We start from the raw sequence: 57,671 nt of genomic DNA, 5'->3' as shown, positions 1-57,671 counted from the left end.
ACGGCATTCTTGGTTGGTTATCAAAGCATGAGCGACCAATATAACTGATGTATAGATTCTCACGAGCACTTAAAATCGCTTCTAAAAACAGGTAACGGTCGTCGAGTTTACGAGAGCGGTCCCCTTTTTGGCGTTTTGAGTAAGGTACTAAGTCAAAACCAATTGGCTGAACTGTTCGCGGATAATCGGCATCATTTAAACCCAGCATACACACTACTTTAAATGGCACAGCCCGCATTGGCATCAAGGTACAAAAGTTAACTTGTCCCACTAAAAAGCGCTGCCCTACGCCTTTTTCTTGAATACCTTGTTTAACAAGGTAACTAACAATGCGCTGCGAAACGTTTTGTTGATAATCGCCATTTTCATAATGCTTGATCAGCGTATCAAGTACTTTTTGTAGGACTAATAAATCCCAGCTTTGCTCTCCTTCATCACTGTATACTTCACCTAATAACTCTTTTAGCGTTTCTGCTTTTTCATTGAGTGGTGCATCAGCTTGTAGCTTGGTTTTATAACGTGCCAGTACGTCAATAAATTCAATCAGTTTATTCAGCGTGTTTAGTGCCATGCCTTCCACTTCATCGGCACTGTAAATGCCCGAGAAAGGCAACTGTTCATCACGTTGTGCAACACCCAATAGCAAGCGGTTTAAACCGTGTTGCCAGGTATTTAAATCAATCGCAGGTAAGCCAAAACTGTCTTTGTGAGCTGCATCTAAGCCCCATTTTACGCCAACACGTTCAAGCCAAAAACCAATTTGCTCATATTCATGCGGTTCGAGATTAAATTTCTCGGCAATTTGCGTGACTTGCAGTAAATCAAGAATGTCAGACACACCAAAGCGTGAGTAAGGTAAATCAGCTAAACTTGCAAACGAGCTCAACACGGGCTTTTCTTGTTCTATAGCTAAATCAGCTAACGCATAAGGAATAAAGCGTCGCCCCTCTGCACCACCAAACACCGCTTCAATGTACGGGCTGTATGTGCCAACATCCGGCATCATTACAATAATATCTTTCGGTGTTAACTCTTTATTTTCATTAAATAAATTAAGCAAGTAATCGTGTAGTCGTTCTACTTCACGAAGTGGCGTGTGACAATCGCTAAGCACAATGCTGGTATCATCTGACTGAATTGGCAGTTTGCCTTCGTCATTGATGAACCATTCTTTATCAGGCGTTAGTGACTCACCCTTAAAGGCTAATTGGTAAATCTCAGACTGAATTTGTGATAACAAACTGTCATCAAAATCGTTATCGAATCCGTCAAGCCACTGCGCATCTAATTGCAGTAACTGCTCAAAATAGTCTCGGCCTAATTTACCCCACGATGAGAGTAACGGGTTACCGATAAAAAAGTACTCGTGATCAGGGTTTTTCGCACTGTCTTCAAGTGCTTGTAACTGCGGGCGTTTAGCATATTTAGCGGTAATTTTGGCTGCTGTTTTTTCATCGAGTGTATCGCCCCAGTAATGTTCACTAGGGTTAAAGAAAAACAAAAATACCTGCGTTTTTTTCGCAATGGCCTGAAACACTTCAAGCTGGCTACTCGCAATTGCAGAAATACCAAATAAACTAATACGCTCAGGTAATAGGCTTGCGTCCATTTTTTCAAGGGCTGCAAGGAGTTTGTCTTGCATATTTGCGCGGTGATATTGGCTTTGCCCTAATTCTTTACTATGCGCCACCAGCTTACGCCAAAGATCTGGTTGCCATGGTGCAATGCCTACATCAACATCATCAAGCTCATCGATGCCCTGCTCCCAAGTTGCAATCCAATTAGGACGATACATTAAATATTGGTCATAAACGTCGGCAATTTTCTCGCACAAGGCAAACGTTTTTTGCCCTTCAGTGTCACCATCTAAATAGGTTTTGAGTGGTAAATACAGCGGCTCATCAATGCAGTTTGGTAAAATCGCAAACAGCTTCCAAGCAAGGTTAGCTTTGTTATACGGTGATTCGCTGGGTACATCGGGCAACAATTGCTGATAAAGCTGCCAAATAAAACTTGAAGGTAGCGGAAAATCAACCTGAGCAGCAATCCCTAAGTGTTCACTTAAGCCTATTTTTAGCCACTGCGACATACCCGGTGACTGCACAAGCACAATTTCTTTTTTAAAGGGACTCGTTAATGGATTAACTTTAAGAAGAGCGTGAAACCGCGCTTGCAGTGCTTCCATGCGATTTGATTGAATTATATTCAGCACTTTACACTGTCCTTGCTTGAAACTAACTAATTGACACAGTGTAAGATATTTTAATTAGATGGGATAGAGAGAAATACCCGCAAACCGGGCTTAATCCATGTTTCCGGGTATTAGATGCGGGTATGCGCTGGAGGCAATATTTACTGGTATGGGCTTATCGTCGATAACGCGAACTCGGTGTGCATTATCTCATCACCCTTGATACCTTTAAGCGCAATGCGAATGGTAGGGTCTGCTTTTTGCCAATCAATTGTTAAATCGCCGTAGTTAACCTCATGAGTATAAGCACCTACACGGTGTTTATTAGGGCTAACATCTTTCCACTTTTCTGTAAGTCCTGAGCTGGTCATCTCGTACAATGGGTAGTCAAGGTTTTGTTGGTACTTTGACAGCTCGCCCCAGTGGGTATCACCACTGACAATAATCACACCGTTTACTTTATGCTTTTTGATAAGCGCAAATAAGCGCTCACGATCAGCAGGATAATTAGCCCATGACTCCCAACCTGTAAAATCAGCCAATAGCTGTAAGCTTGATGCAATGATTTTTATCTTTTCATCAGACTTGAGCTCTTGTTCGAGCCATTGCCATTGGCTTTCACCTAGCATAGAGGCATTTTTATCGGTTGTTGGGCTATAAGGCCCTTGTTTTGCGGGTTTTCGTTCAAGTTGATAGGTCTTCGCCGATACATGATTTAAAGGCGCGCGATTAAAACGTAAGTCAGGCATGATGACTTTTACAGTTTGCTCACCTTCACCGTAAGTGTACGAGGTGTAAATGCCATCTTCACGAGTTCTACGAGCTGAATCCGCTGGCTCTTGCCAAAAGTCGAGCATAATTTTACGTGACTGCTGTTTTTTTGGATATTCGCTGCCAGCGTCATTTTCGCCATAATCATGGTCATCCCACATGGCAATTATTGGCGTATTCGCACGTAATGTTTTAAAGCCCGGCTTTTGCCCTAAGCGTTGATATTTATCTGCAAGCACCGACATATCTTCGGTATCACCATAAATATTATCGCCAAGGAACATAAATAGATCGGCTTGCTCTTTGTTAATAGCATCAAAAATTGGAATTTGCTTGTCTTGATGACCACACGAGCCAAACAAAATTTTACTTGGCGCGGCAATCGCACTCACACTACTAACCAGCATTAACCCTGATAAGGCGCTTCTAAAAAAGCTAAGTGTAAAACTCATTTTAAGATCTCCTTAATCGGCGCTGCCATTTTCGGGTTAACTTGCTGACTGTTGACGCCTAAAATGCTCAGTACAGTTGCAGCCACTTGCGCTTGTTTGAGCTCATTGTTTGGCTTAATTAAGCCAGTTACTTTTATATCTGGGCCAATTGCCGCTAGCCAAATATGCTCAGAGCCAACAATGCCGTTTGGAAAACGTTGCTTACCTTGCTCTGAACGTGCCAAAGCACGCTTCGAACTATGATGTTGCCAATCATCAGCATGGCTGCCACGGCCATGATCGGTAGTAATAATCAATGTGGTATTGTCTTTATAGCCGGGCGTTTGTTGTATTGTTTGCCAAAGGTCACGAATAAACGCATCACTTTGCTTAGCTGATTTTAGATAGGCATCGTATTTACCGTTATGGGCAAAGTCATCGGTTTCCCCCAAGCTAATAACAAGCAAACGCGGCTGTTTATTTAATAAATATTGTTTGGCAAATCGGTAGGTAAAGCTGTCGAGGCGAACATTGTGCCAAGGACTCGGAATTTCGCTTTGCATTTGGTTTAGTAAGCTAACCTCCTCTGATTTCACCGCATCAAAGGATTCAAAGCCAGCATTAACAAAAACCTCACTTCGCTCGCGGTTTACAATGTAAGGAAACACATCCCAGCTGCCAAAAAGTGCGGTTTTACCTTTAAATTCAGGCTGAGTATTTAAACTCTCTAAAATGGTTTTATTCGGGTTAGAAACTTTATCGTTACTATCGATATTTTCATCTACAATGCCGGTTAAAACTTCACTGTAACCTGGGTATGAGAAGTACCATGGGTTACTTACCGACATCAATGAACCTTGAGTTCTATCGCCAATCAAAACACCCTGCTTTGCCAATGTGTCACTAAAAAATGGCATTAACGCTTTAGTTCGCTGTGCTTGGTCATTTCGCCAAAAAAGCGCCTTTAGTTCATCTGTATCTTCTACAAAATCACTGTTATTAATTAAATTTTTATCTGCCCCAGAGAACACTTCTTGCCAGCGAAGCCCATCAAGAGTTACAAGCACAACATTGTCAGCAGCTTTACTGCTTAAGCTTAATAGTGATGCTGCAACCACTGCTGTGGCTAAAATTAATTTTTTCATATTTCACCTGCAAAAAAGCCCACCAAAGATGGGCTGTTTAAAACGTTAGCTTATTATTTAAAACTGCGCTGTAAGTGTTAAAGCCGCAGTACGTGGTGCACCAATAAAGTAGGTTGAACCATTACCTGTGCCACCTGCTAGGTATGATTTATCAAACAGGTTATTCACCACAAATGCAAGGTCGAGTGATTTGAACACACCTGAATCAAGGCTAGTGTTATAACCAATGTTTAAATCAACCAAGGTGTAGCCATCAACCTTGTTTCGCGAACGGGTTTGTTCATCAGTCCATGCACCTAAACGCTCACCTGTGTATTTAGCCGATAAACCAAAGCGGAAATCACCACTGTAATAGTCTGCCGATACCACAAATAAATCTTGTGCCGAGTCAATGACTTCATCACCCGCTTTGAAGCTTGCAGATGCTTCCTCAAGTAACTCACCATCACTGTTGTAAGCACTTGGATCGTTCGATTGATACTCAGAGTTATTGTACGTATAAGATGTGTAAAGGTTCCATTTGTCAGTCAGCATATAACTTGCTGATAGCTCAACACCCGTTGACTCAATACCACCTACATTGATGTAAGAACCGTTCGTGCCAATGGTGTAATCAATACCATCTGTATCACTGCCCGGGGCAATAAAGGTAATACGGTTATCAAACTCAATGCTATAAGCTGTTGCTGTTAAGCGTAAACGGTCATCACTGTAACGTACACCTAGGTCGATGTTTTCAGCTGTTTCAGGTTCAATCTCGGTCAGTGTCGATGAATCACGTTCAAGTACACCATCTTTAATTGCCGCAAAGTTTTCGCTGTAGCTGCTAAATAGCTCTGTGCTTGCTGATAGCTGATACAACACACCACCGCTAAACAGTACGTCTGAATCACTGTCGATTTTATCTGAGTATTCATCTTCAAAATGGTTATAACGCTGAAGCTCAACAATGTACTGTTTAGCACCTAAATTAAGTGTGAAATCACCTAAACTGATTGAGTCTTGCACATACCATTTAAAAGTATCCGTTTCGAAGGTGTTTTTGTACTGAGTCCAATATGGCGTATGATCAAAATGATGATAGATACGGGCATCAATCACTTTATGCCAATCTCGTGATTCATCACGATCTGTTTGTTCAAACCAAAAGCCAGCTTCAATGTCATGATTGCCAAGAGTAACTTGGTACTCGCCAGTCATACCTAAGCGGTCTTTTTTGTAGTGAGTATGACGATAAGACATAACCGGAATGGCATCATCAGGGTAACAGGCCGGGTTTAAGCCTGGGCCTGAAGCCCATGGCCATTCTAAACTTGCCGTACAACCTGCTGCAGGTGCAAGTGGGTTGCCATCGCTGTCGGTAAAGCCGTAGCTGCCAGCATTTTCACCACCAATTGATGTTGGGTTGCCATCACCATTAACAGGTGACGTTAAATAAGGCGGAATCCAATCACCACGACCCGAGTTTTTATGGTAATAAGGCGATAAGCTTAAGTTTGAAGTGGCACTTAACGCGTAATCAAACTTTACATAAGCAAGGGTATTTTCGCGTAATGTACCCCAGCCCTCAGCAAACATTTGATCAAAATGAGGCACACCGGTCCAATTCCACGTTAAACGATCCCAATCAGGGTTTTGTTCAAATTCGCTAATGCTGATGCTGTTATAGTTAATTTCGTGAACATCATCATACGAAACACGACCTGTTATTGTCAGGTCGCTAAAGTCCGATACAAATTTAGCTTCAATGTGCTGATTGTCCTTACCGCCATTGCTGCCATCACCAATCCAACGGCTAGTATCTGTTTGCGAGTAGCTGATATAGGCTTGCGTGTTATCGAACACCGTGCCGGTTTCATGTTTAACAAAGTAGCGGCTAGCATTGTGATCGCCTGTAGTGTAAGCAAACGTGGTGCTTTGCTCTGTACTCGGTTGTGCACTCACAAAATTAAAAGTACCGCCTAGCGCTTCTAGTGATGCAGAGGCAATATCAGAAGTACCTTGCCCTACCTCAACAGTTGCTAAATTTTCACTATCTAGATAACGATTTGCTTTTGCACCGCCACCATAGTTAGAACCACCATTAGGAATACCATCAATAGTCATACCTAATTGCTGTTGATTACCATCAATACTAAAACCACGCATAGTAATAGTGGTTGACCAATCGTCACCACCAAATGCATCACCTTCGTTGATGCTAATACCCGGTAGGTTATCAATTACGGCTAACACACTTGATACTGAACTTTGTTGCTCAAGCATGGCAGGTTCAATGACGTTATTGGCATAACTGGTTGGCTTTGCAACCACCGTAATTTCTTCAATTTCGTTATTCGTGTTTGCATTTGCTGATGTTGCTAAAAGCGTTGCTATTAAAAGGCTTAGCTTTGTTTTTTTAGTTACTGTGCTCATTGTTTTTCCAAGGTTACGTATTTGTAAGCGGGCACAGTATGCAGAGCGCGTATGACATTTAGGGTCAAAATTTTTGACACAATAATTAAAAAATTAATGCATTTAGATGGCAGATTTAAGACTTAACTGATTAATAAATAAGAAAGTATTAGAAAAGCGCCCAATTAAACTAACAGGACGCTTTTTGGTTGGATAATGTTATTAGGTGTTTTAAATCAATTCAGCCAGCATTTCTTCACTGTATGGTGTTAATTGCTCACCATTTTTAACTTTGCTGATGTAATCCGGATTCGCAATAAATGGACGACCAATCGCAATTAAGTCAAATTGGTTGTTATCGATAGCTTGATTAGCTGACTCAAAGGTATAGCTCCCTACACCGACTAAAGTACCTTTGTATGCACCGCGCATATATTCAGACGTTGTTTTATTGTCTAAGCTTTCAAAGCGCATGCTGTCATCAAAAATTCCAGCATGTAAGTAAGCAAGTTTACGTGTTTCCAGCGCTGATAATAAATAATCAAATACAGCTTTATCACCTTCGCTTTCAGTCATATTAAAATACGCACCAGGCGATAAGCGTAATGCTGTTTTATCTGCACCAATTGCTGCAATCACTGCATCGACGACCTCTAGGGCAAAACGTGACATATTTTCTGGTGTTTGACCATATTGGTCTTCACGTTGGTTTGCAGCAAAATGTAAAAATTGATCAATCAAGTAACCATTTGCACCATGAATTTCAACGCCGTCAAAACCCGCTTCAATGGCGTTTTCGGCCGCTTTTGCGTAATCAGCAATTAAACCTTGGATGTCTTCAATAGTGGCAGCTTTTGGTGTAACGTAAGTCAGCTCACGCATTCTTGGTACCGACCCTTCAACGCCGATTGCAGATGGTGCCAGTACATCACCTCCAAAGAAATGTGGGTGAGCCACTCGCCCTACATGCCAAAGTTGAGCAAACATTTTGCCACCTTTAGCGTGCACAGCATCCGTGACCTTTTTCCAACCTTGAATTTGCTCACTGGTAAATAGGCCCGGTGTGTTTGGGTAACCTTGGGCATCTGGACGAATAATGGTTGCTTCACTAATAATTAAACCGGCATCGGCACGGCGCGCATAGTAATCAACCATAGCTTGGGTTGGCACTAGGTTATCGTCACTCATACAGCGAGTAAGCGGTGCCATTAGTACGCGGTTTTGTAATTCGATACTGTCATTTAACTTAAACGAAGAAAGTAAATCGGTTTTCATGGTTCTATCCTTATCTTGAACATACATTCAAGATAAGGGCGATATAAACTAACTTCAAGGTTTATTTTGAATAATCGTTCAAGATTACGTAAACTTCAATTGTAAATAATAGGAGCATTAATGAGAACTGCTGAATTTGATACTGAATTTGTACTTCGCCAAGCTATGCATGCGTTCATGCAATTTGGCTATGCAAAGACCAGTATGCAAAAATTAAAGGAAGTGACTCATCTTCATCCAGGCTCTATATATGCCGCTTATGGCAATAAAAAAGGTTTGTTTTTGGCTGCCACCGAGCAGTATCAAAAAGATAGAAACCAACAATTTACGGCACTTTTTAATGATCAACAGTCAGTGTTATCAACCCTCAAACATTACCTGACTGTGATTGTTGATGAATGTATTGAAGGTGAAGTTGCCAAGGTGTGCTTACTTACAAAGAGTATTTCTGAGGTTGAAGGCAACGACCCACAAATTTGCAATGTGCTACGTGGTAATTTAAACGCATACGAGCATGCCCTCGCACAGCAAATTCAAAAAGCCCTTGATAATAACGAATTTGCAAGTAGCAAGTCAGCTCAGCAACTGGCACGCTTTTTAGTCATGGGCATATACGGTATTCGTACCTATGCGCTGACAAATCAAGACCCAAAATCTCTGCAACAACTTGCTGACGATCTATTTGCTGCATTAGTAAATTAATTTAGCTAATAACTTTACTTGTCATATTAATTTATCACCTTATGATTAAGGTGTAGCTGTGTATAACTAAAAGAGTGAGCCTGTCATGAATAATGCAACTGCCAAACGTGTTGAAACTGAATTTGATGCTGTACTCGCCTTAGGCGCTAAGAAACGACTCGCTTATATGTTTGAAACGGTTCAAGAGTTTAAACAAGTGTGGATCCTCAATGATGAGCATGGCTGTGTGATGCTCTCAAATGAAGACGATGACTGCGTGCCTGTATGGCCTAGTCGCGAATTCGCGCAAAGCTGGGCAACCGGTGAGTGGCAAGACTGTACGCCAAAAGCCATTCCAGTCAAAGACTGGTTAAGTCGCTGGACTTCGGGACTCGAACAAGATGATTTATTGATTGCTGTGTTTCCGACAGAGCAAGATGACGGCACGATTTTATTCCCCGATGAATTTGACTCACAACTAAGAATGCCAAAAAGACGTTTTTAAACTAAGAGAGCCATGTGCTCTCTTTTTTTATGCTGTTTGGTGCTGTCGTATAGCCGAAATATCTTTTATGGGGGGTTTACCAAAAAAGCGCGTGTACTCACGACTAAATTGAGATGGACTTTCATAGCCTACTTTTAGTGCTGCAGAACCAACATCAATTCGTTCATTCAACATTAATTGCCTTGCCGCTTGCAACCGCAAGTTTTTTACGTATTGCAACGGGCTCATCTTTACCACATCACGAAAGTGCAACCTAAATGTCGAAGGACTCATGTGTGCATCACGAGCCAAATCATCTATTGAAAATTGACTAGTAAAATTTTCTTTTAACCAACACAATGTTTTCGCAATTTTCTGGTGCGCAGAGCCAGACATCACAATTTGCCTTAAATACGGACTATGAGGACTATTTAACAATCGCAATACAATTTCTTTTTTAATAAGTGGCGCAAGATTAGCTTTTAATTGAGGTTCATTGTCTAGATTGAGAAGCCGATGAAGTGCATCAAGCAAGCCATTATCTGTGTCAACCACAGACATTGCTTGGTGTTTAGGGAACTTGTCTTGCCCTGTAAATTCCATTTCAGCAACGATGTGGCTGATTTCATGAACATCTAAGCGTAAATAAAGGCCATAAAACGGCTGCTCTTTACTGGCACGAGTAATATGCGACGCAACAGGCACATCGACTGATGTTACCAATGATTGGCCGTCAGTGTAATCATAACTATGCTCACCTAGCACAACTCGTTTTGCACCTTGCAAACTAATACCAAGTCCTAATTCATACACGCAGGCCATCGGTAATGAAACTTCGCTTCGTCTGAACACTAATAACTCTGGAATAGATGTTTCAAAACTACCATCTTCTATCGCTATCGCTTTCACTGTTTCAATTAATGCCTGACGCATTTAGATTACCTCTTAAATATACTCAATTAAGTGTATCACCGTAAATTAAGGTTAGGACCATTTAAGGTAACAGTTCGTTGTTTTAGGCAAAAATTAAATCATTTATGGCAAGCAGAAACCGCCGTGATCAACCATAATGTATTTTCAAATTTTCGATTGCATGCTCTTTGCAATCAGCTTCTACTGCAAAACCTCAATATATTCAATACCTAAAATCAAAAGAGAAATTATGAACTTAAACAACACGGATTTATTTGTGTTTGTCGCGATCGCTGCTTTGGTCACCGTTCATGACAAGCCTTTGTTAAAACGAGCATGTCAGCACGCACTTAATGATGGCGTATCAATGCAAGTGTTATGTGATATTTTACCGCATATTAGTGTGTATTCTGGGGTGCCAAAATCGTTAATGGCACTAGAGGTTTTAAAATCAGTTGATGATATTCAAGGTTCAAATGCATTGGTAATCAAACGCACAGAGCAACAACTAAAAACAGCGCTCACATTTGGCCAGCTTCCGTTTGGTTTAGACCAGCAAAACAACAGGGTATGTGAGCTTGCCTCTTTAGGCGCATTATTTGCGTTAGAGGATGCCAGCAGCTTAGTTAGCGATCAACTTAAACGCTGCGTATTACTAGGCTATAGTCGTGCGCAACTTGAATTATTAGTGATAGAGCTTGCCAGAAAGGTCAGCAGCAATATAGCCATGCGGGCCAAGTGTAATCTCGAAAAGCACTTTGCTATGGTGGGGTAAATTTAAGAAATGGCGGGACGGAGAGACTCTTGCTAAATAAATAATTAATTGATTAAAAACAAAAATAAATAAAGCAGCTAATTAATGGAATACCATTAGGCAAGCTAAAATTTATCTGTTTTAAAAACAACCAAGTCAGCCTAAAAAAGCTCAGTCAGCCCTACTACTCCCAAGCATCTAATAATCTAGTAATCTTACTATCAATAGTTGATAAATTTTCTCTTATAGCTTTAATTTCAGAACTATCATCAAAAGTTCTCTGTTTGAGTTTGTAAGGCTCTTGCACTTTTGTATCTTTAGAAATCAACTTAGGGTTTTTCCTAGCGTAATTTATTAGTTTTTCAATATATTTAGATTGGGATATTTCATCCGCGTCACTAAGCGCCTTTAATTTATCACGCGCTGATTTAGACACCTCCAGCTGAAGTTTACACACTTTATTAGATGTATTCTTCAAGCCTCTTTCATAGCTTTTCCAGGCTTTATGCAGCCTTTGCACCTCGACTTTTTGAGTATCCTCATTAGAACTGTACCCTTTAACTTCATATCTAATGAAGCTATTTAACGAAGCATTTTCAGATTTAAAATATTCAGAATAGCTTGAAAATCGATAAGCTAGCCAGTTGCGCAAGTCTTCGTCATCTTCTTTAACCCACTTCAAAATATTCTTGCTATCAATCCAATCTGTCATTGACTCTTCCCTGTGTTTTACCGTTTGAGGATGTTATCGAAAACAATAATCCAATACCAATTTGTAAGCAACCGCTTTGCGGTCAGAATCTATCTCACCAGATACCTTTTAAATACTAATCAACATCTAAATTAAACCCTCAACTATCACCTCAATTAGAGGCTCAATTAGATTTTTAAAATAAATAAAAAGTCTATATTAGATTCTAATTGAGATTGAATATCGCATCTTTTTAAAATACAAAATAACAACCTGTTATTATGTTAATTAGAGTGTAGTTACTCTACTATAGAGTAACAAGACACGGCATGGAAACAATCTAATGAGTGAGTTTTTCAACTTAACCACAGGTCTATCAGCATATTCAAAATGGGTTTTAATTCGTTTAATTGCGGAGAAAACTATTGGAGACGAACTATCTAAATCTGATCTGATAGAATTAGGATGCCCACACAATAAATTTAAAAAAGTAATAGAAGAGCTACAAGAAATAAATGCAATTTCAAAACTCGCAGCTGAGCACTTTAAGCCTGGACGACCAGCTGACTCGTACATTTTTGTCTACGATAAATATACAGAAATGAATAAATCATTACTGTTCAAAAAGCTTGTTCAAATAGAGGATGAAAGTTTTAGAGTGCCTGTGAAAATAGTATGGTGCTTCTTCGTACTTAATCAGGATGAGTTTGGCCACGTCGAAAACTTTTCTTTACCGACAATAGCTAATAAATGCGGATTAAAAAATATAGAGGCAAAAACGGCTATTACTAAACTTATTGAACAAAATTTTATTATTCAAATAACAAAAGGATGTACTTACAAAAAAAATGAACGATTTACTTGCAATGAAAAGAAAGCCAACCCCAAAAGGCCATCAGCATATCTGGTACCATATTTAGATTTACAGGGAGAGTTAAAAGTAATTTCAATGGGTAATATTAGGTTTAAGCCTCTATTAGAAATCAAAGACATTAACAAGCAAATTTACAAAGATAATTTTATTAAATCACTCAGTCCAGAATTAGATACTTCATTAGGTGAAAATGTTTCTTTACTTAAATTTCAAGCAGAAGGCCTGACTTCTATGCACATATTTAAAGCCATTAAATTACACCTAGCTAAACAACCTAAAAGTGTTCTAGATAATTTATATTATGTTTTTTTGCTTTTACTCACCAAAGGTATCAAAAGTAAAATATCTATTCAAAACGTTTATAATTCTCTAGCTGGGACTGATCAAACTGACTGTGAAAACTCAACTTTTTACAAAATGTGCCTCGTTATCACCTCACTTGTGAATACAATTTCAAAATATTTAGTGTTGAGTTGTTACGCAAAAGCTAGCAGCACTCTACCTTTTAACGAACAAAGCCACAACTCAGAATTAATGGCAGATGCTTTTTGTACTAAAAAGTATCTATTCATAAAAATAAGTACTTGCAATAATAGTAACTTTAGAAAAAATATATTTTATTTTAGCTTTAAGCTATCCGGAACGTTCGCAAACTTCACAGGTCATAAAATACCAACCATTAAAATGTAACTTCAGAGTAACTTTAAATATGTAAAAAAACTTATAAGCAATGCATTTTCAAATTCAACCACCACAAACTAAACTGCTTTTATTAGTGTAAATTTCGGTTTGGTAATATTTATTAGAGTTACTAGTAACGAAGTAATTATCAAAACAAATTCAAATAAAAAAATACGATTCATCCACCTGATATGAACCCATACTTTCAGGACAAAGAAGATGAATAATCAAACACAATACTCAGTAACTACTAACTCTACTTACAAGCAATATCACACGCTCGCTAGAGTAAATCAGTCTTTAGTTATTCCCTACTTAGATGCTAGTGAGAAAGTCATGCTTGCTGCATGTGCTGAGCATAAAAGAACGTTTGCTGTGAGAATTGATTTAAGGCTACCTGCTTACTCAAATACAATTGATTTAGATAGCAATAAAGTTATTAAGCGGTTTATTGCTTCTCTTGGGGCGCAGATTAAAGCTGATACAAAACGTAAAGCTCGTAAAACTCGTGAAGGTAGAACACCACACCCTTGCAATGTTAGGTATATTTGGGCAAGAGAACAGAGCACTGCTCATCATCAGCATTATCATCTTGTTCTATTTTTTAACAAGGACCGATATCACTGTACGGGTAAAATAAATGAAGAGAGCGATAATCTGTTTACTCGAATTGTTAAGGCTTGGGCAAGTGCGTTGCACTTACCGCTGGATGAAACGATGCGATTAGTTCATTTGCCTCAAAATGCTCATTACTACCTTGACGCTAATAACCCTAATTTTACTCAAGACTTCCATGCTCTATTTTATCGCCTGAGTTACTTCGCTAAGCTTAATACTAAGCAATACAGATTAGGACAGCGGTGTTTTGGTTATAGTCAGAGGTGATATTTTAATTAATACCTGTGCTTCTCATAATTCGTTTTAACGAGGTTTTGAGACCTTCAACTAGCTAAACAAGCTCAAGCCCTTATTATATAAGGGCTGGCAAGTTCCCAAAATAGCATTACGAGAAGCTAAAAATACAATCAAAAACAAAAAAAGAACGCACTCATAAAAATGCGTTCTTCGTTTGTTACTAGTCAAATAAACTAGCAATACCAGCAATTACGCCACCAGCAACCGCCAATGGAACTGTAACAGGTGCAGAGACTGCACCAGCCCCAATGATGATAGCACCGGATGTAATCGCCCCTGCTGCTGCTCCAGAGCCAACAGCAACGGCTGTACGACCAATACTGGTCTCGCATTTACCCGTAATCTGTTTTGATAACTCATTGCCAACGAGTCCACACGTTACGGCTTTATTTAACGACATAATGCCTCCTATTAAATTGAAAGTAGCACCTAATGCACTACCCTGCTATAGCTCTAACTCTTCAAAATCTTTATCTATTTCCTCCTGTGTTATGCCAATGTAGCGAAGTGTCGTTGCCTCGGAGCTATGGCGAAGCATTTTCATTACCCGCGCTATATCATGCGTTTTATGGTAAAGGTGATACCCACGTGTTTTACGCATTGAATGCGTGCCTAATTTAATGTTCAGTTCTTCGCCTACAAGGGCAAATGCCCTTGTAACAGCCCTTCGTGATAATGGTCTAGGTTTAGAGTATTTAGCTTGCTGATTACGGTAAGACTGAAAAAGGTAGACGTGAGTAGGATGAGTTGAGCGGATCTCATTTATAAAGCTCAATGCCTTGTTATTTAGCTTAATCTCGGCAAGCTTGCCTGTCTTACTTTCAAAAATGAGTAGCCGATCATTTTGTATATCTGTAAATTTAACTGATAACAGATCAGATATTCTCAGAGCTAAATTTAAACCGATATTCCAAACATCACTCATCTGCTTAGAGCTACGCTTCTCTAGTAAATAACTTATTAATTTAACCGTATCTAGATCTTTAACTGCCTGGACTTCAGACATACTCCCTCCTAGTCACAAGTTATTGATACCTGATAACAGCCAGTGCGGTAATACTCAACAAAGTTTGAAATAAATAAAGCAAAAAGTTCATTTGCTTCATTATGGTTCAACCAGCCGACAAGCAAATGAAAAACTCGCTTGCTAGAAAAGCAAATATCAATTTCTTTAACCAATTCAGGGTAAACATTTCCCTGGTAAGAAAAATCAGTAATATATTCGAATTGCCAATTGTTAGTATGCTTTTCTAATCGCACTTCAACTGGATGAAAGCCCCCTGCTTCAGGCCCGTATTCAGGATCTTTAAAGTTGAGCGTTAACGACTTCGCTTTGTCACTAAAACACTCACTAAATGCAATCTCCTTACTAACTATTTCAATAAAAGTGTTTGGCACTTTTAAACCTTTTATTTGCTCTATTTTGATTGCCATTACTCAGTCTCCTTTTAAATTAAGCCATGCTCAGCAAATGAATAACTTGTTTCACCGATTATGATGTGATCAAGAACAGAGACATCTATTAGATTTAATGCATCGCGCAGCTTGTTTGTGATTAATTTGTCTGCTTGGGATGGTGTAGCAACACCAGAAGGATGGTTATGAGACAAAATGACTGAAGCTGCATTTAACGACAAAACTTCTTTTACAACTTCTCGAGGATAAACGCTCGCCGCATTAATGGTTCCCCTGAAAAGCTCTTTAAAAGCGATAACGCGGTTTTGACTATCTAAAAACATTACCGCGAACACTTCGTATTCATGTAATGCCAACTTATGTCTCAGGTAGCTTTCGCAATCGTTCGGGCAATTTAATACACCATCACGAAACTGCTTCTGAGCAATAATGTATGCTGCTGCCTCAAGAATTTGTTCATCATCGACAGGATGCTGAAACTCATACAAAGGTTTTTTCTCTTGCATTTTTTTGTCTCCATTGTGGTGAATGCAAGTAGATGATGTATAGCTATAAAATTTTAGTTTTAGGGCATAAAAAAATACTAACTCCGGAAAAGTTATGAACTAATAACTAACCGGAGAAAATCCATGCGTTTAATCAAATTAAAAGAAGTTTTACACATGACAGGCCTAAGCCGCGCAACGGTATACCGTTTTATGGCTGCTGGTGGATTCCCTATGAAAGTAGAGCTAGGTGGCAACTCTGTAGCTTGGGTGGAAAGTGAAGTAGAAGATTGGATAAATGAGAAAATACTCAAAAGAGACGCTTCAGATACAGCAGCTTAAAGTGCTACCCCATAGCGGGGTAGCCTTAATAAAGCCTACTTACTTAGTTCATAGCAAAGTCTAAAGCCTGTTTTTATGCCTTTATATTTACCTGTACAATCTCGCGGACCAGATGCCCTTAATACATTAGCGTCGCCATAAAAAGAGGTCAAACTCGCTGAACGTATACTTACGCCTTCCAACAACCACTCAGCAAAAAAGTTCGAGTCTATAAACTTTAGCCCGTTTTTTTCAAAACAAGCTAAATTCTCAGGAAACCGTAATGTTAAAGCATCAAAGTCACTCTCATTCATATATGGAGGGTGCGCAGGGTAATGCCTACCGTCAGGTGTATAAAAGGTCATATCACGACTTTTATCAAAGTTAGCATTTTTTCCAACTTCATTATCCCTAACTGCTAAGTACTCATCGTAAGCAAGTAATCTAAGTGGTACGTTTGTTTCTTTTTCAGCACAGTTAATATAAGCCAGTACATCATAAAAAGTGCATGTAGCTGCTAAATTTTTATCAGTCTCACTATTTAACGGGGGTAACGAGTCACCCTTTCTGGTAGCAAAATATTCATGGTTTTTATGTAAAAAATCATTTAGTTCATCTATGGTTATAAGCTCTGAAACCATTAGCTCTTTTTCGGCTAGCTTAACTTTTTTAAAGCCATGTAGGCGCTTATTTGAGCTGCGGCTTTCGATAATATAATCCCCAGAGGCTTTATAATAATTTTGTAATATTACATGTTGCCCAGGGTAGTTTTTAGTTAAACCACCATTAAAATAGTAATGTTGCTCAGCTAAGTGACTATCTAATTCACGATTACCTTTATAGTTAAAGTACTCCCAACGCTTAAATCGATAATCTTCAATACAGCTTGGTATATCTGCTCGTTTTAGGTAGTCACCGTATATCTGATGTGTAAAAACCTTATCTCTTTGGTTTTTAATGACAAAGTCAAAGTTGCCGTTATTGTCAGATAGAAATATAAGGTTTTCGTTGTAAGGAATTACATTCACCCATCCACAATCACTAGCCTGAAGCCGCTCATTTAAGGCTTTTGAAAAAAACTCCATTTGTTTTTTAATTAATTTAACCTCAGATTCAAGCATGCCCTCTTCAAAATAAACTTCTACTTCTGAGTCAGAGTCATAACAATACGTATCACAAAGGTTGTCCCCGAGTAAGTTATAACAACTGGGGACAGTATTATGATTCTTAACTAATATTAGTTCTGCAGCAGTAGTTACTATTTCTTTGTGTTTAACTGCAGTTGGAGTAGCGTCTTGAGCTTTACCATTAGTGATAAAGTCTATGAAACTTGGTAGGCTTGACTTATCCACTACTCTAAAGGCTATTTTTGCTGATAAACCCTGGGATAAAAGCTGTTGTTGACGCTCATTTAATTGAGTTATGTAATAGCCATCACTGAAAACCTTTAAATGAATATCGTTGGTAATTATACTTTCCCAATCACTATCAACCTCAAGTGCGGTATTTAGCTCTAGCATATCCCAGGTTAAAACACCTGAAAAATCGAAGTCGTGCCCAGTAAATAACTTATTCGGCATCTGCCCTTTTGAGTAAAACAGCCTCTCAGATACTTGCTGGTGGGTAAATTGTGTGTAGCCTAGTTGTATTCCACGGTATTTATGCTCAAGTAAATTAACTCGTTTATGCAAGTTATGCTTTACCATGAATGGCTTAATCTTTTCTTCAAACTCATTTGCGTAGTTAGCAAAACCACCCTTAATACCGAGGCTTTTAGCTAGTATATTAAGCCTTGTGGTAGGAGATATTTTTTCTCTGTCTTTAATAATTTTTTTAGCTGAGTATTTTAAGTTCTCTGGTGTTAAACCAGTTACAGGCAGTATATGAAATTTTTCTAGAGGGATGTATGTAGTTGGAACTGTAGTATTATTTTTCATTCTAAAACCTTAAAAAATAGTTAAAGCCCCGTTGTATATTTTAAACGGCGTACTTCTGGCTACTAAGTCCAAGAATGAAGTGTATATCGTAGGTGTTATCTGAAAACGATTCGAGTGCTTTGTTTTGTAAGAAGTACATTACAAACCGCAGGTAAGCCTCTGCCCTTAAAACGCAATTTAATTGCTAAAACATTTAATGTCAAATGTTTATTGTAGTTATTTAAGAAGCACACCACATTAACTCATTTTGATTGCATCTTTAACTTTGCCTGATATAGTTACTACAAAATAATGATTTAGTATATTTATGACTAATACCGCATTGGATGCACTCACACATGCGCAGAGGGAACGCTTAGCGTTCATAGATTTTAATCTGCAGTACTTTGGCCAAGTTGCAAGAGCTGATTTAATTCAGCGTTTTAAAACTGGCTTAGCCGCGTGTACTCGTGATTTTTCATCATATAAAGAACTTGCACCTCAAAATCTAGTATTAAGTCATACAACTAAAAGCTACCACCGCTTAGAAAGCTTTAAACCTTTGTTCGCACATAACGCTGAGAGTATTCTCAGCGCTTTATGCCGTGGTTTTGGTGATGGCCTGTCTAGTGGCGTTCAGCCAAGTGACTACTGCCAAAACGCAACGCGTTTAATACATCCAAATAGCGAGATCATCGCTACTCTAATGCGAGCTATTACTTCTAAAAAAGCAATTGAGTGCCTATATACATCTTTAAGTTCCGGCACAACTTCAAAAGAATTAATCCCCCACTCTATTGTAAATAATGGCACACGCTGGCATGTACGTGCATTTGATAGATCAAACCAAGAATTTAGAGATTTTGTTGCTACCCGTATTGAATGTCCAAAAATACTGCAGTCACTCATTAAACCTGAAGAATACGCAGATAAAGACACCCAATGGCACACCATTTACGATATAATTTTAGCGCCGCACCCACAGCTAAAATACCCAAAAGCAATAGAGCTTGATTACGAAATGGACAACGGGCAATTAAAATTAGAAGTAAGAGCAGCTCTACTCGGTTATTTGCTTAGACAATGGAACGTAGACTGTACCGAACAAGGCACATTAAACTGTAATACTTACCAGTTGCACTTAATCAATAAATCACAACTTAATCTTAAAGATATTGAGATAGCCCCAGGCTATCAGGAATGAACATGGTTGAAGAAAACACACTTAGCCAAATAGGCTTTAAATTTGGCAAAAATGGCGCACACTCTGCTAGAAGCATGATGATTGAAGAGCTTAAAGAGCTTCTTTTTGCTCGTGATGAAAGCGCAACAAAAAAAGATTACGAAGACGATATAATCAATTTTAATATATTGCATAAGCCAACCGAAAAATCACGTTCATTAACCTTTAGGCACCTTGTAGATCTATATGGCATGTCTATGGATATCCCTTTATTTAATGTTTTCCGTCAGTGGTGGGAGCTATCAGAAGACGCTCAGCCAATGTTAGCGCTGCAATTAGCAATAGCAAGAGACCCTATTTTAAGGAATTCAGCTAGTGTCATACTACCACTACAATTAGGCGAACACTTGCCAAGAGAAACGGTAGAGCAGCATCTAGCAAAAGATGATCCAAATCGCTTTAGTGCAGCATCACTTAAATCATTCGCACAAAACATTAATGGCACATGGACCCAGGCTGGCTACTTAGAAGGTAAAGCCAAAAAATACCGCATTCAACCAAAAGCGTCTTACGTTAATTTAGCATACGCACTTTTTCTAGCTTATTGCCACGGTTTAACCGGACAAAGAATGTTTGATAGCTTTTGGTGCCAGATGCTAAGTCAAGATAAAGAGCATTTGTTTGAGTTAGCTCATAGAGCGTCATTGCGTGGCTTAATAAACTTCAAACAAGTGAGTGACATTATAGAAGTCACCTTCCCCAACATAGAGTTACCAGATTTGACGCAGTCAAAGCAGGACGAGGATAAAGAATAATGTCTGATAGATTATCCAAGCTTCTAAGGAGCTTCGACAGCCATATTAGTATTCCTTGGCCAGTAGCGGTTTCCGCTGATGAGCGCACTATTTTTGTTGTTTATAACAAAGAAGATGAGTTAAAGCTAAGAGCACGTATTGGCGAATTCGAAGCAAGTGCAACGCAAAGTGGACACCCTTGGCTACAACTTGATCTAACTCATAGCTTTGAAGAATGGATGGCAGATCAAGAATACAAAGAAGGTTACTTTGAGGATCCAGAATATCTTGCAGGCTTATATGAAGACTTTTCTGATGAATTGATAGAGAAGCTATCAACCAAGATAAATGAAAATCAAGACGAGAATGGTGTAGTTGCACTTCTTGGCTGTGGTGCTTTGTTTGGTTTTGCATCCGTTTCTGGCTTAGTTGAAGAAGTGGCAAAACAAGTTAAAGGCCGCTTAGTCGTTTTCTTCCCCGGTGAATATCAAAACAATAATTTTAAACTTTTAGATGCCAAGGATGGGTGGGGCTATCACGCAACCGCCATCACAGCAATGTCATAAGGAACAAGTAAATGCTAAATAGAGAAATATATTTCAACGACCCACTACAAAATCATTTAGCTAATGAAGGTGTAGCAACAGTAAAAGATGACCTAACAAAATTAGAGTTAGATATTCTAGAGTACGAGCTTAGAACCTTTGTTTGTGATGGCGCATATGCTGAAGGCTTAGAAAGAATTTTAAAATCTTACATAGACAGTGTAAAAAGAAACGCTAAACAGCCTTGTGTATGGATCAGCGGATTCTTCGGCTCTGGTAAATCTCACTTAGCCAAAATGGCACGTGCATTATGGACCAATCAAACATTAAATAACGGCCAAACTGCACGTAGTATTGTTGACTTACCAAGCAATATTGCAGCTCTTTTAGACGAACTATCTACACAGGCAACTCAACATAATGGACTGCATGCAGCTTCTGGCACACTTAGTTCTAGCGCAGGCAAAAATGTTCGTTTGGCATTTTTAAGTATCATATTTAAGTCGGTTGGCTTACCAGAGCAATATCATTTAGCACGTTTTGTCATGTGGCTAAAAGAAGAAGGCATTTACGACCAAGTTCGAGAATACGTAACAACGAATGCCAAAAAGAAAGAAGGTCGAGATCCTTGGGAGCATGAATTAAAAAACCTTCATATGTCTCCTGTTGTTGGTAATGCAATTTTAAATGCCATACCCGGCTTTGCACCTTCGCCTGTCGAAGTCAGCAAAATGATCCGCTCTCAATACCAACAAGTGAAAGACGTATCAAACGACGAAATGGTGACAGCGGTGATAGACGCTATTGCTATTAATGGTGAGCTACCATTAACACTTGTTGTGCTAGATGAAGTTCAGCAATACATTGGCGACGATATTGATACGGCGATGGCAGTGCAAGAACTTGGTGAAACCTGTGGTGAAGATGGTCGATTAGACTCTAAATTGTTATTTATTGGCACAGGCCAAAGTGCGTTAACCAGTACTGAAAACCTTCAACGTCTAATGGGCCGTTTTACCGTTAACGTGCAACTTCAAGATACCGATGTTGATTCGGTTATTCGTAAAGTCATATTGCAAAAAAATGAGAGTGCGCGTAGCTCAATCCAAACCGTTATCGATAACGAATTAGGCGAGATTAGTCGTCATTTACGCGGTAGTATTATTGAGCACAACAAAGATGATGAAAAATGGATGGTTGCAGACTACCCGCTATTACCAGTGCGCCGTCGTTTTTGGGAAAAAGTGCTTCCAGCGCTCGATAAAACAGGCACAGGCTCTCAACTTCGTAACCAATTACGCATCGTTCATGAAGCAACAAAATCTACGGCTGAACAGCCTTTAGGTTGTGTGGTGCCAGCTGATTATATCTACGATCAAATCGCTACCAAGCTATTAAATAGTGGTGTTATCGGTAAAGATATTTATGAAACTATTAGCCGTTTAAAGGCTGGCAACAGCGATCAAAAATTACAATCTCGCTTATTGGCTTTAATACTGTTGATCAGCAAGTTACCTACAGATATTGAATCAGGTATTGCTGCTACGGCTGATACATTGTCTGATTTACTGTTGGAGAACCTCCAAGAAGGTAAGCATGAACTCAGAGCACTCGTACCGAAACTGCTTACTCAATTAGTTGATGATGGCCTAGTCATGCCAATGCAAACGGCTGTAGGTGAAGAATATCGCCTTCAAACAGTCGAAAGCCAGCAATGGTACGATATGTATCGCCAACAAGAGAATGAATTAAAGGCTAACCCACAAAAGCTTGAATATTTCCGCTCTCAAGAAATACAGCAGTTCGTTCGCAAACAGGTAGCGCAAGCTCGTATAACTCAAGGTGATGTTGCAGAACCAAGACCAATTAACCTTGAGTTTGGTCGAGAACTACCTAGTGATGCAGACAAAAAGCTCTATGCTTGGGCACCAGAAGTGCCAGAAAAGAACTTCAATGCCTTGGCGCGTGGTGCCGATCCTGATTCAGCAACTATTTACATCCATGTACCAACATCACAGCGTGATGAATTACGTAAAGCTATTATTGAATTAAAGGCTGCAGAAACCACGATAGATGTGCGAGGCACTGCTAAAACAGATGCTGGTAAAGAAGCTTATGCCGCAATGGAATATCGTTTCAAAGAAGCGGACCGAACGAAAAAAGCCATCTTAAAAGGTATCTTTAGTCAAATTCAGGTAAAACTGGCAGGTGGCCAAGAAATTGAAGGCGCAAACCTAGCAGAGCAAATTCAAAACGCAGGAAAGCTCGCAAGCCAACGTTTATTTAGTAAGTTCAAAATGGCCGATGACAAAGGCTGGGCAAAAGTATATAGCCGAGCTAGCACGCAAGGTGATCCTAATGCACTAGAAGCGATTGGTCACAATGATGATGCAGATAAACACCCGGTATGTTCTGAAATTAAACGCTTTGTTGGTCTAGTTAAAACAGGCAAAGAGATCATCGACAACTTTAAAGATGCACCTTATGGTTGGGGTAAAGATACTATCGAGGGTGCCCTTTTCGCAATGGTCGCAGCCGGTGTAATAAATGCAAAAGACGCACAAGAGCGCCCTGTAGATGCAAAAAGTTTAGATAGATCTTCAGTAACCCAAACTAGGTTCCGCCCTGAAAACGTAACCTTATCAAAAGTACAAATTATTAAAGTACGAGGCTTAATAAATGCCTTACTACCTGAGGGGCAAAACTGCGGTAGTAATGAAGAACAAAGTAAACTACCACTTGCGATAGCCAATGCAAAACAAATTGCTCGCAGTGCAGGTGGTGAAGCGCCTTTACCTCTAGCGCCATGTACCACAGTACTTACTGATTTAGAAATGTACTCAGGTAACGAGCAACTTCAGCAAGCTTTTGATGCCAAAGACGAAATTGAAACCAAGTTCAAACAATGGCAAGAGCAGGCTGATTTAGCTAAGAGCAGAATGAACCAATGGAATGAGCTTAAAACAGCATCTCGTTTATGCAAAGATTTAGCGATACATCGCACTATTTCTGAACAAATGGACTTCATTGAAAGCAATCGTAGCTTGTTAGCTGAACCTAACCCAATCAGCCCTCTACTAAAACAAGCGGAATCTGCCTTACGCGACGCTATAACAGCTAAGCTTTCTGAATATGAAGACGAATTCAATGCGTGCCACCGTGACCTAATGGATGACGCTAATTGGGCTAAGCTAGATGAAAATAAAAAGCAAGATTTATTACGAAAACGAAGCTTAGACTCAGTACCTATCGTTGAATTATCTTCATCAGCCTTAGTATATGACGCAATTGAAGAAACCAGCTTCGAGCAGTGGAATGATCGTATTTCAGCATTACCTGGGCGCTTTGACGCAGCCCTTAAAGACGCCATTAACGAACTTGCACCTAAAGTAAAACATATTCGATTAAATAAACCATTGATTGAATCAGAAGAAGATCTGCAAAAGTGGCTAGCTGAAATCGAAGTCCAAATTAGTGCTGAACTGGCCAATGGCCCTGTGGTACCTAGCTAATAAGCTTGCTAAAGGAATAAAAAATGAGAACACCATTAGATAAAACATTACGCGGCAAGCTTGAAAAAACAGTAGAAAAAGCCCGAGACATTGTTGAAGTTGCAGTAACAGAAGCGCTTACTCGCTTAGGTATTAGCGAAGGAAGTGCGCCTAGCTATTTAAGTGAAGCAGAGCGTAAGCTCAGAACGCGTTTACGTGCCCACGGCCGTCAATTAGGTGATGTGTTAAATCGTGATTCAGGCAAACAAGAAACAGAGTTGCTAGTTAACGAAATGGCATACGAGCATTGGCATCGCATGCTGTTTGCTCGCTTCTTAGAGCAAAGTGACTTGTTAATGTATGATCAGAATACACACGTTACCCTAGATGAATGTAAGGAACTGGCTGAAGAAAGCGATCCATTAGGTGATGGCTCAGAAGTTAAAGACGGTTGGGATTTAGCAGGCCGTTTAGCACAAAAGATGTTGCCGCAAATCTTCCGCGCCGATTCGCCTGTGTTCGACGTCAAACTTTCCATTAACCATGTTCATGCCCTAGAAGAACTCATTGCAGACTTGCACCTGGATACGTTCCAAGCATCTGATGCCCTTGGCTGGTGTTATCAATTCTGGCAAAACAAAAAGAAAAAACAGGTCAATGAATCTGGCGTAAAAATCGGTGCCAAAGAATTAAGCCCGGTGACTCAGCTATTCACCGAACCTTATATGGTGAGCTTTTTACTCGACAACGCGCTTGGTGCTTGGTGGGCAAAACGACGCTTGACACAAGACGACTTAGTTACAGCTTCCAACGAGCAAGAGCTGAGAGATTTAGCCTCTATTCCCGGCGTACCGCTTGAGTATTTAAGATTTGTTCAGGATGAATCTACAAAAACATGGAGTTGCGCCGCAGGTGATTTTGATAAATGGCCAGACAATTTAAGTGAATTTAAAACCCTCGACCCATGCTGTGGGTCGGGTCACTTTTTAGTAGCCAAGTTTTTAATGTTAGTACCAATTCGTATGGAGCTAGAGGGACTAAGCGCTAAACAAGCCATTGATAAAGTATTGGCTCAAAATATACATGGCTTAGAACTCGACCAACGCTGTGTTGAACTGGCTGCATTTGCCTTGGCGCTAGAAGCATGGCGTTACCCTAACTCAGGTGGTTATCGCCAACTACCAGAATTGCAACTTGCCTGTTCGGGTGTGTCCATTAATGAAGCACAAAAGGAATGGAAAGATTTAGCTAAAGGCGATGAAAAGTTGCAAGGTGCTATTAAGTGGATGCTACAGACTTTTAAAGAAGCTCCTACTTTAGGAAGCTTGATTGATCCAAGTAAATCTCTTGATGAGTATTCATTAAGACCTTGGGAAGTGTTGCAAAAAGCAATTATAGATAAATATGATGTTAGTGAGGAGGCTAGAGCTATGGCTCAAGGCTTGGCTAAATCATCCGAATTACTTTCTGAAAAGTTTGACTGGATTACTACTAATGTACCATATAGGTCTGCAAATGACCTTTGTGAAGAAATAAAGGATTATGCTAATACCAATTGTGAATATGCTCGAACAGATTTAGCTACTATATTCTTTGATAAACTAACAAGGCTTGTATCAGATCCTGGAGTAATTTCTTTAGTAACCCCACAAAATATTTTAATTCAGCCTACATATAAATATTTTAGAAAACGTTTATTGACTAAGTTTGATTGGAAATTATTGGTAAGGCTTGGACCTGGGGCATTTCAAGAAATATCAGGGGAAGTAGTAAACGTACTATTGCTTACAGTAGGTAAATTTAGAGAAAGAGACAACATTCATACAATTGATTGCGGAAGAAAAAGTTCATTTGAAGAGAAAGGGTCATTAATTCAAAGGGATGAACCTAAAATAATTTCTCAAGAGCAACAAATTATTAATAGCGATAGCGTAATATATTTAAGCCCATTTTCTAATGATGTATCACTCCTTGGAGATTATTGTTCTTCAGTTCAAGGAATAAAGACAGGCGGAGACGACCAGTTTAAAAGGTCATTTTGGGAGTTTTCTAAAAAGTTGCCAAAATGGAAATGGTATCAGAGCACTGTATCTAAATCTGGCTTTTATGGTGGTTTGCACTATTTACTTTTCTGGGACTTAAATGGAGACCACTTAGCCCGAAAGCAAGGTATGACTGCCTGGGGGAAAAAAGGCGTCGCCATAAGCCAAATGTCAAATCTGCCTTACGCCCTTTATATGGGAGAAGCATTTGACAGTAACATGACTGCTGTTGTCGATAATACAAACTGCTTTCTTCCATTACTTAATTACACTTATTCAGAAGAGTACTCTAAAGATGTAAGAGAATTTGATCAATCAATGAAGCCAACAAATAGCAGCTTTGAAAAAGTTTTGTTTAATAAAAGGAAGTGGGAGGAAACAGGAAATTTTCGAAAAGGTGCTCCTATTCCCTTACCGCATACAGATGATCTTACACAATGGATTTTTCATGGTCACCCTTGTGAATCAGTTGTTTGGAATGAAGAAACTAAAAAGACTGCTATTGGAAAGCTACGCGAAGACGACACCGTTCTGCAAGTAGCGGTTGCTCGTCTATTAGGTTATCGATGGCCAGCAGAGCTGGACACGGAAATGGAATTAGCGCCTGAAATGCGCGAAATCATTGCTCAGAACAAAGTGTTTGAAGGTTTAGTGGATGATGACGGCATTGTTTGTATTCCTGCCATACGCGGTGAAAAACCTGCCGTAGATAGATTAGAAGCCATATTGCATGCAGCCTATGGTGAAAAGTGGTCCGCCACTGTATTAAACAATTTATTAAAATCCGTTAAGTCTCGCGACTTAAACATCTGGCTACGTGATAAGTTCTTTGAGCAACACTGTAAACTGTTCCAACATCGTCCGTTTATTTGGCACATATGGGATGGCTTGCCTGATGGTTTCTCTGCGTTAGTCAATTACCATCAACTCGATTACAAAGGCTTAGAGCGCTTAATTTACACCTATCTTGATGACTGGATTAGTACTCAAATTCAGCTAGAAAAAGATGGTGACGAAGGTGCTGAAATTCGTTTAGCCGCAGCTCGAAACCTAAGAAAACAGCTTGAAGATATTTTAGTTGGTGAAAAAGGGTTAGATATTTTTGTACGCTGGAAGTCATTGGCGGAACAACCTATCGGTTGGAACCCGGACTTAAATGACGGTGTTCGCCTGAACATCCGCCCATTCATGAAAGCGAAAGATGTTGGCAAGAAAGACGCAGGGATTCTGCGTTCAAAACCCAATATTCATTGGAAAAAAGACCGTGGCACCGATGTAGAGTCAGCCCCTTGGTATGACTTAGGGTTAGAGTATGGCGGCAAACAAGGCGACCGTATCAACGACCATCACCTAACACTGGCCGAAAAAAAAGCAGCGAGAGATAAAGTTTAATGCAATTAGTAGACTACTTAATTGAACAGCTAAGAAACTCAGCTAAATATAATTCAGCGGTGCAAGTAGCCCCTGCTGCTATTTTGTGGACTGATATTGAATGCCAGTGGCAGCCTGCTATGCCTTATATTAAGCAGCATTTACCTGAACTAGTAGAATTAGGCGAATATAATCCTGACCAACGTATAGGCCCTGCTATTTGGATTAAGTGCGCCATAGCTGGGTTGTTGGAGGATTGTGAATTACCAAAAGACAAGGCGCCTATTATTTACTTACCAGGTGTGGGTCGTAAAGACTTACGGGCGATTGAGCAGTGCCCCGATGAATTAAGGCCGTTAGCTGAATTACAATATCGTGGCTGTTGGTGGGCTTATAATACGGCAGGCAGAGATTGGTCTGTAGGCTCATTTTTAACAAACCCAAGAGTTGGCCTTGAGCTTGATGTAGCCAAGGATAGAAAAACCCAAGAAGCTATTTTAAATATTCTTCCTGACTTGCTTGAAACACCTGATGAAGCGCTAAAAGGCAAAAAGCTAGAAGCACAGGACTTCAATAGCATTGTGATGGAAGATCCTGCCAAAGATATATTGAGCTGGCTAAATGACCCACAAGACAAAAAGCGTTCATGGGCAGATAGAAAGTGGGCTGCGTTCCAACAAACCTGTACTGAAAGCTATGATTTTAATCCTGAATCTTCGGATGTTAATCAGGTCCTCTTTAAGCTATGTGAAGCGGAAGGCGAGTGGTCTTCTGTATGGCAGCGCTTTGTGGATACAGCACATAACCTTCCTTCTTTAGTTAGTCGCCTAAGTGCGATTCAACCAGATGGTTTGGCATTTGAAGCAAGTCACTTCTTATCAGAAAATGATAAAGATGAAAATGAACTGGCCAAAGAGTTAAGTAACTCTTCAGAGATAGATGCTGTAACATTAAAAGACTCTATTTTATCGCTATATGAGCAACATAAAGAAAGAAAAAGCTGGCTTTGGTATAAGTTAGAACGCTCACCTTGGTTGGCTATATTGGAGCAACTAGCAGAAGTAGTTGAACATACTAATGTTGCTTTTACTGGTCCTAGTGTTGAGCAAATGGCTGAAACCTATAAAGAACGCTTTTGGCGAGCCGATGCTGCTGCCATAAATGCAATGGCTGTTGCAAAAGATATCAACCAAGAACAAATAGTTGCTGATATTTTGGCAGTTATTTATACCCCTTGGCTTGAGAAAGTAGCGCTAAACTTCCAGAACTTAGTTAGAGCAGAGGGTTACCCTGGTAACCCAGGAAAGAATAATGAAGTTAACGAATCGACCTCCGCATATAATGTTGACGGGCAAGTTGTTTTCTTTGTTGATGGATTACGTTTTGATACCGCTAAAGCTTTACAGGATAAATTAGATAAGTCTGGATTAAGCACAGAATTAACAACGAACTGGTGTGCTTTACCTTCACTTACGGCAACAGCCAAAGCTGCGGTGACGCCAGTCGGTGATTTACTTGATGGTGCCCAAGAGAATGATAACTTTACTCCAAAGCTAAAAGATTCAACTTCTGAGTTTGGTTCCTACCAGTTTAAGAAAGCACTCAAGGATCGAAACTGGCAATATTTAGAGGGATTAGAAACGGGAGAACCTAATGGGAATGCATGGGTTCAAACGGGCGATCTAGATAATATGGGTCATAAACAACAACTAAAAATGCCTCGTAATATTGATGCTGTGTTAGATGACGTAGTTGCTCGCGTAAAAGGTTTGTTCGAAGCAGGTTGGAATAATATTCGTATCGTTACTGATCATGGTTGGCTTTGGGTACCTGACAAACTTAAAGATGCCGATATTTCCAAAAATGTTGTTAAAAAGCGCCTAGCAAGATGCGCTATTTTGAAAGACAACGTAGATAGCAGCGAGTTAAAAGTACCTTGGCATTGGAATGAGAACGTTTCTGTTGCAATGGCTCCCGGTATCGCAGGTTATGTAGGTGGAGATTACTACAACCACGGCGGACTGAGCTTGCAGGAATGTTTAACGCCTGTGATTAATATAAATAAACCTTAAGTTTTATACCGTATGACCGATGAAGAAATTATAAAGAAAGCGATAGCGCAAGCTAAGACAATGAAGAAATCTATTGCCAAAAGCATGATTGATCATTTGCCTGAAGAAGAAAGTGCTGTATCGGTATTTATGGCTGGTTCACCGGGCGCTGGAAAAACGGAAACGGCTAAAAGCATAATTTCTCAGTTTAAAAAAGAGCATGGTGTAGAAGTTGTTCATATTGAAAATGATGAATTGAGGAAAGAGTTTGAGGATTATAAGGGACTAAATTCACCTCTTTTTCAAACTCCAGCTACACTGTTGGTAGAAGCTATTCATGATCGGGCTTTGATGAAAAAGGTAAGCTTTTTGCTTGATTCAACACTGTCTAGTTTTGAGAAAGCAAAATCCAATATTGAACGATCACTTAAAAGAGAACGCTATGTTTTGATAATCTTTGTATATCAAGATCCTGAGCAGGCATGGTGTTTAGTAAAGGCACGTGAAATTGTTGAAGGCAGAAGGGTTCCACCTGAGGTTTTTGTTGATCAATTTCTTAAATCTCAAGCTGTTGTTAGTGAGCTTAAGAAAATATTTAAAGATCAAATAGATATTATTTTTATGGAGAAAAACCTTGATGGAACAAGAGAAAAGCCTTACTTTAATGTTAGCGACATTGACTCTTTGCTCGGCAAAAAGTACAATCGCGCCTCACTTGAAGCCATTGCTGGCATAGGTAATTCAACAAAATAAGGAGTACGACATGTTTGCTAAATCTCGTGAAAAAGTTAAGTCTACGCCTTTTTCTGAATTTGTGAGAAACAGTTCAGCTAGAGAGAAAAGAAAATTCTTCGATAAGGTTATAAAAGAAACCGTGGCAGTACAAAAAGCCATGATTGAAGAATCTAAAGTTTGTAGATAATTAACAGATTTTATTACTAAACTAAAGCCGTTCATTTGAACGGCTTTTTTGATTTAAAAAACAGAATCTTTCCTGATTCTTGTAGTTTTGATTTGTTCGGAATCTGCCTGTTTTCTATCCGTCAATTCTTTTGAATATTCACCGCGTAGATAAAGCAAAATTATAGTGTCGTCTTTCTCTACATTTAACAATGTAGAAATCTCTGCCAGATCATCTTCATCCATAGAACGCTTAAATGCATCGGTTTGTCTTGAAAGGTTATATATGCTGAAGACGCTCGCCATGACCTTTTTATCTTCCGTAGATTCACCTCCACCAGGGTTTACTATTTTATTGAATTCAACAGGCTCACCTTGATCTAACAAGGTTGTGAATTCTAATGCTCTACTCTTCGCACAACTGGGGGTGTAATCATCATAGGTAACCCCGTTAACCCATTGTGCCTTTATCCAGTTTTGATGTTCACCTTTAAGTGCTCTTCCCTGCTTACGGAGTGGACCATCATCTTTTAATAACTCAGCTCTAATTAGGTTGATTGCTTCAAGCAACTCTTGATTCTTCGTATAAAGTGAGTAATCAAAGGCAGGGTCTGTTAACTTGCCCGGCACTGCAATATAACCGCCGGTTAAATATGTTTTACTATCATCCTTTTTACGAGATGCTTTATATTCAACTTGAGGGGCGATACTTATACCACGGTCAAAACCTCTTACTTCGTATTTAGCGCAAATATCTTCAAAAACTTCATGTAAACCTTCGAAGTCACTTTTATCACTATTTAATTCAAGGTGGTTTAGTAAGTCGCTGTAAGCTTTAATAGCATCAAGGTTTGTATAATGTTTAGCCACTGTATTATTATGATAACCACAAGCACGACCAATATTTGCCTGCACAATTGCAGCTATATTAGCAATGGTACTATCCCAGGTATTAATGAGCGTACTCTTCATTTCTTGACCAAAATTAATACCAGCCCTAAAGCCTGCAACAGTAATTGCAATGACTTTATCGTCAAACATAGCTGCTGCTTCATATTCACGTTTAAAGTCGTCGATACTTGCTAAGTCACCTTCCTCAACCCCCACCAGCTTTTGGCCAATAACCATAATTTGCTCTTCAGCTATACCGTTTTCTAGCAAGATACTTTTTGCTAAGTTAGCCTGGCTACTAGGAACTCTAATTAATGACCACCCTGATGAAGGATGCTCTTTGAACTGTCTAATAAACCGCTTACGTAGTAAAGAATCATCACAAAAATTACGCTGTTCTTCAGTTAACTTTACTATTTGGTTGTTGCGGTGCATTTCCCTGATGCCCAAATACTCATCACTTGTTTTATGAAAAACAAGACTGGTTTTAAAATCGTGACGAAGTATCGAGTCTGCGCCTGCCGAGTAAAGTGCGCTAAAAGGTGTGGCTGAAATAAAAGCAACTTTACAGTTTGTGTTTTCTTTTTCGAGATACTCAAAAACTTTAGCATATCTAACGGCCTCTGAACCTGCACCATAGTGACATTCATCTATGATAATGAGCTTAGGCGATTGGGCTTTAAAGTTACTTGAGAGTGCGAAACTCATATTAGTAAAGTTACTCACAACAACATTATTACATTTGGCAAGGTCTTGCTTGGCCTGCTCTTGGAGTGACAAATCAGCCATTGTGACCAAATAAAGTGTATCTTTTAACTTTGAGCGCTCACAAATATCTGTATCTGATAAACTAAGCCTTTGTAATGCTGCTAGTGCTAGTGCGATACCCGATTTTCCTGATTGCATTTCGGCAGTTATTACAACAGCACGAACCCCCTGTTGAAAATGGCTAAATGCTCTCTGTGCAGCATGCTGTTGATGTTCAAACGTATCATTAGATACTACTTCTTTTAGATACTCTCTGTGTTTTTCTGCTTGATTCATAGACTCTATTTCACCGAGAATTGTGATTCATCACTTAATGTACCTGATTTTTCAGGTAACTCATTGTGAGCTTTTTTAGCTAGGGTTCTATCTAAGTCGTACTCGCCACGCTTGTATAGTACAAATAGAGTATCATCACGAGGGATATCGAAATGATCACACATATCCCATACATCTTTTTCTGTCATCACCGTTTTAGCTACTTTGCGTCTTGAAATGTTATAAACACTAAATACTGTTGCAGTAACTGACTTATTCTCTGTTAATTCACCTGAACCTGGGGCTACGACTCTATTAAACTCAACATATTCATCATTATCTAACATGCTGGTAAGCATTATTGTTCTATCTTTTTGAGGACCATCTACACCTGCTTTTTCTGGATTATCGTAACTATCTCCATTAACCCATTGAGCTTTGATCCAGTTTTTCTTTTTACCCCGCATAGCCCTGCTGCCTTTAACAGACGGCGCTCCATTTTTGATAAACTCTTCCCGTAAGACCGTTATAGCGCTTAAAAGAAGCTTATCTTGGGTGTGCTGGGAAAAGTCGTAGTCTTGCTCCAGGAGCCTTGCTGGTACTGCTACATAGTGATCTGTTGCGAATGTTTCAACATCACCAATAGCTCTACGTTTTTTATATTTAATTGTTAGTCCAACATCCAAACCATTTACTTGGTACTCTTGACATACGTCTTCAAAAAACTCTTTTAACCCATCAAAATCTGATGCTGCATGATCTGAACATGTACGCTCTAGGTAATCCAAAATTGCCCCATAGGCTTCAGCTGCATTCCCATTTGTGAAATGCATTGAAGTATTATTACCGTGATAACCACACGCGCGACCTACATTAGCCTGTACCACAGCAGCAACACTTGCAACTGTGCTATCCCAGGTAGAAATGAGGTTATTTTTCATTAAACTACCGAAGTTTATTCCTGCCCGACAACCTGCAACTGTAATTGCGACTAATTTTTCACCAAACAATTCACTGTCTTCAAATGCTTTTTTAAACCTATCAATAGTAGATAGCTCGTCCTCAGGTACACCTGATAGCGAATTCCCTAGTATATAGATGTTCTCTTCATCAACACCTTCAGATATGAAGAACTGCTTAGCATCCATTGCTGTACCGGCAGGAACCCTAACTAATGACCAGCCCATACCCTGATGGGCATGAAATTGCTGCATAAAATTTTTACGGTGAGATGAATCAACTAGGAAGTTTCTTTCTTCGTCATTTAAATTGTGTAAGCGATTGTTTTTTAGCATTTCCCTAACACCGTAGTACTCGTCACTTGTTTTATGAAAAACTAACCGAGTACCAAAATCACGACGTAAAATAGAGTCTTTAAGCGCTTGATTAGCTGCTTGGGTTGATTCCTTTAAAAGCTTGTCGTTGTGATCTTCTTCAGCTTCAGAACTAACCTCTAGCGCTTCTTCGTATTCTGTTTCTGCCCCATATAGAGCGCCAAAAGGTGTCGCAGAAATAAACACAACTTTGCAAGAGTCATTTTCTTGTTCTAGATAGTCAAATACAGAGCTATATCGAATACCGGTAACATTAGAACCATAATGGCATTCGTCGATAATGATTAGCTTAGGGGGGTTACCTTTAAAGTCTGTTTCTAAGGCTTTTTCAAAATTAACAAAATTACTAACGACCACATTCTTTGCAAGTCTTAAGTCGTCTTCAGCCTGATCTCTCAAAGCCGTATCAGGCATTGTAACTAAGTATAACGTGTCTTTAAGTGAACGTTTTTGGCAAATTGTTTCATCATCAAGGCTTAAACGCTGTAAACAGCACAAAGCTAAAGCAATACCTGATTTGCCAGCTTGCATTTCAGCTGCTGTTACTACAGCTCTCACATCGTTAGAAAATGCATTAAATGTTTTTGTGGCAGCACTCACTTGGTGGCTATGTAAAGTATTACCGTCGAGGATTTCTTGAACTTTTTTGCGGTGCACTTCAGCTTTATTCATAAAACTAGCTCCTTGTCTTTGTTGTAATATTATTTATTGAAGGGGCCTCAAGCTATTTCTAACATTGAAGCTTTTTGTAAAAAGCGTTATACATTTTCACATCTAACTAGCTCTATAGCTTCCGCTTCACTCATTCCTGCCGCGATAAATACCTTAAAGTTGTCGCTTTCTACTTCTTTTAAAGTGTTTTTACCCGTCCAAGAGGGATGTGTTGCTAAATTCCAACCCGCTGGTAAATTTCTAAACTTTTCAGTATGGCTTATTGAAACTGCGTAATGTTCTTTTTTAAGTTTTTTATATAGATCCAAGGCCTCGTTAAAACTGAGGACAAAAGACAATTCTTGCTCAGGCTCTGCATTACGATTTTCATCAGTAATGATTCTGACATTTTCTTTTTTTAACCACATTGATGATTTAATTTCTTCAAACTTTGCCTTCATGGCATCTTTATTATTTGACACTTGAACTCCCAATCAATTTCATACTCTTGTAAATCGTTATAATTTTAAATTAATATTTGGCTAAAAGTTACTTTGGCGATACTGCACCGCCTGAAACTGTCCATACACTTGCCTTTCGTTTATTAGGCTTTTTCTTCTTTTTTGTATTTTTAACTTTGTTAGTTAACACCTTTTTCGTATTAAGGCTTTTCTTTGCTTTCAACCTTTTTATATTTTCTTCCCTTTCTACTAGGACAAACCTACAAGCCTCTTGATAGCTAAAATAAGGATTAGCTTTTAGTACTTTTATAACCCTTTCTTCAATTGATTTTTGCTTCTTCCTTGACATAAACAAGCACCCACCTTGATATCTTTTATTTGTTAATTAGATAAATTTACTCTCAAAGCTCAGTGCTTTTAGGCAATATTTAAAGAACCGCTTAACTTCAAGCATTCAAGAAAAAGCTATTTCTTTTTTCCTAAGCTTGGTAAACCTCCTGATCTCACAGCTCTAACGCCAGATTTAAAATATACATCCATAATATCGTTAGACACATTTTTATCTGGCTTTAACTTGGAGTTTAAGTCACGAACAGCGGCTTTTCTTAAATTTTTCTTATCAGACTGTGATACTTGATTTTGTATAGATGAAAAGGCATGCGATATAGCTATCAGTCTTTTTAACTCTTTATCAGAACGGTTCTCGTTAAAGGCTAAAATGGATTCTAGTCGTTCAATTTCCTTTGCTAATTTTTCCTTAGGTGTACTGGTAAAAGCTATCTTTAATTTATTTGATGTAGCCTTGTTACTTTGAAGTAAAGCCCATTCATAAGTCCCTTCTATTGTTCTTCTTGCCTTCAAAAGGCCCTTGGGAATATCACTTTTATAAGATGGCCCTGCAAGATAGGCCTTACGGACACATCTTTTATTATGCTTTTTTTGTTCTGTAGGGGCTTTAAAAGGCCAACCACATTCTGGACAACTAAAAACTGACATATTACATCCTTGTAGTCTGATAAATAAAGTAATTTTAGTTCATGGTTTAGGAATAAAACAACTACTTTATTCACTTAACCCCTTAATCAACAAAGAGCCCAGCTGCCGTGTATTAAATGGATTTCCGTTGCCATTTAAAATTGAAACCCCTAACTCTTTGGCAATATCACGTAAGTAAGGCTTACTAGGTGTTACAAGCTCGTCATTTAAAAACACTTCTATGGTGCCATTTTCTAGCTCCACCAATTTGTAGTTATTCCATATGACTTCTTTTACGTTTAGTAATATACGTGGCTTAACCGGTGGATTTATTAACTTACTCATAGCTATAGCGCTCTTACCTGTTGGCCCAATATTCATGAGTAGTTTTGCTTGTTCAACAGTGGTATCTAATAAAGTCTCAACCTGCATTTCTTCAGTATTTATTTTCAAAATAATAATGCGGTCAACCAACGCTAACGTATTTGTGTTAAAGCTTATATGGCCGCTTGACCCCATTTTAGCTGTTGTTTTTACTGATATCCGCTCACCACTACTTGATACAACATCGTACCCTGCCTGGTTAACCTCAGTTGCCATACGTCCATTAGTTATAAGTGCGGCGTACAGTTCCCCTATTCTACCGGTTAAATGTCTTAGCTCTGTTGCAGGCACATCCCAACTTAACTCCCTTTCTAACCAGCTCATGGCTTCACCAAGAGACTGAATGATTTGCATTTGTGTTAGAGCCATTTGTATATTCCTTTATTATCATCTAACTAATGTCTTTTTATTTATGCTCAGTATAGAGACTGATCCTTGCGAGGATCTTTCAATATGCTCACTCCACCAGCTCATTAACTCTTTGCGTTTTTCATAATAATCACTTCGATTATATGCTGCCCTTATTTGATTCTTATCAACATGGGCTAAGGCTGCTTCAATCACATCAGGGTTAAATCCCTTTTCATTCAGTGTCGTGCTCCCTAGGGACCGAATACCATGACTAACTAAACGTCCTTGAAACCCCATTCGCCTTAAAGCAACATTTGCTGATTCATTATTAATATGCTTTTTAGGATCTCGGTCTGATGGAAATACAAACTCTCTATGGCCTGATAGAGGTTTAATTGCTTCTAATAGCTGTAGGGCTTGTTTAGATAGTGGGATCACATGCTCTTTTCTCATCTTCATGCGACTAGCAGGAATAGTCCATTCTTTTTTATCTAAATCAATTTCATCCCAGCGAGTCCCCGCAGCTTCCCCTGGTCGCGTGAGGGTGTGAAGTTGCCACTCTATTAGAAATCGAGTTATATGCTTGATACTGGCATTTGCCAGTGTTTGCATAAGCTCTGGTAATTCATCTGGTTTAAGAGTGGGCATATGAACTCTTTTTGGTGAACTGTAGTTAGCTTTAATTCCCGCTATAGGGTTAACTGTAATGTAGTTTTTGTTCATCGCAAAAACCATTACCCTATTGAGCCTTTCGCAAAGACGTTTAACAGTTTCTAATCTATCATCCTTGGCAAGTGGGTCTAATACGCTGCTAACAAGTGGTGCTGTCAACTTTCCAATTGGGTGCTTTCCTAACTTAGGAAAGATATGATTGCCTAAAGATCGCCACATATCGTCGCAATAATTTTTAGACAAACCTTTACTCGAAAACTCAAACCACTCATTAGCAACTTTTTCTAAAGTAAGTTCCTCTTGAGCTAACTTTTCTCTTCGGGCGGTTTCTCTCTGCTCTTTTGGATCAATATCGAACAGGATTAATTCTCTTGCATCTTGAGCAAGCTTTCTCGCATTAACTAAGCTTAGAGCTGGATATGTACCCAACCCCATATTTATACGTTTTTTAGTTATTGGGTGATAGTAGTTAAAGTTCCATTGTTTCGAACCATTTTGACGAACTCTTAGCTGTAAACCCTTTCCATCAGAAAGCACATAATCTTTTTCTCTAGGTTTAGCATTCTTAACTTCATTATTAGATAAAGGCTTTATTGTTTTAGGCATAATCGATAAAAATTTGCATGTTGGTATACCTGATTATGGCACCAAATATTAGGAATACCATATGGGCAACTAAAATTTTGCGCTTCAATGAGACGGGATAAGACACCATAAGATGACAAATAATTGATTTTATTTACTTTGCAGGCATAAAAAGACGTCATGAGACGTCTTGATATTGAATAATGGCGGTGACGGAGAGATTCGAACTCTCGATACGTTGCCGTATACACACTTTCCAGGCGTGCTCCTTCAGCCACTCGGACACGTCACCTAAGGCGCTTATAGTTTAGCGCGGCGTTATAGTATGAAAACAACCCTATAGACGCAAGGGCTTTTTAAAATACGATGGTTAAGTGATTAGTAATCAAACAAAAAAGGCAAAGTATAGACCTTGCCTTTTGTATATATAGACGATTCGCTCTTAACGTTGAAGCGTTGCTGAGAAATCTAACATACGGTTAAGCGACTTTAATGCGCCTTCGCGTAAATCCATATCTACAAATACTTCTTTACCCTCAGGGTCTGTCAGTGCTTCTTCAATCGCTTTTAAGCCGTTCATTGCCATCCACGGGCAATGTGCACAGCTTTTACAGGTTGCGCCTTCACCGGCTGTTGGTGCTTCAAAGAATTCTTTCTCTGGGCATAACTGCTGCATTTTGTAGAAAATGCCTCGGTCAGTCGCTACGATGAACTTTTTGTTGTCCATAGTTTGCGCTGCTTTGATTAGTTGGCTTGTTGAGCCAACCGCATCAGCTAAGGCTACAATCTCCGCAGGAGACTCTGGGTGAACCAATACAGCCGCATCTGGGTGTAAGGCTTTCATATCCTTAAGTGCTTTGGTTTTAAACTCGTCATGAACGATACAGGCGCCATTCCACATGATCATGTCTGCACCTGTGTTCTTTTGAATGTAAGAACCTAAGTGTTTATCTGGACCCCAAATGATTTTTTCGCCTTGCTCATCAAGGTGCTCAACGATTTCTAGAGCACATGAAGAAGTAACAATCCAATCTGCACGGGCTTTCACAGCTGTTGATGTATTTGCATACACTACTACCTTGCGATCAGGGTGCTGATCACAAAACGCTGAGAATTCTTCAATTGGGCAACCTACGTCTAATGAACAAGTTGCAGCAAGCGTTGGCATAACAACTGTTTTATTTGGCGTTAGGATTTTTGCAGTTTCGCCCATAAAGCGAACACCGGCTACCACAATTACATCTGCGTCGTGCTTAGCGCCAAAACGCGCCATTTCTAGCGAGTCGGCAACACAACCGCCTGTTTCTTCAGCTAGTGCTTGAATTTCAGGATCAGTGTAATAATGGGCAACAAGAACCGCGTTCTTGTCTTTTAATAATTGTTTGATACGTGCCTTATACTCAGCTTGCTCGTCTTTTGATAACGGAGCTGGCTTTGGAGGGAAGATATAATCTTCAGGCATAATTTGTTCAGCTAGACTCATTTCTCGACCACTTAGTCCACAGTGCATTCATGGCGCGAATTATACGAGAATCTTAAGCTAAAGAACAGTATTGCTGTGTGCTGTTAAGATAAATAAAGGATAACTTAGAAAGAAAAGATAAATCAGGAATGGTGGGTCATGATGGACTTGAACCATCGACCAATGGATTAAAAGTCCACTGCTCTACCAACTGAGCTAATGACCCGCTCTGGATATTAAGATGCGTAAATCCGCCGATTTGAGACCATTCCAAAAGAATGGTGGGTCATGATGGACTTGAACCATCGACCAATGGATTAAAAGTCCACTGCTCTACCAACTGAGCTAATGACCCGCTCTGGATATTAAGGTGCGTAGATCCGCCGATATAGAACCATTCGAAGAATGGTGGGTCATGATGGACTTGAACCATCGACCAATGGATTAAAAGTCCACTGCTCTACCAACTGAGCTAATGACCCGCTCTGTTGCTTATAAAAAGCTGCGTAAATCCGCCGATATAAGACCATTCAAAAAGAATGGTGGGTCATGATGGACTTGAACCATCGACCAATGGATTAAAAGTCCACTGCTCTACCAACTGAGCTAATGACCCGCTCTGATGCTTATAAAAGCTGCGTAAATCCGCCGATATGAGACCATTCAAAAAGAATGGTGGGTCATGATGGACTTGAACCATCGACCAATGGATTAAAAGTCCACTGCTCTACCAACTGAGCTAATGACCCGCTCTGACGCTTATAAAAAGCTGCGTAAATCCGCCGATATAAAGCCATTCAAAGAATGGTGGGTCATGATGGACTTGAACCATCGACCAATGGATTAAAAGTCCACTGCTCTACCAACTGAGCTAATGACCCGCTCTGATGCTTATAAAAGCTACGTAAATCCGCCGATAGAAAACCATTCAAAGAATGGTGGGTCATGATGGACTTGAACCATCGACCAATGGATTAAAAGTCCACTGCTCTACCAACTGAGCTAATGACCCGCTCTAATGCTTTTAAAAGCTATACGTAAATCCGTCGATTAAAGATTACCATTCTGAAAGAATGGTGGGTCATGATGGACTTGAACCATCGACCAATGGATTAAAAGTCCACTGCTCTACCAACTGAGCTAATGACCCGCTCTTTTTTCCGCATTTCGGCTGTTGTTACCAATCGCCTGCTGCGGGCGCTTATAATACTTATTTAAATGCTGAGTGCAACAGAAAATATCTCTTTTTTTAAGTTTTTATGTCTAGTTGCCTAATTTTAGACCGCTTATGTCAAAAAGCAGTCTAATCAGGTCAAAACTACATTTGCGACAGACGTTCTGTGGCTAATTTTGCAGCGGTGGTACTTGGGTACTGATTAATTAAATCATTAAAGGTTTTAAGGGCTTGTTCGCCTAAACCTTGCTCCGCTAATAAGTTTCCTAACTTTAACATCGCATCAGGGCGTTTATTAGAATTAGGGTATTCATTCACAACTACTTTGAAATGCTCAGTCGCACCTGCTTGATCGTTTTGAATTGTTAATAGCTGACCTAACCAATAATGTGCATTAGATGCATATACTGAATTAGGGTAAGTAGTTAAGAATGTTTGGAACTCCGGAATTGCTTGCTCATAACGTTTATCTTTCATTATTAACGCCACTGCACGCTCATAGGCTTCATTTTCAGATAAATCTGAACTAATTGCCTGTGATGCACCTACATCCGTATAAGAGTTAGTAGGTTGAGTTTGTGCGGCAGCGGGCTGGCTATAAGCTTGGCTGACACGGTTTTCAATCTCTTGATAAAGCTCACGCTGACGCTGAAGTACTTTTTCAAGCTTGTAACTTTGCTCTTCAGTAATACCACGAACTTGGCTCACTTCGTCTTGTAAGATATTGAGCTGTTGCTGAAGCTCAGCTTGCAATAAATTACGTGACTTCATCATGTTTTCTAATGCGATTAAACGCTTTTCAATGCTCGATTGCGAGCTTGCAGCTTCTGAAACAGGAGCGGGAGCAGCCCATAACTGGGTGCTCCCGCTTAAGATCATTGCTGCCAAAATAATTTTCGGCTTCATAATGACTCTTTATTAGTAAACTAATACTGCGCGACGATTCTTCGCGAACGCTTCTTCAGTGCGAGACTTAACCATTGGCTTCTCTTCACCATAGCTCACTACTGACATTTGGCTAGCAGAAACACCTAAGCTTTGTAGGTATTTTTCTACTGCTTGACCACGATGCTCACCAAGTGCGATGTTGTACTCAGGCGTACCGCGCTCATCAGCGTGACCTTCGATTAGTACTTTAACTGATGGGTTTTGTACTAAGAATTCAGCGTGTGCTTGTAAAAGCTCCGCGTATTTGCTTTGGATTTTTGCGTTATCAAAACCAAAGTAGATGATTTGCTCTTGACGTAACGCTTCGTACTTTTCACGAAGTGCTTCTTCAGCTTGTTGCTCTGGAGTAAGCGTTGCAACTTCAACAGTATCAGTGTTTGATTGCTCAACCATACCTTGGTTAGATTGGTTTGCAGCACCCTCATCAACACCTGAAGAAGAGCTACACGCCGCTAATGTCATCACTGGCACAGCAATAAGCAGGCCTTTTAAAGTTTTATTAAGTTGCATTGAATTGATTCCTATATTGAGTAAACCAGTAAAATTACTGTAAATAAGGCGACCAAGCTGGCGCCTTAACTTGTCCATCTAGCACAGGTAAGCGAGCTTTAAAGCGACCGTCCATAGACACTAACGCCAACACCTGTTTATTATTATGAAGCGTGCTGTAGATAATCATCGAACCGTTTGGAGCGATACTCGGCGATTCATCTAGGCGAGTTCTTGTTAATACTTGAAACGCACCTGTAGCTAGCTCTTTTTTAGCAAGATGGTATTGACCGTTAGTACGATTCACCATCACTAATTCTTTTCCGTCTGGTGAAATCGAACCTGCTAAATTCATATCACCATCAAACGTCATACGTTTTGCTCTACCAGTTTGCAAATTTAACTTATAAATCTGGGCATTACCACCCCTTTCAGACGTAAACACGATATCTTGCCCATTTGGGTACCAAGAAGGCTCTGTATCGATACTACGATGATTTGTTAAACGCTTTTCTTTGCGAGTTGCAAGGTCTAAAACATAGACTTCTGTTGCACCGTTACGGTCTTTTGAAAGTACTAATAATAGTTTTTTACCATCAGGTGAAAACTGTGGTGCACCATTAATACCTGGATGGCTTGTGATTAACTCACGTTTGCCCGTATACAAATCTTGAATGTAAATTTGGCTTTGACGATTTTCAAAGGTTACATACGCAAGCTTAGTACCATCTGGTGACCAAGCTGGGGACATAAGTGGCTCTTTAGAACGAAGCAATACTTGCTCATTGTAGCCATCATAGTCAGCAACAACGAGTTGATAAGGCTTCGGTTCATTATCACGTACAATAACGTAAGCAATTTTTGTTAAAAACGCACCTTTTTCACCCGTAAGCGCTTCGTAAACTACATCGCTAATACGGTGCGCATAACGGCGAAACCCTGTTTCAGATATAACACTCTCACGAGCATCTAATACATGGTCTTGGCTCTTCACTAATTGACCATTACTCATCATTTGCGTTTCGCCGCCTGTAATTTGACCACGGATCACATCGATAAGCTCATATTTTACTAAGTAACGTCCACCCGGTTGTTGCTCAACTTGACCAACAAGTACCGCTTCAACACCTTGATTGACCCATGCACCATAATCTACATCAGCATCTTTGCCGGGTAATTGAGGCATATTTGTCACATCAATAGGTTTAAATTTACCACTACGCATCAAATCAGCTGCAATAACGGTGCTCAATTTTTCAGGGATGGGACCAACGCCCTGGTATTTAAATGGAACAACCGCTATTGGGCGTGCTCCATCAATACCTTCAGTGATAACAATTTCTAGTGCAGCACTGGCAATGCCATGAAAGCCCAGTAATACAATAAAACATGCTGTTTTTATCTGGTTGAACATATCATTCCTTTAGAATTCTGGCTTAATTGTTAAGTTAATATTTTTCAGTTGCTCGAAAACATCTTTATCAGGCGAAACTGGTAGTGTATCGGCCATACGGACAGCACGAAGAGCAGCTTCACACACTAATTTATCACCACCAAGTGATTTTACTTGAGTTACTAACCCGTTAAAACCAAGGCGAATGTTAACGCGACATTGCTTATTCTTCATTTTTTCATCAATAAGTAAAGTTTGTTGAATACGCGCCATAATTAACGCTTTATATTTATCAACTTCATTCAAGACTTGTTGCTGACGTATTTTATTTCGTGCAGCCTGCTCAGCAGCTAACTGCTCTTGCAGCATTTGTTCTTGCAATGCCTGCTGACGTTTACGCTCTGCTTCAGCTTCTTTACGTTTACGTTCAGCTTCAGCTTCAGCTTCAGCAGCTTTACGCTTGCGCTCTGCTTCCGCTTTCTTTAACGCCTCTTCTTCAGCTTTACGTTTTTCAGCTGCGGCTTTTGCTGCGGCTTCAGCTTCTTGCTTTTGCTTTTCAGCCTGCTTAGCTTTGGCACGTTCTTTCTCTTGTATTTCACGTGCTTTCTTCGCTTGAGCCTCAGCTTCTGCTCTTTCTTTCTCTTTCGCTCGGCGTTGTTGCTCTAACTTTTTAAGACGACGGTCTTCAGCTTCGCGTTGCTTACGTGCGTCATTTGCACGACGTTCAAGATCTCGAATTCGCTTTGCTTCGGCTTGTTTTTTTGCTTCTTCTTGCTTTTTAAGTTCAGCAATTTTCTGCTCAACCTTTTGTTGATCAACCGTTACTGCAGAAACCGCTTTTTCTGGTTCAGGCATAGCCGGATTCAATGTCACCTCCATTACCTTAGGAGCTGGCATATGAAAGTTCGCTGATACGACTAAGAAAACAATAATACCAAGGTGCAATAGAAGCGACTTTATTACTGATTCACGCATACTAACCCTCAAATGACTCAGTCATAAGACCCACTGAAGGCACACCGGCATTTTTCAAAAAGTCCATTAACAGCAACACTTCTTGATAAGAAACACGACCAGAACCTTTTATCATAACCGGAGTATCGGGGTTTTTCTGAAGTTGTAATTTTATAACAGCAGCTACATCAATTGCTTCCATAGGAGCTTCTGGATCAGTGCCGATACTTACATAGTACTTACCTTCAGCATCAATTGATGCAATGATAGGTGGTGTATCTTTGGTATCTACAAGATCCGATTCTTCCATTTTCGGCAAGTCCACTTTTACACCATGAGTAATAAGTGGTGCAGTTGCCATAAATATAATAAGTAGTACCAACATTACATCAATGTAAGGAACTACATTTATCTCACCTACTGGGCGACGTTTCTTACGCTGATACATTCGCTTTAGCCTCTATTTGCGCAGCTGCTTGGCGGTGTAAAATATTGGCGAACTCTTCCATGAAGTTAATGTAATTACCTTCAAGCTTTTCTACTTTATTTGCAAAACGGTTGTACGCAATAACTGCAGGGATTGCTGCGAATAAACCCATCGCTGTTGCGATAAGTGCTTCGGCGATACCCGGCGCAACCATTTGTAAAGTTGCTTGCTTAACTTCACCTAATGCAATGAATGCGTTCATGATACCCCACACCGTACCAAAAAGGCCGATATAAGGACTAATTGAACCCACTGTCGCTAAAAACGATAAACTTGATTCTAGTTTTTCAACTTCGCGTGACAACGCAACACGCATTGAACGATGTGTGCCTTCCATTACGATGCTTGCACTTTGCGGTGAATTTTTCTTATGTCGTGCAAACTCCTTAAAACCAGCAACGAATAATGCTTCAACACCTGATGCGCCACCAGGACGAGCTGAAACTTCATTATATAATTTACTTAAGTCTATTCCTGACCAAAACTTTTGCTCAAAGCGCTTAGCGCCATTAAGTGCATCAGAAATCGCTTTTTTACGTTGAAAAATAATTGCCCATGACATTACCGACATGCCGACTAATGCCAACATTACTAGCTGGACAAGTACACTGGCTTCTAGAATAAGATCTAAAAAGTTAAGCCCTGATCCCACGTTAAACTCCTAAAAATAGATTTCTATGTAATTTGTTATATTTTTTACACTTGTATTTATTGACCACAAACATGGCCAAAAGTTACAACTAGTGTATCTAGTCAATTATGAACTGACAACGCTCTTGCTGTGAATTAGCGGCAAATAACGGTAAAAAGCAATTTGCTTAGTTATTTTTTAGCCAGATTGAATTTTACAAATACTTTTATGCATATTTTTACCTTAATAATAAGTCACTAGAGTGACGCTTAAAAGCAACCAAAACAATCAAAAACACGACGTTTATTCATAAATTACGCATAAACACCCAAAAGTACTTTTGCAAATCTACTACAGAATACTTAAACTAATCCTGAATACAGAATTTGAATTTTATAAAAACCACTCTATTCATGCAGTTAAAGAGAAAATAACCACAAAGCGAACAAAAAGAAAACAATAGAATTTTTTGCTCACATTAGTTTTTTTAATCTGAAAATTAAATTTTTCTAGTTTGAAGAAAAATCCATCATTGCGTATTATTTACCTATACCGAGCTAGCAACCTCATGAAAGTTTCTTTCATTAAGCTCCGTTTTTAGCAATATGAAGTTTCGTATTGCTCTAGGTTTACTGAAATCAGGATAAAACCTTCTTTTAGTAGACCGTAGTTCCCTGAATTACTTCCTTCAACTTGTTGTTTGCCCGCATCCTTATGCGGGCTTTTTTTTGCCTGCGCAAACGTCAACGAGAATACCTATCAAAAACTTAACAGCATGTGAATTACAGGTGTTAGATGACTCTTGCCGGTATGCGGTATGCGGTATGCGGTATGCGGTATGCGGTATGCGGTATGCGGTATGCGGTAAAATCTATATTGCCATTTAAAAAGTCAACTTTTCTCTATTAAAAAGCAGCCCTCTCGAGCTGCTTAATACTTATAACTTAAAGCTTTTGTAACTAACCTGAGTTTTGTTATTTATCTGGGGTTAGTCCAAAGTGCAAGTAAGCGATGTCTGATACAAGTCGTCCGCGCGGGGTACGTTGTATAAAGCCTTGTTGAATTAAAAACGGTTCTATTACATCTTCAATCGTTTCTTTTTCTTCGCCTATTGCAGCTGCAAGGTTATCAAGGCCAACTGGGCCGCCCATAAATTTTTCGATAATAGCTAATAGGTATTTTCTATCCATGTAGTCAAAACCGCTTTTATCGACATCAATCATATCGAGGGCTTGCTCTGCAACCGATGCGTTAACTTTACCGTCAGATTTAACTTGCGTGTAATCACGAACACGGCGTAACAAACGGTTCGCTATTCGCGGTGTGCCACGTGAGCGCTTGGCTATTTCTGTGGCACCTTCATTGCACATAGTTAAATCTAAAAATCTTGCTGAACGAGCAACTATTTTTGATAAATCTTCAACCGAATAAAATTCTAAACGCTGCACTATGCCAAAACGGTCTCTCAGTGGTGACGTCAGTGAACCTGCACGGGTTGTCGCACCTATTAAAGTAAATGGCGGTAAATCAAGTTTAATTGAACGTGCGGCTGGGCCCTCACCGATCATAATATCCAGCTGATAGTCTTCCATTGCTGGATACAAAATCTCTTCGACCTGCGGGCTCAAGCGGTGAATTTCGTCAATAAACAGTACGTCACCTTCTTCAAGGTTAGTTAAAAGAGCAGCTAAATCGCCAGCTTTTTCGAGTACTGGCCCTGACGTTGTTTTAATACTAACGTTAAGCTCGTTGGCAACAATGTTTGCAAGTGTGGTTTTACCAAGACCCGGTGGACCAAATATTAATAGGTGATCCAGGGCTTCGCCACGATGGCGAGCCGCCTCGATAAATATTTCCATTTGTTGCTTAACATGCGGCTGGCCAGTGTAATCTGTTAACAGTTTTGGCCGTATGGCACGATCAACACTGTCTTCGTTACTTTGTTCACTCGCATCTATTAAGCGATCTGCTTCTATCATGGTTTACTCACAACATTGATTTTAGAGCTTCTTTAATTAGAACCTCTGTCGTCATATCTGGTTTGTTCACTGCTTTCACCGCTTTTTGTGCTTGCGGTAGCTTATAACCTAACGCCACAAGTGCAGACACTGCATCATCGGCAGCATTATTTGCCACTAGGGTATCATCACTTGCAGGCTCAATGACGGCATTATCGCTAAATGGTGTAAATAAGTCATTACCCCAATCTTTCAGTCTGTCTTTCATTTCGAGTACTAAGCGCTCAGCAGTTTTTTTACCAACCCCCGGAAGTTTAACCAGTGTGGTTGCATCTTCATTGTTTACACAACTTACAAATTGCTGTGCTGACATACCCGATAAAATCGCAAGTCCTAATTTTGGTCCTACGCCATTAGCCTTTAATAGCTCTCTAAATAAAGCGCGCTCTGTTTTATTGTTAAAACCAAATAATAGCTGGGCATCTTCACGTACCACAAAATGGGTATAAATAATCGCTTGCTCACCTACTGCGGGTAAATCATAAAAGCAGGTCATAGGCATTTGTACTTCGTAGCCTACACCACTTACTTCAATAAGAATTTCTGGCGGCTGTTTTTCAACAAGTAAGCCATTTAATCGACCAATCATATTACTTCCTTAATCGTCCTCTTACGGTTTTGCTCGCACTGCCCGCAAGTTTAATTAAATTTTGTTCTGAGTGTGCATGACATATAGCAATTGCTAGAGCGTCAGCGGCATCGGCTTGAGGAGTGCCTGGCAGCTTTAAAATATTCTTTACCATATGTTGTACTTGAGACTTATCGGCTCCGCCATTACCCACAACAGCTTGCTTGATTTGCCTTGCTGAATATTCATAAACTGGCAGCTCAGCCATTGAAGCGCCAACAATGGCAGCGCCACGAGCTTGACCAAGTTTTAGTGCCGAATCAGGGTTATGTGCCATAAACACTTTTTCGATAGCAAAGCTGTCTGGGGAGAATTGCTCTACCAATTGACTGATCCCTTGGTAAATCATTTTTAAACGAACAGGAAAATCGTGATCTGCCAATTTTATGCAACCACTTCCTAAATAAGTGAACTTAGCACCTTGGTGAGCAATCACGCCGTACCCTGTTAATCGTGAACCAGGATCAATCCCTAAAATAATCGCCAACTAACTGACCCATCTATTATCATTATTATCTGTGTTAATAATGCCAGAGCACTGTATAAATTACCAGTAACCAATTGCAATTCATAAAAAATGCCCGCAATTGCGAGCATTTTATAAACGCGTTTTTAGTTAGAATCTTATGCCAGTGAGCGTAATAAGCCTTGGGTATTTTTTCGCATTGTGCGCGCTATCATCAAATAACCCAAACACGCCACAAATAGGCCTCCTACTGCTGGGCCAATAAGCCAAATATGAGGATGGAATTTACCTGCTAATTCGAACATCTGTTTTTGTACAATTAATAAAGCAATATCACTGACAATGGCAGCGACTAAGCCTGCCGTAACCCCTAATAATAAAAACTCATATAAGGTGGCATTTTTAATTAAACGCCCTTTAGCACCTAAAGTTCTTAAGATGACAATCTCTTGCATACGCTCACCCAAACTTGCTTGTACTTGTGAAATAAGCACTAAAGCTCCACAGGCAACGACAATTGCTAGTACAAAACCAATCGCTAACGATACTTGCTCTATTGTTGAGCGAATCTGTTTAATAAAGCTTTCAACATCAATCACATTCACTGTTGGGTATTGACGCATTAACTCATTAAATTCGCGTTTTTTATCCGCTTTTACATTCACCGATGAAATATAAGTAGCAGGAAAACTGGCTAGCACATCAGGACTTAAAATAATAAAGAAGTTAGGTTTGAGTGTCGTCCAGTTAACTTTTCGAACACTGGTAATTTTTGCATCGAAAGACTGTGCACCTATTAAGAAAGTAAGCGTATCACCTATTTTTACATCTAAGCGTTTAAGCATAGACTCTTCAACCGATGCCTCAGCCACTGAGTTTTCACTAAACCATGTACCGTCGATAAGCTCGTTTTGATTTGGCAAGTCCTTGCGCCAAGTTAGATTTAGCTCACGGCCAATGCCAGAGCGAGCTTCTTCGTCTTTCTTTTCGTTATCTTCTTGCGATACTTCGCGGGCAACCAGCTCACCATTAACGGCGTTTACACGGCCACGAACAACCGGGTAAAAATCAGACGTTGGCATATCATTTTGCGCTAAGAAACTAGTAATAGGTTCTAGTTCTTGCTCAGTAATGTTCACTAAAAATGAATTAGGTGCATTTTCTGGAAGCTGTGACTGCCAATCCGAGATCATGTCGTTCTTCAATACAATTAAAAACAATAACAATTTTATAGCCAATGCAAAGCTAATTAATTGTACGGCATTAACGTTGGCACGCTTTTGAATTGATGCTATCGCCAATGACCAACTATTACCTGGGCTTAAACCGAGTTTGCGACCACCGCCAAAAATAACCTTTGATAAAGCAAATAACACCGCAATTAAAAATGCAGTTGAAAGAAACAAAATGGCACTTATTTTGATGTTATTACTAAATAACCACATGAGTAAAAACACAGTAAGCGCCGACATAGCCAAGTGCACTTTACTAACCAATAAACGGTCGCCTAAATTACGGCGAAGCACGCGCAGCGGAGGAATATCAAATAAATCGAGAAGTGGTTTAATAGAAAACATTACCGCACAAATCACGCCGGTACTAATAGCAATAATCCAAGGTTTAGCAGATGCACTTGGTAGTGCTGTGCCCATGGTTTGTGCTAAATAATCTGTTGCAACTGCTTGTAAGCCATAACCAATCAGTAAACCAACTATGACCGACATTGAACAAACAAGGCTCAAGTGAAGTAAATAGATTTTACGTATCATAGCGCGGCTTCCGCCCAGCGTTTTCATCATGGCAACCGGGTCATATTGACGCTCACAATACCGTTTTGCCGATACCGCAATAGCAACAGCGGCTAAAATAATGCCAAGTAAACCTGCTAGCAATAGATAACTCTCGGCACGATTTAAACTATTAGAAATAGGAGACTGGCGGTCTTTAACACCATACCAACGCTGGTTTTCTTTCATTTGTGGTTTTAACCACGCATAGAAGGTATCTAAATTGTCTTTGCTGCCAGCATAAAGCTGACGATAAAACACTCGACTACCCGGCTGAATTACCTCTGTAACAGCTATGTCTGCTTCATTAATTAAGATTCGCTGGCTGCTTGAAAACACATTAAACGGTGCATCAGGCTCTTCGGCTACAACATGACTAGCAGTAAACGTAGCAGCGCCAAGCTCTACTTTATCGCCCACTTTAATGTTTAACGCATAAAACACTGATTCACTTAACCACACTTCACCACGACTTGGGATATCAGCAGTTACTTGTGGTTGATCAGTCAGGCTAGTTTTTACTTTTAACTCGCCTTTTAACGGATAGGTGTTTGATACCGCTTTCACCGAGCCAAGCTGCATTTCTTCACCAGCAAATAACATGGTATCGAAATAGGTTATTTTAGCGGTACGTAAGTTTTCTTGGTTGGCTTTTTCTAAAAACTCGGCAGGTAAAGCATGGTTACTTGCTAAAACGCGATCAGCAGCAATAAAGGCACTGCTTTTTTCTTCAATACTTTGACCAATTCGGTCGGTAACCATAGACAGTGTTAAAACAGTGAGAACAGCTAAGGCAATTGCTGCACTGATCACTGTTAACTCACCGCGTTTAAACTCACGTGAAAACAGTTTTAGTGCTAATTTAGCCCACATTCGCTTGCACTCCTTCGCTTTCTTTTACAGTTACTAACTGCCCTGCTTCAATGTGTAAAATTTGCTGACACTTTTGTGCAAGCTGCTCATCATGCGTTACTAAAATAAGTGTCGTGCCGTGCTCTTTATTTAATTCAAATAATAATGACTCAATTAATTTACCGTTTTTGCTATCAAGGTTCGCTGATGGTTCATCGGCAAATAAGATTTTCGGTGTACCAATAAATGCACGCGCAATAGCTACACGCTGCTGCTCACCGCCAGATAATTGCGATGGGTAATGGCCAACACGGTGACTTAAACCTACTTTTTCAAGTAGCTCAAGCGCTTGCTGTTTCGCGTCTTTACTACCGGCAAGTTCAGCCGGTAGCATCACGTTTTCAAGTGCTGTTAAGCTTTGTACAAGCATGAAAGACTGAAACACAAACCCCACTTTTTCGGCGCGAAGTGCCGCGCGTGCTTCTTCGCCTAATTCGTGCAAAGCAGCACCATCTAAATAAATACTGCCGCTAGTTGATTGGTCAAGTCCGGCTAACAAACTTAATAAAGTAGACTTACCCGAACCAGAGGTGCCCACTACTGCAACTGAGTCACCCGACTTGACATTAAAGCTGATGTCACTGAGGATGGTCAGGTTGCCCTCAACCGTGGTGACCGTTTTAGAAAGTCCTTTAACTTGAATGATGTTTAATTGAGAAAGCGCTGACATATGATGCATCCAATCCTACGTTTTATATTCGTTTTACTGTTAGTAATCAAACCACTTACGGCAGCAGCTGACAACACAATTTTAATTTTAGGTGACAGTTTAAGCGCCGCATACGGCCTTAAACAAGAACAAGGCTGGGTTAAATTGTTACAAGATAAGTACGATGAAAAAGACCAATCTGTATATTTAGTAAACGCTAGTATTAGTGGTGAAACTACCGGCGGCGCCTTAAGACGACTCGACGCGTTACTAAGTGAATTTGAACCCACTCATGTGCTTATTGAGCTTGGCGGAAACGATGGTTTACGTGGTTTCCCTATTAAACGCCTTCAAACTAACCTACGTGATTTAATAGCGAAAAGCCAACAAACTGGGGCGAAAACCGCCATAATGGAAGTACAAATTCCACCAAACTATGGCCCTCGTTATACCAAACTTTTCACCGATAGCTTTAAAACTATTGCTGATGAAACAGATTCTGAACTCATGCCTTTTTTCATGCTTAATATTGCAGGCCGTCCTGAGCTAATGCAAAACGATAACCTCCACCCTAACGCCGATGCTCAACCATTAATACGCGACTTTATGTACAAAACGATCAACGATTGGCTAGATTAACCACTAGCCCATTGATTTAATACCGATTGCCTGAACAATAAACAGGCAATCGAACTGCGCTGATATTGATTTTTATAAAAAAAGCCGTACTATGACTTTCAACGTCGGCATATAGCGCAGCTTGGTAGCGCACTGTCATGGGGTGTCAGGGGTCGCAGGTTCAAATCCTGCTATGCCGACCATTTTTCTACACTCTATTCAATAAGTTAATTAACTTACCTATTTACTTTATCGCACCTAAACTCTACATTCTTTTATTTATATCGCACATTTATCGCACCATATTAATCTAAACTTATTTTCTCATTTTTAGGTTTGATTAGGTGTTGATTGGGGGGGATATATAGGAAGACAGCTAATGGCACCTTTGTTACCTTCCTCACGATAGAATTTATAAAAAGCTTTTCAGAAAAATAATTTGTAATAGACGGGCAATGAATCGTGGCAGCTCAAATATGACCTTATGCTTTTAGCAGTTAGGTTAGGGTTTCTGCTAACCGGTAGGTTTAAACGAGGTGCAGTCGACGACTCTGACACATTTTTGGACAGAAACAATTTAGAGCCTAAGGACGGTTCTGTGCCAGAAGCTGCCATTCGTAAAGCCGCCAACAACGGCAGACTTGTGATTGTGGCTTTTGTGCGACAATGGCAAAGCCATGCACAAAAGGCGCGAGCGCAAGGCTGTCCAAGGAGCGCAGCGACTGATGTTGCTTGGCCTTGTTATAACCCACTAAAGATTCCTGCGACGACAACGACTGACGATAACACTAAATATGGGAGCCAAAGTTTGTAACCGCCAAATATGCCAATACTTTTATCAGTTCGGAGTACGTGATTTATTTGCACTTTAGAATATGTTTCATCATTTATTTCAGATTCTATTTGGCGGGATCTAATAACTGCTGATAAATAAGTATGCCAATGATGGCGCGCAACAATAAATAAACCACTTACAATGATTAGGCCACATGCCATATATGCAAAGCTAGGAATGTTAATTGATTTGTGAAATAAACCTATAGTGAAAGCAGTCACGAAGCCAACAGCCCAACTAAAAACTTTGAAACAAAGTTCCTCCTGAGTGGTAATAATATCTTGAACTATTTTTAGCTCATCCATCGGGTTTGGAGTCATCTACTATTCTCTCTTAGGTTATAACAATTTAATATCGACCCATTGGGTCGTTTTCCTGAATATAGGAGAAATACATAGCAACTGGACATAAAATCAGTGCTGAAAAATAATTTTCTAATGACTGCTATTCGCTCATTACTGTCAGATACATAATTAAATTCAGAGGGTTACTTCCGTTTTGTGCCAATAACTGTCATTCGTAACGCCGCGTTAAGTAGTGAGCAACGCTACCACTGAACCTAACTAGACCACCGTAAACACAAAAGCCAACGATGGAATGAAAAGTGCCAAGCGTTGGGAATCTGTCTTAAACGCTTTGTTAAATTGCCTTAATCGAATTGCTGTGGGAAGTTAATTGAACCTGTTTGGATAATAACTGTACTAATAGGTAATGCAGATAATTTAAAGCCCAATAGACGCGGTTCGTTAATTACATTTACTTTTTTCGCATTATAACTAGACCCATCAAGTAAAAGATCCCAGCAGACTTTACACCATTCCGAGTATTTTAGATGTTTTGTATCATAAAATTGTTGCCCAGTATCACCACACAAAAAATCTACTAGAGCCTTTGACAATGGATTGTTGATTTTAAGAGAACCACTCGCTTGGGCAATATTAAAAGATGTATTATTTTTAAAACCATTACTTCGATAAGTACCATGTTGCTTTAAATTTTCGTGAAGCAATAAATATTGTGCGCCATCAAATGCCTTTTTAGGTGTAACATCCCGACCCACGATTTTCCGAGGTCTTACATAATCAAATTTCGGCCATTTTTCATATAAGTGCAACTGGTGCTGGTCACTTTTACCGACACTAGCCGTATAACCTTTTGCACTTGATACCTTTGCCTGTAACAGTAAAGAGTTCATATAAACAGAGAGATTGCTATCATAATGCATATGCACTACAAACAAATCACCCAATTCTGGATTTTTGGAAGCGCCGCCCCAAGTAACTATTGGACGTTGGTGACAAAAGTGCCCTTGAATTTGAGCTGTAATCCCCGTTTGGTTCAAGAAATAATTTAATATGCGTTGTATTTCTGGTAGTGAGTACTGAAACAAGCTTGAAACGATCGCTGGCTCATCAAGCTTCTGATAGCCCTTGACTGACCCATACAGCGTTGACCGGTGTCCTAGCCCGACTCCATCTATCAGAGCAGTTTCAATATTTGATTGAATAGCTGTCCTAGTGTTCTGTAGATTTAATTTTATTGGACTAGACATTTTTACTCCTATCTAGAAACTTGGGGGCAATTTAACGCCAAAAGCAGCGGCGGCGAAGCCGTCCAGCCCGCAGGGCGATGCTGCCTTTGTTTGTTATGTGTTTCACTCGGTTTTGCCCATTTTATTTAGAGTGTCTTTTAGTTGCTCACGAGTAAGGCCAATGTGAGTTTGAAAATCCCAGTCGTCTAGGTGAAAACCCGACCAAGTTACATTTACTGCATTTTTTACTGCCGAAAACTCTTCCTGTGTTAACAGATTTGGAGAAACCGCTTGCACAGCCTTGCCTATTTTCGAAGCGACTAGCGATGGTATTGTTGTGGTAACAACTATATCGCCTGATTCTTCTAGCTCCTTTAGAGCCTGAATGATTGCTTGTTCAACAGCTAATTTATCCATGACTTCCATTTACACATAACGGTTTGCTAAGCGGCAGAAAAATAGCTGGCTAAAATTAGCGAGGTACGAGCAAAAGCCAGCTGTTTTTTGTCCGTTTAAGCAACTTGTTAGTTTTTACTTTACGCGTAAGGTAGATGCCATACTGCTTTAGCTTGTTTCGCTAAGTATTTTTGTCTAGCTTTAAGGTTATCTTGATCCCATTTTTGATAACCAAATCTTTTTGTTAATTCATATCTACTTGTTTTATAGACTTCAGATTTATGCTCAAAGTTTTTGTTGCCGATAACACGATTCTTATCTGGCTCTAATAATGTGAAGTTACCAAGCCTATAAATAAAACTTTCTTCGATGTCTTTAGGAAAGTTTTCACTCCACTCAGTAGATGGATTTTCAGGTAATACATGTTCAAGTGAACCATTATCATACTCAAAATCAAATGAATGTTCAGATAGGTGATTTTCGATGCTATAAACTATATATCTTGCCAATTTCGCTGATCTTTTAGTTCTAATTGATTTAGATTCAAAATTACGTTCGAAATCTTCATCGCTAACGTACAGTGGTTGCAAAATAACAAATATGTCTCTCGCCGTTTTGGCTGTTCCTGCATTAATTGCCTTACATGCTTCATTATATTTAGACTCTAGCGCATTTGGGTTTAACCCTGAGACGACCATGTATCTGAACGAAATTACAGAGCAAATTCTTAAAGTAGCAACCCAATCTTCATGTTCTAAGTACAAATAAGCATTAATTAACAGTGGATAACATTGAGTAACGTTAAATAGACTTAGTTCTCTAATATGCCTTTTAACTTTTTCCTCTCCTTCCCACAATTGATGGGTTGAGTCACCTAAAGCGGCATAAACCTCTGAAACTTCACTCATACTATTTAACAAGTCAAAAGCTGTTTTAGGAGTATTGATGTGTCTTTTGACAGTTTTAAACAACTCTTTCTCTTGAATTAAACCATTTTGCATCATCCAGTAATGGCGCAGAAACTTAGGGAACCCCGAATATGAAACGTGATTTATCGTTACATCCCAAATATTTTTAACATGACTTTTATCTGTCTCATCAACGATGGAAAATAGATAGTTCTTCAATAAATCAGTTACTGACAAATCTAAACCTCGATCATTAAGAGTTTCGAAAATCAGATAAGCACTTAAATCATCTGTTGCAGTAATTTGGATAAACAACAAACTATCGGAAACATACTCAACAAAAGAAATTAATGAAGAAACATCTTCCTCCATAAAAATTTCTTCTTTGATTAATTCTTTATAATAATTAAAACAGTCGAAAAGCAATTTATTACTTTTAATGGCGGATTTGATATTTACAGGTTTTCTAAAATTGGTGAGGTAAGTCGAAAAGAAAGGGTTATTACTTTCATTTAATTCAATTTTATTTTCATAATTTAATGAAGACAGAGATTTTTTACCAATAAAGTCGGTTACTAATAGTTCTATTCTCTTTTCATTATTTTCTACATCTATTTCTCGTTTAACTAAATCATTCAATGTATCAACGACAGCTAATACCAATATAGTAAGAGTTGTTAATCGTTGCTGACCGTCGATGATATCATATTGTTTTTTGTGTTTAGATACTAAAACCACAGATCCCATGTAATGCTTTGAGTTACTTTTCCTGTTAGTTTCAATATCTAACCACAGATCATTCCAGTGGGTTTTGTTCCATGAATAGTCTCTTTGATAAAGAGGGACTTTGAATTTGTTATCACCTTTGATGATCCCACCAAAAGTATCAGTCTCTGCGTTTAAAAAATTTTCTGCTGACAACGCCAACTCTCCTTGTAAAAACTAACAATTTAATAGTGCGCAAATTGCGCATATTTCTGATTTGCAATCGCTCACTTTTCTGAATGCTTTAGTTTTAACAAAGTTGATAACTAGTTGCCAGTATTATTAAAAATACATGTGGTTAATTTTTTTAGAAAGATAAAAGTGCGCAATTTGCGCATTTTCTTGAATATGGGGGAAAGGTTTTGATTCAGAGGCTGAAAAGTAAGGGTTTAAAAAATCTGAACGTCCGTTACTCGCTCTTTTGAGGCATTGGCCTAAACACGTTTTGGGGCAAATGTATGGTACGCCCCGTTTTGCAAGTTAATAATTTAAAATAACGGAGATGGTTTGCGCTAATGTATTCAGAGTCTATTAGAGACTTTCATTAGTCCCAGCTCTACGATGAGATCCGCGCCAGAT

The 57,671-nt window shown here is 39.5% G+C and carries 50 protein-coding genes and 10 tRNA genes (1 of these 60 running past the window's edge); 17 read left to right on the top strand and 43 right to left on the bottom strand.

Annotated elements, in window-relative coordinates; all coding sequences use genetic code 11:
• From recC to J3455_RS10600, 5 genes are all read right to left on the bottom strand, one after another.
• On the bottom strand, positions 1-2,212 hold the 5' portion of the coding sequence (recC, locus tag J3455_RS10620) for an exodeoxyribonuclease V subunit gamma (protein ID WP_349561706.1). 1,112 nt of this gene lie to the left of the window's left edge; the window shows 2,212 of its 3,324 coding nt (coding positions 1-2,212); its start codon is at positions 2,210-2,212; its stop codon lies beyond the left edge, outside the window.
• A 140-nt stretch (positions 2,213-2,352) separates the two neighbouring features.
• Positions 2,353-3,414 carry an alkaline phosphatase D family protein gene (locus J3455_RS10615; protein ID WP_434784466.1) on the bottom strand — a complete coding sequence of 354 codons (1,062 nt, stop codon included), beginning with the start codon at positions 3,412-3,414 and terminating at the stop codon, positions 2,353-2,355.
• Complete coding sequence (locus J3455_RS10610) at positions 3,411-4,538, bottom strand: alkaline phosphatase family protein (protein WP_349561705.1); 1,128 nt, start codon at positions 4,536-4,538, stop codon at positions 3,411-3,413. Before J3455_RS10610 ends, J3455_RS10615 begins: the two co-directional genes overlap by 4 nt.
• 57 nt (positions 4,539-4,595) lie before the next feature.
• The gene (locus tag J3455_RS10605) at positions 4,596-6,953 is read right to left on the bottom strand and encodes a TonB-dependent receptor domain-containing protein (protein ID WP_349561704.1); all 2,358 of its coding nucleotides are present in this window, start codon (positions 6,951-6,953) and stop codon (positions 4,596-4,598) included.
• A 210-nt stretch (positions 6,954-7,163) separates the two neighbouring features.
• Entirely contained in the window at positions 7,164-8,207 is a 1,044-nt protein-coding gene (locus tag J3455_RS10600) for an alkene reductase (RefSeq protein WP_167658851.1), read from the bottom strand.
• 120 nt (positions 8,208-8,327) lie between these two features.
• Between J3455_RS10600 and J3455_RS10595 the strand changes: the two genes are divergently transcribed.
• Both J3455_RS10595 and J3455_RS10590 read left to right on the top strand, forming a co-directional pair.
• The gene (locus J3455_RS10595) at positions 8,328-8,909 is read left to right on the top strand and encodes a TetR/AcrR family transcriptional regulator (protein WP_130051697.1); all 582 of its coding nucleotides are present in this window, start codon (positions 8,328-8,330) and stop codon (positions 8,907-8,909) included.
• Between the two features lie 85 nt (positions 8,910-8,994).
• The gene (locus tag J3455_RS10590) at positions 8,995-9,393 is read left to right on the top strand and encodes a DUF2750 domain-containing protein (protein ID WP_130051698.1); all 399 of its coding nucleotides are present in this window, start codon (positions 8,995-8,997) and stop codon (positions 9,391-9,393) included.
• Between the two features lie 27 nt (positions 9,394-9,420).
• Here J3455_RS10590 and J3455_RS10585 read toward each other — a convergent pair whose 3' ends face one another.
• Positions 9,421-10,305, bottom strand: coding sequence for an AraC family transcriptional regulator (locus tag J3455_RS10585; RefSeq protein WP_130051699.1), 885 nt, complete (start codon positions 10,303-10,305; stop codon positions 9,421-9,423).
• A 229-nt stretch (positions 10,306-10,534) separates the two neighbouring features.
• Between J3455_RS10585 and J3455_RS10580 the strand changes: the two genes are divergently transcribed.
• Positions 10,535-11,059: a carboxymuconolactone decarboxylase family protein gene (locus tag J3455_RS10580; protein ID WP_349561703.1), complete on the top strand. Its 525-nt coding sequence runs from the start codon at positions 10,535-10,537 to the stop codon at positions 11,057-11,059.
• A gap of 163 nt (positions 11,060-11,222) precedes the next feature.
• Here the strand turns inward: J3455_RS10580 and J3455_RS10575 are convergent, their stop codons facing one another.
• Positions 11,223-11,750: a hypothetical protein gene (locus J3455_RS10575; protein WP_349561702.1), complete on the bottom strand. Its 528-nt coding sequence runs from the start codon at positions 11,748-11,750 to the stop codon at positions 11,223-11,225.
• A 322-nt stretch (positions 11,751-12,072) separates the two neighbouring features.
• Here J3455_RS10575 and J3455_RS10570 point away from each other — a divergent pair, with 322 nt between their 5' ends.
• Both J3455_RS10570 and J3455_RS10565 read left to right on the top strand, forming a co-directional pair.
• Positions 12,073-13,293, top strand: a complete 1,221-nt coding sequence (locus J3455_RS10570) for a hypothetical protein (RefSeq protein WP_349561701.1) — start codon at positions 12,073-12,075, stop codon at positions 13,291-13,293.
• A gap of 210 nt (positions 13,294-13,503) precedes the next feature.
• Positions 13,504-14,169, top strand: a complete 666-nt coding sequence (locus J3455_RS10565) for an inovirus Gp2 family protein (RefSeq protein ID WP_349561700.1) — start codon at positions 13,504-13,506, stop codon at positions 14,167-14,169.
• A gap of 190 nt (positions 14,170-14,359) precedes the next feature.
• On the opposite strand, the gene J3455_RS10560 is transcribed toward J3455_RS10565, so the two are convergent.
• From J3455_RS10560 to radC, 4 genes are read right to left on the bottom strand one after another with little or no spacing between them, the layout of a single operon-like run.
• Complete coding sequence (locus J3455_RS10560; protein WP_349561699.1) at positions 14,360-14,599, bottom strand: hypothetical protein; 240 nt, start codon at positions 14,597-14,599, stop codon at positions 14,360-14,362.
• Positions 14,600-14,644: 45 nt separating this feature from the next.
• Complete coding sequence (locus J3455_RS10555; RefSeq protein ID WP_062565198.1) at positions 14,645-15,205, bottom strand: tyrosine-type recombinase/integrase; 561 nt, start codon at positions 15,203-15,205, stop codon at positions 14,645-14,647.
• Between the two features lie 8 nt (positions 15,206-15,213).
• The gene (locus J3455_RS10550; protein ID WP_175078192.1) at positions 15,214-15,633 is read right to left on the bottom strand and encodes a DUF2787 domain-containing protein; all 420 of its coding nucleotides are present in this window, start codon (positions 15,631-15,633) and stop codon (positions 15,214-15,216) included.
• A gap of 14 nt (positions 15,634-15,647) precedes the next feature.
• Positions 15,648-16,121: a RadC family protein gene (gene radC / locus J3455_RS10545; RefSeq protein WP_349561697.1), complete on the bottom strand. Its 474-nt coding sequence runs from the start codon at positions 16,119-16,121 to the stop codon at positions 15,648-15,650.
• 123 nt (positions 16,122-16,244) lie between these two features.
• On the opposite strand from radC, the gene J3455_RS10540 reads away from it, so the two are divergent.
• Positions 16,245-16,442 (top strand): helix-turn-helix transcriptional regulator, encoded by a 198-nt coding sequence (locus J3455_RS10540; RefSeq protein ID WP_349561696.1) that lies wholly within the window; start codon positions 16,245-16,247, stop codon positions 16,440-16,442.
• A 35-nt stretch (positions 16,443-16,477) separates the two neighbouring features.
• Here J3455_RS10540 and J3455_RS10535 read toward each other — a convergent pair whose 3' ends face one another.
• Positions 16,478-18,358, bottom strand: a complete 1,881-nt coding sequence (locus J3455_RS10535) for a hypothetical protein (RefSeq protein WP_349561694.1) — start codon at positions 18,356-18,358, stop codon at positions 16,478-16,480.
• 307 nt (positions 18,359-18,665) lie between these two features.
• Here J3455_RS10535 and J3455_RS10530 point away from each other — a divergent pair, with 307 nt between their 5' ends.
• The 8 genes from J3455_RS10530 to J3455_RS10495 are packed head-to-tail and all read left to right on the top strand — an operon-like array spanning position 18,666 to position 30,736.
• Entirely contained in the window at positions 18,666-19,541 is an 876-nt protein-coding gene (locus J3455_RS10530) for a WYL domain-containing protein (protein WP_349561693.1), read from the top strand.
• Between the two features lie 2 nt (positions 19,542-19,543).
• On the top strand, positions 19,544-20,335 hold the full coding sequence (locus J3455_RS10525; protein WP_349561692.1) for a hypothetical protein: 792 nt from the start codon (positions 19,544-19,546) through the stop codon (positions 20,333-20,335).
• On the top strand, positions 20,335-20,880 hold the full coding sequence (locus J3455_RS10520; RefSeq protein WP_349561691.1) for a BREX protein BrxB domain-containing protein: 546 nt from the start codon (positions 20,335-20,337) through the stop codon (positions 20,878-20,880). The genes J3455_RS10525 and J3455_RS10520 overlap by 1 nt, the downstream gene beginning before the upstream one ends.
• An 11-nt stretch (positions 20,881-20,891) precedes the next feature.
• Positions 20,892-24,371, top strand: a complete 3,480-nt coding sequence (brxC, locus tag J3455_RS10515) for a BREX system P-loop protein BrxC (protein WP_349561689.1) — start codon at positions 20,892-20,894, stop codon at positions 24,369-24,371.
• A gap of 23 nt (positions 24,372-24,394) precedes the next feature.
• Positions 24,395-27,784, top strand: coding sequence for an Eco57I restriction-modification methylase domain-containing protein (locus J3455_RS10510; RefSeq protein ID WP_349561687.1), 3,390 nt, complete (start codon positions 24,395-24,397; stop codon positions 27,782-27,784).
• Entirely contained in the window at positions 27,784-29,835 is a 2,052-nt protein-coding gene (gene pglZ, locus J3455_RS10505) for a BREX-1 system phosphatase PglZ type B (RefSeq protein ID WP_349561686.1), read from the top strand. Before J3455_RS10510 ends, pglZ begins: the two co-directional genes overlap by 1 nt.
• 12 nt (positions 29,836-29,847) lie before the next feature.
• Positions 29,848-30,567, top strand: coding sequence for a zeta toxin family protein (locus tag J3455_RS10500; RefSeq protein ID WP_349561684.1), 720 nt, complete (start codon positions 29,848-29,850; stop codon positions 30,565-30,567).
• 10 nt (positions 30,568-30,577) lie between these two features.
• The gene (locus tag J3455_RS10495; protein ID WP_349561683.1) at positions 30,578-30,736 is read left to right on the top strand and encodes a hypothetical protein; all 159 of its coding nucleotides are present in this window, start codon (positions 30,578-30,580) and stop codon (positions 30,734-30,736) included.
• A 53-nt stretch (positions 30,737-30,789) separates the two neighbouring features.
• Here the strand turns inward: J3455_RS10495 and J3455_RS10490 are convergent, their stop codons facing one another.
• From J3455_RS10490 to J3455_RS10355, 28 genes are all read right to left on the bottom strand, one after another.
• Positions 30,790-32,649, bottom strand: a complete 1,860-nt coding sequence (locus J3455_RS10490) for a DEAD/DEAH box helicase family protein (protein ID WP_349561682.1) — start codon at positions 32,647-32,649, stop codon at positions 30,790-30,792.
• Positions 32,650-32,654: 5 nt separating this feature from the next.
• A complete protein-coding gene (locus J3455_RS10485) occupies positions 32,655-34,634 on the bottom strand; it encodes a DEAD/DEAH box helicase (RefSeq protein ID WP_349561681.1) in 1,980 nt (659 codons plus the stop codon).
• Between the two features lie 86 nt (positions 34,635-34,720).
• Complete coding sequence (locus J3455_RS10480; RefSeq protein WP_349561680.1) at positions 34,721-35,095, bottom strand: hypothetical protein; 375 nt, start codon at positions 35,093-35,095, stop codon at positions 34,721-34,723.
• A gap of 67 nt (positions 35,096-35,162) precedes the next feature.
• Positions 35,163-35,423, bottom strand: coding sequence for a hypothetical protein (locus J3455_RS10475; protein ID WP_349561679.1), 261 nt, complete (start codon positions 35,421-35,423; stop codon positions 35,163-35,165).
• A gap of 116 nt (positions 35,424-35,539) precedes the next feature.
• Positions 35,540-36,070, bottom strand: coding sequence for a hypothetical protein (locus J3455_RS10470; protein ID WP_349561678.1), 531 nt, complete (start codon positions 36,068-36,070; stop codon positions 35,540-35,542).
• Positions 36,071-36,136: 66 nt separating this feature from the next.
• The gene (locus tag J3455_RS10465) at positions 36,137-36,802 is read right to left on the bottom strand and encodes a DUF6998 domain-containing protein (protein ID WP_349561677.1); all 666 of its coding nucleotides are present in this window, start codon (positions 36,800-36,802) and stop codon (positions 36,137-36,139) included.
• A gap of 18 nt (positions 36,803-36,820) precedes the next feature.
• The gene (locus J3455_RS10460) at positions 36,821-38,062 is read right to left on the bottom strand and encodes an integrase domain-containing protein (RefSeq protein ID WP_349561676.1); all 1,242 of its coding nucleotides are present in this window, start codon (positions 38,060-38,062) and stop codon (positions 36,821-36,823) included.
• 183 nt (positions 38,063-38,245) lie between these two features.
• Positions 38,246-38,333 (bottom strand) — tRNA-Ser (locus J3455_RS10455).
• Between the two features lie 150 nt (positions 38,334-38,483).
• Positions 38,484-39,524 (bottom strand): quinolinate synthase NadA, encoded by a 1,041-nt coding sequence (nadA, locus tag J3455_RS10450; RefSeq protein WP_054561293.1) that lies wholly within the window; start codon positions 39,522-39,524, stop codon positions 38,484-38,486.
• Between the two features lie 129 nt (positions 39,525-39,653).
• Positions 39,654-39,729 (bottom strand) — tRNA-Lys (locus tag J3455_RS10445).
• Between the two features lie 53 nt (positions 39,730-39,782).
• Positions 39,783-39,858 (bottom strand) — tRNA-Lys (locus J3455_RS10440).
• 51 nt (positions 39,859-39,909) lie between these two features.
• Positions 39,910-39,985, bottom strand: a tRNA-Lys gene (locus J3455_RS10435).
• A 58-nt stretch (positions 39,986-40,043) separates the two neighbouring features.
• A tRNA-Lys gene (locus J3455_RS10430) sits at positions 40,044-40,119 on the bottom strand.
• 57 nt (positions 40,120-40,176) lie between these two features.
• Positions 40,177-40,252: transfer RNA gene (locus tag J3455_RS10425), tRNA-Lys, on the bottom strand.
• A gap of 56 nt (positions 40,253-40,308) precedes the next feature.
• Positions 40,309-40,384: transfer RNA gene (locus J3455_RS10420), tRNA-Lys, on the bottom strand.
• Between the two features lie 55 nt (positions 40,385-40,439).
• Positions 40,440-40,515: transfer RNA gene (locus tag J3455_RS10415), tRNA-Lys, on the bottom strand.
• A 62-nt stretch (positions 40,516-40,577) separates the two neighbouring features.
• Positions 40,578-40,653: transfer RNA gene (locus J3455_RS10410), tRNA-Lys, on the bottom strand.
• Between the two features lie 168 nt (positions 40,654-40,821).
• Positions 40,822-41,583, bottom strand: coding sequence for a tol-pal system protein YbgF (gene ybgF, locus J3455_RS10405; RefSeq protein WP_130051702.1), 762 nt, complete (start codon positions 41,581-41,583; stop codon positions 40,822-40,824).
• Between the two features lie 12 nt (positions 41,584-41,595).
• Positions 41,596-42,135 (bottom strand): peptidoglycan-associated lipoprotein Pal, encoded by a 540-nt coding sequence (gene pal / locus J3455_RS10400; RefSeq protein WP_130051703.1) that lies wholly within the window; start codon positions 42,133-42,135, stop codon positions 41,596-41,598.
• A 34-nt stretch (positions 42,136-42,169) separates the two neighbouring features.
• Positions 42,170-43,528: a Tol-Pal system beta propeller repeat protein TolB gene (gene tolB, locus J3455_RS10395; RefSeq protein WP_130051704.1), complete on the bottom strand. Its 1,359-nt coding sequence runs from the start codon at positions 43,526-43,528 to the stop codon at positions 42,170-42,172.
• 9 nt (positions 43,529-43,537) lie between these two features.
• A complete protein-coding gene (gene tolA / locus J3455_RS10390) occupies positions 43,538-44,482 on the bottom strand; it encodes a cell envelope integrity protein TolA (protein WP_349561675.1) in 945 nt (314 codons plus the stop codon).
• A 1-nt stretch (position 44,483) separates the two neighbouring features.
• Positions 44,484-44,909, bottom strand: a complete 426-nt coding sequence (gene tolR / locus J3455_RS10385) for a protein TolR (protein ID WP_130051706.1) — start codon at positions 44,907-44,909, stop codon at positions 44,484-44,486.
• Positions 44,896-45,600 (bottom strand): protein TolQ, encoded by a 705-nt coding sequence (tolQ, locus tag J3455_RS10380; protein WP_130051707.1) that lies wholly within the window; start codon positions 45,598-45,600, stop codon positions 44,896-44,898. The genes tolR and tolQ overlap by 14 nt, the downstream gene beginning before the upstream one ends.
• Before the next feature lie 953 nt (positions 45,601-46,553).
• Positions 46,554-47,558: a Holliday junction branch migration DNA helicase RuvB gene (gene ruvB, locus J3455_RS10375; RefSeq protein WP_256854485.1), complete on the bottom strand. Its 1,005-nt coding sequence runs from the start codon at positions 47,556-47,558 to the stop codon at positions 46,554-46,556.
• Between the two features lie 7 nt (positions 47,559-47,565).
• Positions 47,566-48,186: a Holliday junction branch migration protein RuvA gene (gene ruvA, locus J3455_RS10370; RefSeq protein ID WP_130051709.1), complete on the bottom strand. Its 621-nt coding sequence runs from the start codon at positions 48,184-48,186 to the stop codon at positions 47,566-47,568.
• Position 48,187: 1 nt separating this feature from the next.
• Positions 48,188-48,712 (bottom strand): crossover junction endodeoxyribonuclease RuvC, encoded by a 525-nt coding sequence (gene ruvC / locus J3455_RS10365; RefSeq protein ID WP_054561285.1) that lies wholly within the window; start codon positions 48,710-48,712, stop codon positions 48,188-48,190.
• A 137-nt stretch (positions 48,713-48,849) separates the two neighbouring features.
• A complete protein-coding gene (locus tag J3455_RS10360; protein WP_349561674.1) occupies positions 48,850-51,351 on the bottom strand; it encodes an ABC transporter permease in 2,502 nt (833 codons plus the stop codon).
• Positions 51,341-52,060 (bottom strand): ABC transporter ATP-binding protein, encoded by a 720-nt coding sequence (locus J3455_RS10355; RefSeq protein ID WP_130051711.1) that lies wholly within the window; start codon positions 52,058-52,060, stop codon positions 51,341-51,343. Before J3455_RS10355 ends, J3455_RS10360 begins: the two co-directional genes overlap by 11 nt.
• Between J3455_RS10355 and J3455_RS10350 the strand changes: the two genes are divergently transcribed.
• The 3 genes from J3455_RS10350 (at position 52,061) to J3455_RS10340 (ending at position 53,471) form a co-directional block, all read left to right on the top strand.
• Positions 52,061-52,678, top strand: a complete 618-nt coding sequence (locus J3455_RS10350) for an arylesterase (protein WP_349561673.1) — start codon at positions 52,061-52,063, stop codon at positions 52,676-52,678.
• Between the two features lie 105 nt (positions 52,679-52,783).
• Positions 52,784-52,860: transfer RNA gene (locus J3455_RS10345), tRNA-Pro, on the top strand.
• A 395-nt stretch (positions 52,861-53,255) separates the two neighbouring features.
• The gene (locus J3455_RS10340; RefSeq protein ID WP_349561672.1) at positions 53,256-53,471 is read left to right on the top strand and encodes a hypothetical protein; all 216 of its coding nucleotides are present in this window, start codon (positions 53,256-53,258) and stop codon (positions 53,469-53,471) included.
• Positions 53,472-54,141: 670 nt separating this feature from the next.
• On the opposite strand, the gene J3455_RS10335 is transcribed toward J3455_RS10340, so the two are convergent.
• The 3 genes from J3455_RS10335 to J3455_RS10325 all read right to left on the bottom strand — a co-directional run bounded on the left by J3455_RS10335 (position 54,142) and on the right by J3455_RS10325 (position 57,248).
• Positions 54,142-55,044, bottom strand: coding sequence for a hypothetical protein (locus J3455_RS10335; RefSeq protein ID WP_349561671.1), 903 nt, complete (start codon positions 55,042-55,044; stop codon positions 54,142-54,144).
• 102 nt (positions 55,045-55,146) lie between these two features.
• The gene (locus J3455_RS10330) at positions 55,147-55,440 is read right to left on the bottom strand and encodes a hypothetical protein (RefSeq protein WP_349561670.1); all 294 of its coding nucleotides are present in this window, start codon (positions 55,438-55,440) and stop codon (positions 55,147-55,149) included.
• A gap of 119 nt (positions 55,441-55,559) precedes the next feature.
• Positions 55,560-57,248, bottom strand: a complete 1,689-nt coding sequence (locus J3455_RS10325) for a DUF262 domain-containing protein (RefSeq protein WP_349561668.1) — start codon at positions 57,246-57,248, stop codon at positions 55,560-55,562.
• Positions 57,249-57,671 lie beyond the last annotated feature (423 nt).

It is taken from the genome of Pseudoalteromonas sp. NFXS39, from assembly GCF_040148775.1.
GTDB lineage: Bacteria > Pseudomonadota > Gammaproteobacteria > Enterobacterales > Alteromonadaceae > Pseudoalteromonas > Pseudoalteromonas apostichopi.
Note: the sequence above shows the minus strand (reverse complement) of the source record. Positions and strands in the feature narration are given on the sequence as shown.

Excerpts from the sequence above, each read along its gene's own strand:
- J3455_RS10615 (WP_434784466.1), bottom strand. The coding sequence starts at position 3,414 with ATGAGTTTTACACTTAGCTTTTTTAGAAGCGCCTTATCAGGGTTAATG.
- J3455_RS10610 (WP_349561705.1), bottom strand. The coding sequence starts at position 4,538 with ATGAAAAAATTAATTTTAGCCACAGCAGTGGTTGCAGCATCACTATTA.
- J3455_RS10605 (WP_349561704.1), bottom strand. The coding sequence starts at position 6,953 with ATGAGCACAGTAACTAAAAAAACAAAGCTAAGCCTTTTAATAGCAACG.
- J3455_RS10600 (WP_167658851.1), bottom strand. The coding sequence starts at position 8,207 with ATGAAAACCGATTTACTTTCTTCGTTTAAGTTAAATGACAGTATCGAA.
- J3455_RS10595 (WP_130051697.1), top strand. The coding sequence starts at position 8,328 with ATGAGAACTGCTGAATTTGATACTGAATTTGTACTTCGCCAAGCTATG.
- J3455_RS10590 (WP_130051698.1), top strand. The coding sequence starts at position 8,995 with ATGAATAATGCAACTGCCAAACGTGTTGAAACTGAATTTGATGCTGTA.
- J3455_RS10585 (WP_130051699.1), bottom strand. The coding sequence starts at position 10,305 with ATGCGTCAGGCATTAATTGAAACAGTGAAAGCGATAGCGATAGAAGAT.
- J3455_RS10580 (WP_349561703.1), top strand. The coding sequence starts at position 10,535 with ATGAACTTAAACAACACGGATTTATTTGTGTTTGTCGCGATCGCTGCT.
- J3455_RS10575 (WP_349561702.1), bottom strand. The coding sequence starts at position 11,750 with ATGACAGATTGGATTGATAGCAAGAATATTTTGAAGTGGGTTAAAGAA.
- J3455_RS10570 (WP_349561701.1), top strand. The coding sequence starts at position 12,073 with ATGAGTGAGTTTTTCAACTTAACCACAGGTCTATCAGCATATTCAAAA.
- J3455_RS10565 (WP_349561700.1), top strand. The coding sequence starts at position 13,504 with ATGAATAATCAAACACAATACTCAGTAACTACTAACTCTACTTACAAG.
- J3455_RS10560 (WP_349561699.1), bottom strand. The coding sequence starts at position 14,599 with ATGTCGTTAAATAAAGCCGTAACGTGTGGACTCGTTGGCAATGAGTTA.
- J3455_RS10555 (WP_062565198.1), bottom strand. The coding sequence starts at position 15,205 with ATGTCTGAAGTCCAGGCAGTTAAAGATCTAGATACGGTTAAATTAATA.
- J3455_RS10550 (WP_175078192.1), bottom strand. The coding sequence starts at position 15,633 with ATGGCAATCAAAATAGAGCAAATAAAAGGTTTAAAAGTGCCAAACACT.
- radC (WP_349561697.1), bottom strand. The coding sequence starts at position 16,121 with ATGCAAGAGAAAAAACCTTTGTATGAGTTTCAGCATCCTGTCGATGAT.
- J3455_RS10540 (WP_349561696.1), top strand. The coding sequence starts at position 16,245 with ATGCGTTTAATCAAATTAAAAGAAGTTTTACACATGACAGGCCTAAGC.
- J3455_RS10535 (WP_349561694.1), bottom strand. The coding sequence starts at position 18,358 with ATGAAAAATAATACTACAGTTCCAACTACATACATCCCTCTAGAAAAA.
- J3455_RS10530 (WP_349561693.1), top strand. The coding sequence starts at position 18,666 with ATGACTAATACCGCATTGGATGCACTCACACATGCGCAGAGGGAACGC.
- J3455_RS10525 (WP_349561692.1), top strand. The coding sequence starts at position 19,544 with ATGGTTGAAGAAAACACACTTAGCCAAATAGGCTTTAAATTTGGCAAA.
- J3455_RS10520 (WP_349561691.1), top strand. The coding sequence starts at position 20,335 with ATGTCTGATAGATTATCCAAGCTTCTAAGGAGCTTCGACAGCCATATT.
- brxC (WP_349561689.1), top strand. The coding sequence starts at position 20,892 with ATGCTAAATAGAGAAATATATTTCAACGACCCACTACAAAATCATTTA.
- J3455_RS10510 (WP_349561687.1), top strand. The coding sequence starts at position 24,395 with ATGAGAACACCATTAGATAAAACATTACGCGGCAAGCTTGAAAAAACA.
- pglZ (WP_349561686.1), top strand. The coding sequence starts at position 27,784 with ATGCAATTAGTAGACTACTTAATTGAACAGCTAAGAAACTCAGCTAAA.
- J3455_RS10500 (WP_349561684.1), top strand. The coding sequence starts at position 29,848 with ATGACCGATGAAGAAATTATAAAGAAAGCGATAGCGCAAGCTAAGACA.
- J3455_RS10495 (WP_349561683.1), top strand. The coding sequence starts at position 30,578 with ATGTTTGCTAAATCTCGTGAAAAAGTTAAGTCTACGCCTTTTTCTGAA.
- J3455_RS10490 (WP_349561682.1), bottom strand. The coding sequence starts at position 32,649 with ATGAATCAAGCAGAAAAACACAGAGAGTATCTAAAAGAAGTAGTATCT.
- J3455_RS10485 (WP_349561681.1), bottom strand. The coding sequence starts at position 34,634 with ATGAATAAAGCTGAAGTGCACCGCAAAAAAGTTCAAGAAATCCTCGAC.
- J3455_RS10475 (WP_349561679.1), bottom strand. The coding sequence starts at position 35,423 with ATGTCAAGGAAGAAGCAAAAATCAATTGAAGAAAGGGTTATAAAAGTA.
- J3455_RS10470 (WP_349561678.1), bottom strand. The coding sequence starts at position 36,070 with ATGTCAGTTTTTAGTTGTCCAGAATGTGGTTGGCCTTTTAAAGCCCCT.
- J3455_RS10465 (WP_349561677.1), bottom strand. The coding sequence starts at position 36,802 with ATGGCTCTAACACAAATGCAAATCATTCAGTCTCTTGGTGAAGCCATG.
- J3455_RS10460 (WP_349561676.1), bottom strand. The coding sequence starts at position 38,062 with ATGCCTAAAACAATAAAGCCTTTATCTAATAATGAAGTTAAGAATGCT.
- nadA (WP_054561293.1), bottom strand. The coding sequence starts at position 39,524 with ATGAGTCTAGCTGAACAAATTATGCCTGAAGATTATATCTTCCCTCCA.
- ybgF (WP_130051702.1), bottom strand. The coding sequence starts at position 41,583 with ATGAAGCCGAAAATTATTTTGGCAGCAATGATCTTAAGCGGGAGCACC.
- pal (WP_130051703.1), bottom strand. The coding sequence starts at position 42,135 with ATGCAACTTAATAAAACTTTAAAAGGCCTGCTTATTGCTGTGCCAGTG.
- tolB (WP_130051704.1), bottom strand. The coding sequence starts at position 43,528 with ATGTTCAACCAGATAAAAACAGCATGTTTTATTGTATTACTGGGCTTT.
- tolA (WP_349561675.1), bottom strand. The coding sequence starts at position 44,482 with ATGCGTGAATCAGTAATAAAGTCGCTTCTATTGCACCTTGGTATTATT.
- tolR (WP_130051706.1), bottom strand. The coding sequence starts at position 44,909 with ATGTATCAGCGTAAGAAACGTCGCCCAGTAGGTGAGATAAATGTAGTT.
- ruvB (WP_256854485.1), bottom strand. The coding sequence starts at position 47,558 with ATGATAGAAGCAGATCGCTTAATAGATGCGAGTGAACAAAGTAACGAA.
- ruvA (WP_130051709.1), bottom strand. The coding sequence starts at position 48,186 with ATGATTGGTCGATTAAATGGCTTACTTGTTGAAAAACAGCCGCCAGAA.
- J3455_RS10360 (WP_349561674.1), bottom strand. The coding sequence starts at position 51,351 with ATGTGGGCTAAATTAGCACTAAAACTGTTTTCACGTGAGTTTAAACGC.
- J3455_RS10355 (WP_130051711.1), bottom strand. The coding sequence starts at position 52,060 with ATGTCAGCGCTTTCTCAATTAAACATCATTCAAGTTAAAGGACTTTCT.
- J3455_RS10350 (WP_349561673.1), top strand. The coding sequence starts at position 52,061 with ATGATGCATCCAATCCTACGTTTTATATTCGTTTTACTGTTAGTAATC.
- J3455_RS10335 (WP_349561671.1), bottom strand. The coding sequence starts at position 55,044 with ATGTCTAGTCCAATAAAATTAAATCTACAGAACACTAGGACAGCTATT.
- J3455_RS10330 (WP_349561670.1), bottom strand. The coding sequence starts at position 55,440 with ATGGATAAATTAGCTGTTGAACAAGCAATCATTCAGGCTCTAAAGGAG.